Here is a 57,242-nt window from a genome sequence, read left to right on the forward strand (position 1 = left end):
GACACTTCACCTCCCGCCCGCCCAGCGCGCGCCGCCCGCCCCGCCAAGACCCGTGCCGAGGGCCAGTGGGCCCTCGGCTACCGCGAGCCCCTGAACGCCAACGAGCAGGCCAAGAAGGACGACAACCCGCTCAACGTCCGCGCCCGCATCGAGAACATCTACTCGAAGCAGGGCTTCGACAGCATCGACAAGTCCGACCTGCGCGGCCGGATGCGCTGGTGGGGCCTCTACACCCAGCGCGAGCAGGGCTACGACGGCACCTTCACCGGCGACGAGAACATCGACCTGCTCGAGGCCCGGTACTTCATGATGCGGGTGCGCTGCGACGCCGGCGCCCTGAACGTCGAGCAGCTGCGCACCCTCGGCGGCATCTCCACCGAGTTCGGTCGCGACACCGCCGACCTCTCCGACCGCGAGAACGTCCAGTACCACTGGATCGAGATCGAGAACGTCCCGGAGATCTGGAAGCGCCTCGAGTCCGTCGGCCTGCACACCACCGAGGCCTGCGGCGACTGCCCGCGCGTGGTGCTCGGCTCCCCGCTGGCCGGCGAGTCCCTCGACGAGGTCCTCGACGCGACCCCGGCGATCGACGAGATCGTGCGCCGCTACATCGGCAAGCCCGAGTACTCGAACCTGCCGCGCAAGTTCAAGACCGCCATCTCCGGCCAGCAGGACGTGGTGCACGAGATCAACGACGTCGCCTTCGTCGGCGTCAACCACCCCGAGCACGGCCCCGGCCTGGACCTGTGGGTCGGCGGCGGGCTGTCCACCAACCCGATGCTCGCGCAGCGCGTCGGCGCCTGGGTGCCACTCGACGAGGTGCCGGACGTGTGGGAGGCCGTGGTCTCGATCTTCCGCGACTACGGCTACCGCCGGCTGCGTTCCAAGGCGCGGCTGAAGTTCCTGATCAAGGACTGGGGCATCGAGAAGTTCCGCGAGGTGCTCGAGACCGAGTACCTGAAGCGGAAGCTGATCGACGGTCCGGCACCGGCGAAGCCGGAGCGGCCGATCGACCACATCGGCGTGCAGAAGCTGCGCAACGGGCTCAACGCGATCGGCTTCTCCCCGATCGCGGGCCGGGTGTCGGGCACCGTCCTGACCAAGGTGGCCGAGGCCGTGGCCGCCGTCGGTTCCGACCGCGTCCGCTTCACCCCGTACCAGAAGCTGATCGTGCTCGACGTGCCGGACGACAAGGTCGAATGGCTGATCGAGGAGCTCAAGCCCCTCGGCCTGCACGGGCGTCCGTCGCACTGGCGTCGAAACCTGTTGGCGTGCAGCGGCATCGAGTTCTGCAAGCTGTCGTTCACCGAGACCCGCAAGCGCTCCCAGGTGCTCGCACCGGAACTCGAGGAGCGCCTGGCGGACGTCAACGCCAACCTGGACGTGCCGATCACGGTGAACATCAACGGCTGCCCCAACTCCTGCGGCCGGTCCCAGATCGCCGACATCGGCTTCAAGGGCATGCTCGTCGACGACGGCGCGGGCAACCAGATCGAGGGCTTCCAGGTGCACCTGGGCGGCAGCCTCGGCCTCGACGCCGGCTTCGGCCGCAAGCTGCGCCAGCACAAGGTGACCAGCGAGGAGCTGGGCGACTACATCGAGCGCGTGGTGCGTCAGTTCGTCAAGCACCGCAACGAGGGCGAGCGCTTCGCCGAGTGGACCGTCCGAGCAGACGAGGAGGACCTGCGATGAGCATCGACCTTTCCAGCGCAACCGAGGACGACCTGAGGGAGCTCGCCTCGCAGGGGGCGGCGAGCCTCGACGGGGCGTCCGCGCTCGAGCTGCTGCAGTGGACCGAGGACACCTTCGGCAACGACTTCATCGTCGCGTCGAACATGCAGGACGGCGTGCTGGTGCACCTGGCGACCCAGGTGCACCCCGGCGTGGACGTGCTCTTCCTCGACACCGGCTACCACTTCGCGGAGACCATCGGCACCCGGGACGCCGTCGAGGCGGTGTACGGACCGCGGATCGTCAACGCCGCGGCCGAGGCCAGCGTCGCCGAGCAGGACGCGGCCGAGGGCAAGGACCTCTTCGCCCGGGACGCCGGCCGCTGTTGCGCGCTGCGCAAGGTGGCGCCGCTCAAGGCCACCCTGCAGAACTACCGCGCCTGGGTCACCGGGATCCGGCGGGTGGAGGCCCCGACACGGGCCAACGCGCCGCTGATCTCGTTCGACGACGCCTTCGGCCTGGTGAAGATCAACCCGATCGCCGCCTGGTCCGACGACGACATGCAGGCCTACATCGACAAGCACTCGATTCTGGTGAATCCGCTTGTCGACGAGGGCTATCCGTCCATCGGGTGCGCACCCTGCACCGCCAAGCCAGCACCCGGCTCCGATCCGCGCAGCGGACGGTGGGCCGGCCAGTCCAAGACAGAATGCGGGTTGCACGCCTCATGACTGCTGAATTGACCGACATCCGACCGCTTCTCGACGGCGCCTCCTTCGACACACTGGACGCGCTCGAGTCCGAGGCCATCCACATCTTCCGGGAGGTGGCCGGCGAGTTCGAACGCCCGGTGATCCTCTTCTCCGGCGGCAAGGACTCCACGGTGCTGCTGCACCTGGCGATCAAGGCCTTCTGGCCCGCGCCGGTGCCGTTCGCGCTGCTGCACGTCGACACCGGGCACAACCTGCAGGAGGTGCTGGACTTCCGCGACCACGTCGTCGCCAAGTACAACCTGCGCCTGCACGTGGCCAAGGTGGAGGACTACCTCGCCGACGGCCGGCTCACCGAGCGGCCGGACGGCATCCGGAACCCGCTGCAGACCGTGCCGCTGCTCGACGCGATCGCCGAGAACCGCTTCGACGCGGTCTTCGGCGGTGCCCGACGCGACGAGGAGCGGGCCCGCGCGAAGGAGCGGATCTTCTCGCTGCGCAACTCCTTCGGGCAGTGGGACCCGAAGAAGCAGCGTCCGGAGCTGTGGAACCTGTACAACGGGCGGCACTCCCCCGGCGAGCAGGTCCGGGTGTTCCCGCTGAGCAACTTCACCGAGCTCGACATCTGGCGGTACATCGCCCGCGACAACGTCGAGCTCGCCAGCATCTACTACGCCCACCAGCGCCCGGTCTACCAGCGCGACGGCATGTGGATGACCCCCGGCGTGTGGGGCGGACCCGCCGAAAACGAAGAGCTGCAGACGCTCTCGGTGCGCTACCGCACCGTCGGCGACGGCTCGACCACCGGCGCGGTGCTGTCCGAGGCAGCCGACAACGAGGCGATCCTCGCCGAGGTCGCCGCGTCCCGACTGACCGAACGCGGCGCCACCCGAGGCGACGACCGAGTTTCCGAGGCGGCCATGGAAGACCGCAAGCGAGAGGGCTACTTCTGATGAGCGACCTGTTGAGGCTCGCTACCGCGGGCAGCGTCGACGACGGCAAGTCCACCCTGGTGGGCCGGCTGTTGTACGACACCAAATCCGTGCTCGCCGACCAGATCGACGCCGTCACCCGGGCCTCGGTGGACCGCGGCCTGGACACCCCGGACCTGTCGCTGCTGGTCGACGGCCTGCGTGCCGAGCGTGAGCAGGGCATCACCATCGACGTGGCGTACCGCTACTTCGCGACGCCCAACCGCACGTTCGTCCTCGCCGACACCCCGGGCCACGTGCAGTACACCCGCAACACGGTCTCCGGCGCGTCCACCGCGCAGCTGGTGATCCTGCTGGTGGACGCGCGCAAGGGCGTCATCTCGCAGACCCGCAAGCACGCGGCGGTGCTCGCCCTGCTGGGCGTGCCGCGACTGGTGCTGGCGGTCAACAAGATCGACCTCGTCGAGGATCCGGCCCAGGTGTTCGCGGACATCTGCGCCGAGTTCACGTCGCTGACCTCGTCGCTGGGCTGGGCGGCCGAGGACGTCGTGGAGATCCCGGTCTCGGCGCTGCACGGCGACAACGTCGCGGTGCGCTCGGAGAACACCCCGTACTACGACGGCCCCACCCTGATCGAGCACCTCGAGTCGATCCCGGTGGACGCCGAACCGCACCGGGTGGGCCTGCGCTTCCCCGTGCAGTACGTGATCCGGCCGCGCACCGCCGAGTTCCCCGACTACCGCGGCTACGCCGGTCAGGTCGCCGCCGGGTCGGTCACACCGGGCGACGACGTCGTGGTGCTGCCCTCGGGCATCCGCACCACGGTGACCCGCATCGACACCGCCGACGGCGAGCTCGACTCCGCGCACGCGGGCCGCAGCGTCACGCTGATCCTCGCCGACGACGTCGACATCTCGCGCGGCGACACCATCGCCTCCCCGCAGGACGCGCCGGAGCCGATCGGCGAGTTCGACGCCACCGTGTGCTGGCTCGCGGAGAAGCCGCTGCGCCCCGGTGCCCGGCTGCTGCTCAAGCACGGCACCCGCACCACGCAGGCGATCGTGGGCTCCATCGTGGAGCGGTTCGACGAGCAGGACCTCACCACCGAGGCGAACCCGGACACGCTCGCGCTCAACGAGATCGGCAAGATCTCGGTGCGCGTCGCGGAGCCGATCGTGGCGGACGACTACCGCCTCAACCGGCACACCGGCAGCTTCCTGCTGATCGACCCCGCGGGCGGCAACACGCTGGCCGCGGGCCTGGTCGGCGACGCCATCGCGGCCATCGAGCTCGGCGAGCGCGTCTAGCGATGTCCTCGACGCCGGCCGTCCCGCTGATCGCTGTCGCCCACGGCAGCCGCGACCCCCGCTCCGCGCGGGCGGTCGCGGCCGCCGTGGCGGCGATCCGCGCCCGGCGACCGGACCTGGACGTGCGGCTGTGTTTCCTGGACCTGTCCGCGCCGTCGGTGGACCAGACGATCGACACGGTGGCGGTGCAGGGGCACTCGGCCGCCGTGGTGGTTCCCCTGCTGCTCGGCCGGGCGTTCCACGCCCGGGTGGACCTGCCGGGCCTGCTCGCCGCCGCCGCGTTGCGGCACCCGGGCCTGGACCTGGTGCAGGCCGAGGTGCTCGGCGACGACGACCGCCTGGTCGAGGCGGTCCGCGACCGGGCGGTGGCCGCGGGGGCCACGCTCGGTGACCCCGAGGTCGGCGTGGTCCTGGCGGCGGTCGGCTCGTCGTCCGAGACGGCCAACGCGCGGACCGCGGCGATCGGCCCCCGGCTGCTGGCCGGCACCGGGTGGTCCGGCGTGGCGACCTGCTTCGCCACCGCCGGACCCGCACTGCCGGAGGCGGTCTCGCGCCTGCGGTCACGGGGCGCCGGCAAGATCGTGATCGCGCCCTGGTTCCTGGCGCCCGGCCTGCTCACCGACCGCATCGACGCGACCGCCGACGTGCACGCCCCGGATGCGTTGCGCGCCGACGTGATCGGTGCGCATCCGCTGCTGGCCGAGGTGGCCCTGGACCGTTACCGCGCCGGCGCCGCGGACCTGTTCACCGCGGTCCGCACCGAACTCTCCGCCTGACCCGCCAGGGGCTCAGAGCAGTTCGGCCCGCAACTGCGCCGCCGACTTCGGCGAGAGCAGCCCGGGCGCCACGTCGTAGACGGTCTGCGCACCGATCTGCCCGGCGGCGTTCATCCGGTGCACCGCGCGCGCGTAGGCGGTGAGGACGCTGGCCGTGAACTCGGGGTTGCTGCCCAGGTTGAGGCTGTACTCGACGACCTGCCGGTTGCCCGCGCCGGTGTCGCCGCTGCGGATCACGAATCCGCCGTGCGGCATCCCCGCATGGTCGCGTGCCAGGACGTCGGCGTCGACGAAGTGCACGGCGGTGTCGTACTCGTCGAAGTAGTCGGGCATCGTCACGATCGACTTGCGCACCACGTCGGCGTCGGCGCCCTCCGCGAGCACCACGAAGCACTCGCGGACGTGCTTCTGCCGGGTGGTCAACGTCGGCCGGGTGCCGCTGCGCACCTCGGCGATGGCGTCCGCGGACGGCAGCGTGTACTGCACGGCGGCCGCGACGCCCGGCACCCGGCGTACCGCGTCGGAATGCCCCTGGCTGACTCCGCGGCCCCAGAACGTGTAGGTCTCGCCCACCGGCAGGATGGCCTCACCGTAGACCCGGTTGATCGAGAACAGGCCCGGGTCCCAGCCGGTGGAGATCAGCGCCGTCCGGCCGGCGGCGCGGGCGGGGGCGTCCACCGCGGCGTGGTACTCGGGAATGCGGGCATGGGTGTCGAAGCTGTCGACCGTGTTGAACCGGGCGGCCAGTTCCGGGCCCTGCTCCGGCAGGTCGGACTTCGAGCCGCCGCACAGGATCAGCACGTCGACCTCGTCCTCGTGCCCGGCCAGCGCGTCCCAGCCGAACACCCGGGTGCCCGGCAGCTGCGGCGTCACCGTCGCCGGGTCACGCCGGGTGAACACCCCCACGAGGGTCATGTCCGGGTTGGCCGCGACCGCGGACTCGACTCCTCGACCGAGATTTCCGTAACCCGCGATGCCGATCCGGATCTGTGCGCTCACTGCTCGTGCCTCCTGACGGCAGACGGCCGTCGTCTGTCCGCCGACCCACGCTACCGAGCGGGTCGACGACCACCCCGCCCACCTCACAGCACCGAGCGGGACCCTGTGAGGTATGGCCGTCGCGGTGAGCACCCGCCCCGCCCGAGCCCCGATTGCCTCTGGCGTACGCCGTCGAACTGGCAGAGACTGGAGTCGAGGCAAAAGGAGACTCCACGATGACCACAGCACCGATCCGACACGGAATCGTGGCAGGCATCGACGGATCGGACAGCGCAATGGACGCCGCACGATGGGCCGCGGGAGCCGCCCAACGGTTCGACGAGCCGCTCCACCTGGCCCATCTGCTGCCCAAGACGCCGAAATCTGCCGACGGCACGTCCACCGAACCCGAGGAGAAGCTGGACGACCAGCTGCTGGCCGAGGGCGACGAACTGCTCGACGCGGCCGAGAAGGCGGTCCGCGAGGCCAACCCCGACGTCGTCGTCGAGCGTAGCGTCAAGCACGGACCACCGGCCCGCGGGCTGGTGGACCTGTCCCGGACCGCGCGGATGCTGGTGCTCGGCCGGGCCGGGACCACCGAGATGCAGTCGGTCTTCCTCGGCTCGGACGTCATCCGCGTGGCGAACAACGCCAAGTGCCCCGTGGCCGTCTGGCGCGGGACCCATGCCCCCGACGACACCGCCTCGCGTCCCGTCGTGGTGGGGGTGGACGGCAGCAAGCTCAGCGACCTGGCGGTGGCCCACGCCTTCGAATTCGCGGCCTTCTTCGAGGTCCCGCTGATCGCCGTGCACTGCTGGCGGGAGGTCGCCGGCTTCGGCGGCTACTCCGAGGCCAGGCGGTTCTCCGATCTCGAGGTCCACGAGCAGCGCAGCGACGCCCGCCTGGCCGAGCGCCTGGCGGGGTGGGGCGAGCGGTACCCCGACGTGAAGGTCACCCGCAGCGTGGAGCGGGTCGGCCCGAACGTCGCGCTGCTCGAGCACACGGAGGAGGCCCAGCTGGTGGTCGTGGGCAGTCACGGACGCAACCCGTTCGTCGCCTCGCTGATCGGCTCGACCAGCCAGAGCCTGATCCACCACGCGTTGTGCCCGGTGCTGGTCTGCCGCGAGGGGTGAGGGCGCCGGTGTGACGTCCGACATGCTTCCTTTACCTCAACCCGAGTTGAGGTCCTAGCGTTGGTGGCGCGAGATCGACACGACAACGGACGCCTCGTCCGCACCGTCTGATCACCCCTCGCCGGCCCCCTCGAAAGGATCCCCATGTCGAACTACGTGCTGCCCGAACTCGACTACGACTACTCGGCGCTCGAGCCCCACATCTCCGGCGAGATCATGGAGTTGCACCACGGCAAGCACCACGCCGCCTACGTCGCCGGCGCCAACACCGCACTCGAGCAGCTCGCCGAGGCCCGCGAGGACGGCACCATCGCCACGAAGGCGCCGCTGCTGAGCAAGAACCTCGCCTTCCACCTCGGGGGCCACACCAACCACTCGATCTTCTGGAAGAACCTCTCGCCGAACGGCGGTGACCGGCCGACCGGCGAACTGGCCGCCGCGATCGACTCCGACTTCGGTTCGTTCGACAAGTTCGTCGCCCACTTCACCGCGGTCGCCAACACCCTGCAGGGCTCCGGCTGGGCGGTGCTGGCGTGGGACGCGATCGGCCGGCGACTGGTCGTCGAGCAGCTCACCGACCAGCAGGGCAACATCAGCATCGGGATCACCCCCGTGCTCATGCTCGACATGTGGGAGCACGCCTTCTACCTGCAGTACCGCAACGTCAAGGCCGACTACGTCAAGGCCTACTGGAACGTCGTGAACTGGGCCGACGTGGCCGAGCGCTTCGCGGCCGCCACCGCCTAGGCACTGCGTGCCTGTGCGCCTTTCCGGTGGCTGGCGCGACCAGAAAGGCGCACGGGCCGCGTAGCCGCCTCAGGACGGGATGTCGGGGATCAACGTGGCGCGGGCGTAGACGGTCTCGCCCTCCTGCAGCTGCAGCGCCTCGCTGTCGCCGCGGGTCACCTGCGCGGCGAACAGGTCGCCGGTGGCCGCGTTGCGCAGCTCCACCCGCACCTCGAACCCGAGGTGCACCACCCGCTCGACCGTGGCGCGGGTGACGCCCGCGGACTCCGCCGTGCCGGCCTTCTGCGCGACCGCCATGCTCGGGTCGCGCCCGACGCGGATGTCGTGCGGCCGGACCAGCTGGCCGTTGAGCTTGGCCACCGGCCCGAGGAACGACATCACGAAGTGGTTCGCCGGCCGGTCGTAGAGGTCCCGCGGGGTCCCGACCTGCTCGATCCGCCCCTTGTTGAGCACCGCGATCCGGTCGGCGACGTCGAGCGCCTCCTCCTGGTCGTGGGTGACCAGCACGGTGGTCACGTGCACCTCGTCGTGCAGGCGCCGCAACCAGGTCCGCAGGTCCTCGCGCACCTTGGCGTCGAGCGCGCCGAACGGCTCGTCGAGCAGCAGCACCTGCGGGTCCACCGCCAGCGCACGGGCCAGCGCCATCCGCTGACGCTGACCACCCGACAGCTGCGCCGGGTAGCGGTGCTGGAACCCGTCGAGACCGACGATCTCGAGCAGGTCGTTGACCTTCTTGGTGATCTCGTTCTTCGGCCGCTTGCGGATCTTCAGGCCGAACGCGACGTTGTCCCGCACCGTCATGTGCTTGAACGCCGCGTAGTGCTGGAAGACGAACCCGATGTCCCGCTTCTGCGGCGGCACCCCGGTCACGTCCTTGCCGGCGATGGTGATGGTGCCGCCGTCCGGGTTCTCCAGGCCGGCGATCGACCGCAGCAGCGTCGACTTCCCCGAGCCCGACGGCCCCAGCAGCGCGGTCAGCGACCCGGCCGGGATCTCCWGGGTCAGGTCGTCCAGCGCGGCGAAGTCGCCGTAGTTCTTTCGCGCCCCGATCACGGAGATCATGCGTTGCTCCTCTTGCGGTCCAGCAGCGTCATCAGCAGCAGCGTCACCAGGGCGATGCCCATCAGCAGTGTCGCCGCGCAGTACGCGCCGTAGGTGTTGTGGTCGTCGATGTAGCGCGAGTGCACCAGCAGCGTCAGGGTCTGGGAGACGCCCGGGAACCCGGACGAGACCATGATCACCGCGCCGAACTCGCCGAGCGCGCGGGCCACGGTGAGCACCACGCCGTAGGTCAGTCCCCACCGGATCGCCGGCAGCGTGATCCGCCAGAACGTCTGCCACTTGGACGCCCCGAGGGTGGCCGCGGCCTGTTCCTGCTCGTCGCCGATCTCGTGCAGCACCGGTTCGACCTCACGCACCACGAACGGCAGCGTGACGAAGATGGTCGCCAGGACCATGCCGGGCAGGCCGAAGATGACCTGGAACCCCCACGAGTCGAGCGCACCGAACCAGCCGTTGACGCCCCACAGCAGGATCAGCGAGACGCCGACCACGATCGGGGACACCGCGAACGGCAGGTCCACCAGCGCCTGCATCAGTCCGCGGCCGGGGAACCGGCCCCGGACCAGCGCCAGCGCCGTGACCACGCCGAACGCCACGTTGATCGGCACCACGATGGCCACGATCAGCAGCGACAGGTTCAGCGCCGAGATGGCCGCCGGGGTGGAGATCGCCTCGATGAACGAGGCGATGCCGCGCTCGAAGGTGCGCCACAGGATCACCATGATCGGCACCAGCAGCAGCATGAACAGGTAGCCGAGCGCGACCACCCGCATGCTCAGCCGGGCCGGGGTCGAGACGTTCACTGGGAATGCTCCTGACGTCGCTGGTTACGGCCGGCCACCACACGCAGCACGAGCAGCGTCAGGAACGAGATCGCCAGCAACGCCACCGAGATCGCGGCGGCGTCGACCGGCCGRTCGATCTCGATKCGCTGCTGGATCAGCTGCGAGGCCATCTGCGTCTCGTGCGGGATGTTGCCGCCGATCAGGACCACCGAGCCGTACTCGCCGATGGCCCGGGCGAACGCCAGCCCCGCGCCGCCGATCATCGCCGGGGCGAGCGTCGGCAGCACCACCTTCCGGAAGATCGTCAGGTTGCTCGCGCCGAGCGACGCCGCGGCCTGCTCGACGTCCCGGTCGAGTTCGATCAGCACCGGCTGCACCGACCGGACGACGAACGGCAGCGTCACGAACGCCAGCGCCACCACCAGGCCGGGCTGGGTCGCGTTGAGCTCGATGTGCACCGGGCTGTTCGGGCCGTACAGCGAGAGCAGCACGATGCTCGCCACGATCGTCGGCAGCGCGAACGGCAGGTCGATCAGCGCGTTGACAATGCGCTTGCCGGGGAACTCGTCGCGCACCAGCACCCACGCGATCAGGGTGCCCATCACCACGTTGATCAGGGCCACCACCACGGACACGCCGATGGTGATCCGCAGCGACGACAGCGCCGCCGGGCTGGTGACCGCCTCCCAGAAGCCGGCCAGTCCGTCCTCGAGCGAGGTCACCGTCAGCGCCGCGAGCGGCAGCAGCACGATGACGCTGAGCCAGAGCATCGCCACGCCGATGCCGAGCGGGCCGACGGTGCCGGTGACCGAGGACCAGCCGCGGCGCCGCCGGGCCTTCGGCGCGGGCGCCGGGCCGGACGCGACGTCGGCGGCCGACGGGGAGCCGATCTGGGACACCGCTCCCCCCGTCGCCGTGTCGGTCGCACTCGTCACGGTCAGGCTACTTGCTGACGCCGTCATAGATCCTCGCGATCGTTCCGGAATCCTTCTTGAACAGGGATTCGTCGATGGTCTTCCAGCCGCCCAGGTCCGCGACCGTCCACAGCTTCGCCGGGGCCGGGAAGTCCGCGGCGAACTCGGCCGCGACCGCGGGGTCGACCGGGCGGAAGCCGGACTCGGCCCAGAGCTTCTGCGCCTCGGGGGTGAACAGGAAGTCCTTGAACGCGGTCGCCTGCTCGGGGTTCTTGCTGTTCTCCAGCACCGCAACCGGGTTCTCGATCTTGAAGGTCGTCGGCGGGGTGACGTGCTCGACGGGGTCGCCGTTGCGCTCGGCGAAGAGTGCCTCGTTCTCGTAGCTCAGCAGCACGTCGCCGCGGCCCTGCAGGAACGTCTCCGTCGCCTCGCGGCCGGACTTCGGCTGCACCTTCACGTGGTCGGTGACCAGTGCGTTGACGTAGTCGAGTCCGGCCTGCGGGTTCGCGCCGCCGTCGCTCTTGGCCGCGTAGGGGGCCAGCAGGTTCCACTTCGCCGACCCGGAGCTGAACGGGTTCGGGGTGATCACCTCGAGGCCCGGCGCCAGCAGGTCGTCCCAGTCCTTGATGCCCTTGGGGTTGCCCTCGCGCACCACGATGGTGACCACCGAGCCGAACGGAATGCCGTGGTATGCATCGGCATTCCAGTCCTCGCTCACCAGGCCGGCATCGACGAGCCGGGTGATGTCCGGCTCGACGGAGAAGTTGACGACGTCGGCCGGCGCCCCGTCCTTGACCTTGCGGGACTGGTCGCCCGACGCCCCGTAGGACGGCTGGACCCGCACGTCCTTGCCCGCCTCCGTCTGCTGGAAGGCGGGGACCACCGCGTCGAAACCGACCTTGGGCACCGCGTACGCGAACAGGTTGATGGTGGTCGCGTCGCCGTCGGCGCCGGACTCACCGCCGATCACGTCGGAGGAACCGCCGCTGCATGCGGTCAGGGCCACCGTCGCGGCGGTGAGGACCGCGGTGAGGAGGAGTCCGGGACGGGTGACACGTGAGCGAATGCTCATGAGGGTTGTGCCTTTCACGACTGCGCCACGAGGGCGAGAGGATTCGTCGATCACAGACCACACGAACGCCACGCCCGGGCGGGCGTGGTGTCGGGGTGACCGAGGAGAAAGAGAGAAAGGTGCCCACTGACGTGGGGCGAACCGGCCGCGGCGTCAGCCGCAGGGCAGGGACGTCAACAACAGTCGATGTCGGCGACCGCAAGCATGCCGACAGCGATCAACGCCAACTCATGGCGGACCTGGTGCACGACAGTTGCAGACACGCGGGTGAATCTATCAGAGCCCGCGGCCCGGCTCGAACCGAGCCGCGGACACGGGGGCTAGCGGGTCAGCAGCCAGCCGACCAGGACCAAGAGGATCAGCGCGATCAGCGCGAGGGTCACTCGTGAACGGGGCATCAGTGCTCACCTCCGACCACGGTCGGGGCCGGCACCGGCGCACGGTCACGACCGAGCAGCGCGAATACCCGGGCGAGCACCAGATCGAATCCGCGGGCGATGCCGAAGGCCGCCGGCAGCACCACGCCCATCACCAGCAACAGCTGCGGGACGTACGGCAGGCCGATGAGCCACAGCTCGGCTCCGTCCCACCAACTGGCGATCTGATTCACGGACCCACCCTATCGTCCGGCTCCCGGGTGGACGCCCGCGCCCGGCGGGCAGATGATGAGCTGATGGGAACCTCCGAGGACGCCGAGCTCCCCGCCAACCTGCCCGCCGTCGTCGACTCGACGCACCGCAGCACCTTCCCGCCGATCGACGACTACGCGTTCCTCTCCGACTGCGAGAGCACCTGCCTGATCTCCCGCAGCGGCGCCGTCGAGTGGATGTGCCTGCCGCGCCCGGACTCCCCCAGCGTGTTCGGGGCCGTCCTGGACCGCAGCGCCGGGCACTTCCGGATCGGGCCCTACGGGCAGAACGTGCCGGCCGCGCGGCGGTACCTGCCGGGCGGCCTGATCGTCGAGACCACCTGGCAGACCGAGACCGGCTGGCTGGTGGTCCGCGACGCCCTGGTGATGGGTCCGTGGCACAACAACACCCACCGCTCCCGCACCCACAAGCGCACCCCGACCGACTGGGACGCCGAACACATACTGCTGCGCACCGTCAAGTGCGTGAGCGGGACGGTCGAGCTGGAGATGAGCTGCGAGCCCGCCTTCGACTACCACCGGTCCACCGCACGCTGGGAGTACACCGGCAAGGTGTACGAGGAGGCCACCGCGACCTGCGAGGCCAGCGCGCTCGGCGAGCAGCCGACGCTGCGGGTGACGACCAACCTCAAGCTCGGGCTCGAGGGCCGCGAGGCCCGGGCCCGCACCCGGATGTTCGAGGGCGACAACGTCTTCGTCGCCCTGACCTGGGCCGACCAGCCGATGCCGACGACCTTCGAGGAGGCCGCGGACAAGATGTGGAAGACCGCCGAGTGCTGGCGGCAGTGGATCAACATCGGCCGCTTCCCCGACCACCCGTGGCGGGGCTACCTGCAGCGCAGCGCCCTGACCCTCAAGGGGCTCACCTACGCGCCCACCGGTGCCCTGCTCGCCGCGTCGACCACGTCCCTGCCGGAAACCCCCGGGGGCGAACGGAACTGGGACTACCGCTACGCGTGGGTCCGGGACTCCACCTTCGCCCTGTGGGGCCTGTACACCCTGGGCCTGGACCGGGAGGCCAACGACTTCTTCGCGTTCATCTCCGACGTCTCGCAGTCCGACGACGGGCATCCGAACCCGTTGCAGGTGATGTACGGCATCGGCGGCGAGCACTCCCTCGAGGAGCAGGAGCTCAGCCACCTGTCCGGCTACGACGGCGCCCGTCCGGTGCGGATCGGCAACGGCGCGTACACCCAGGACCAGCACGACATCTGGGGCACCATGCTGGACTCGGTGTACCTGCACGTCCGCTCCCGCGACCAGGTGCCGGACGCGCTGTGGCCGCTGCTCAAACGCCAGGTCGAGGAGGCGATCAAGCACTGGCGCAAGCCCGACCGCGGCATCTGGGAGGTGCGCGGCGAACCGCAGCACTTCACCACCTCCAAGCTGATGTGCTGGGTGGCCCTCGACCGCGGTGTCAAGCTCGCCACCCTGCACGGGGAGAAGTCGTACGCCCGGCAGTGGTCCGAGATCGCCGAAGAGATCCGGGCCGACATCCTCGAGCACGGCGTGGACGAACGCGGCGTGTTCACCCAGCGATACGGGCACCCGTCGCTGGACGCGTCGCTGCTGCTGGTCCCGCTGCTGCGGTTCCTGCCGGCCGACGACCACCGGGTCCGCGCGACCGTGCTGTCCATCGCCGACGAGCTGACGGAGGGTGGGCTGGTGCTGCGGTACCGGGTCGACACCACCGACGACGGGCTCTCCGGCGACGAGGGCACGTTCACCATCTGCTCGTTCTGGCTGGTGTCCGCGCTGGTCGAGATCGGCGAGCTGCCCCGCGCCAAGCGGCTGTGCGAGCGTCTGCTCGGCTACGCCAGCCCGCTGAAGCTGTACGCGGAGGAGATCGACGCCCGCACCGGCCGGCATCTCGGCAACTTCCCGCAGGCGTTCACGCACCTGGCGCTGATCAACGCCGTCGTGCACGTGATCCGAGCCGAGGAGTCCGCCGCCTCCGGCACCTTCCAGCCCGCGCACTCCCCCACGTAGGCCTCCGCCCTCCCTCCGCCGTTCCCCAATGTCACATTGGGTGCCCCGGGGTCACCCGATGTGACATTGGGGACCGGCATCCGGGGACTAACCGGGCCGACGGCCGCCCGCGCTCAGGCGAACCGGCGCAGCAACCGTTCCGCGTCTGCCGCGATCGCCCGCACCACGTCGCCCGCCGGACGTTCCGACGTCACCAGTCCCGCGACCTCGCCCGCGTACACGACGCCCTGCCGGGGGTCGGCCGGATCGTATGCGGCCGAAAGGGTTTCGTTGTCGGCGCCGCGGCCGTCCCACTTGTCGGTGTAGTCGTTGGTCAGCGCCCGGCCGCCCCAGCGGGCCGGCCACGGCTGATCGCGCGCCTGGTCGAAGACGGACGTGTACACCGTGTCGGCGCTGCCGGCCTCGATCAGCCTCCGCCGCGCGTAGTCCGGGCCGATGGTCTCGGGGCTCGCGAGCATCGCGGTGCCGATCAGCGCACCCTCCGCGCCCGCCGCGACGACGGCGGCCAGGCCGCGTCCGGTGCCGATGCCGCCGGCCGCGAGGACCGGCAGGCGGGTCGCGTCGAGCACCTCCTGCAGCAGCGGCAGCGTCCCGATCCGGCCGGTGTGGCCGCCGGCCTCACCGCCCTGCGCGATCACGAAGTCGACCCCCGCGCGTTCGACGACGCGCAGGTCCTCGACGGTGTTCACCTGCGACACCGCCAGCGCGCCCGCCGCGTGCACCCGCTCGACATAGGGCGCCGGGTCGCCGAACGACAGCGAGACCACCCGGGGCTTCTCCGCGAGCGCCGCCCCGAGCAGCGTGTCGTCGTCGTCGAGCGCCCACGTCATCAGCCCGATACCCAGTGCGCCGCCGCCGATCTCGCGCGCGACCGCGGACTCGGCGGCGATCCACTCCGGCGTCGCGTACCGCGCGGCGCCGAGCAGCCCGAGCCCACCGGCCCGGGTCACCTCGCCGGCGAGCTTGCCGCCGGCCCGGCCGCCCATCGGCGCACCGAGGATCGGCACCCCCAGGCCCAGTTCACGGGTCAGCCAGGTGTCGATCACGGCACGCTCCTCCGGTTCCGGACGGCCGGCGTCGGTCCGCCGGACTACTTCTTGGGCTTCTCGCCGACCGACTCGGACGTCAGCGCCGCCACGAAGGCTTCCTGCGGGACCTCGACGCGGCCGATGGTCTTCATCCGCTTCTTGCCCTCCTTCTGCTTCTCGAGCAGCTTGCGCTTACGGCTGATGTCGCCGCCGTAGCACTTGGCGAGCACGTCCTTGCGGATCGCGCGGATGTTCTCGCGGGAGATGATCTTCGAGCCGATCGCCGCCTGGATCGGGACCTCGAACTGCTGACGCGGGATGAGCTCGCGCAGCTTCGAGGTCATCCGGCCGCCGTACGCGCCCGCGTTGGTGCGGTGCACGATCGAGGAGAACGCGTCGACCGCCTCGCCCTGCAGCAGGATGTCGACCTTGACCAGGTCCGACTGCTGCTCGCCGGACTCCTCGTAGTCGAGGCTGGCGTAGCCCTTGGTCCGCGACTTGAGGGCGTCGAAGAAGTCGAACATGATCTCGCCCATCGGCAGCGTGTAGCGCAGTTCGACGCGCGTCTCCGACAGGTAGTCCATGCCGCCGAGCTCGCCGCGGCGGCTCTGGCACAGCTCCATGATCGCGCCGGTGTACTCGCTCGGCGCGATGACGGTGCACTTGGCCATCGGCTCGTACACCTCGCGCACCTTGCCCTCGGGCCAGTACGACGGGTTGGTCACCTCGTGCTCGGCGCCGTCCTCCATCACCACGCGGTAGACCACGTTGGGTGCGGTGGAGATGAGCTCGAGGCCGAACTCGCGCTCGAGGCGGTCGCGGGTGATCTCCATGTGCAGCAGGCCGAGGAAGCCGCAGCGGAAGCCGAAGCCCAGCGCCACGGACGTTTCCGGCTCGTAGGCCAGCGCGGCGTCGTTGAGGCGCAGCTTGTCCAGGGCGTCGCGCAGCACCGGGTAGTCGGAGCCGTCCATCGGGTACAGGCCGGAGTAGACCATCGGCTTGGGGTCGCGGTAGCCGACCAGCGGCTCGGTCGCGCCGTTGCGGAAGGTGGTGACGGTGTCGCCGACCCGCGACTGGCGGACGTCCTTCACACCGGTGATCAGGTAGCCGACCTCGCCGACGCCCAGGCCGGCGGTGGCCTTGGGTTCGGGCGAGATGATGCCCACCTCGAGCAGCTCGTGGGTGGTGCCGGTCGACATCATCGTGACCTTCTCGCGCGGACGGATCTTGCCGTCCACCACGCGCACGTAGGTGACGACGCCGCGGTACGCGTCGTACACCGAGTCGAAGATCATCGCGCGGGCCGGGCCGTCGGCGTCGCCCACCGGGGCGGGCACCTGACGGATCACCTCGTCGAGCAGTTCCTTGACGCCGACGCCCGTCTTGCCGGACACGCGCAGCACGTCGCCGGGCTCGCAGCCGGTGATGTGCGCGATCTCCTCCGCGTAGCGCTCGGGGTCGGCGGCGGGCAGGTCGATCTTGTTCAGGACCGGGATGATCTTGAGGTCCTTCTCCATCGCGAGATAGAGGTTGGCCAGCGTCTGCGCCTCGATGCCCTGGGCGGCGTCGACCAGCAGCACCGCGCCCTCACAGGCCTCGAGCGCGCGCGAGACCTCGTAGGTGAAGTCGACGTGGCCGGGGGTGTCGATCAGGTGGATGACGTATTCCTCGTCGTCCATCGTCCACGGCAGCCGCACGTTCTGGGCCTTGATGGTGATGCCGCGCTCGCGCTCGATGTCCATCCGGTCCAGGTACTGGGCACGCATCGCCCGCTCCTCGACCACACCGGTGAGCTGTAGCATCCGGTCCGCCAGCGTCGACTTGCCGTGGTCGATGTGCGCGATGATGCAGAAGTTCCGGATCCGGGCGGGATCCGTGAACGTCGTGTCGGCGAAGCTGCTGATGGCGAACCCCTTAACTGGACGGCACCGACCCGCTTTCGGGCCACTGTCTCCCTAGCAGGATATCCGTATCGCGTGGCCGTGAATGCCGCGGTGTGCGTCGGCCGCGCAGGTCCGCCCCGATCGCGCCGGCGCGCGGTCGGGAAGATCGGCATCAGGACTCCCGTTGTGCGGTGATCCTGCCGTCGTTGATCGCCTCGAGCAGCGCGGCGTGGTCGCGGGCGTTCTGGTCGGCGTAGGTCTCGGCGAACTCGGTCAGCGCTCTGTCGAAGTCGTCGTCCGAGCCGAGATACCCGGCGATGGCGAACCGGTCACCGGCGCGTGCATGCGCGAACGCGAGCACGCGGGCGCACAGCCGGCCGTAGAGGGCCATCAGGTCGGCGGACATGGTCTCGATGACCGCCGAGCCCTTGCCGTCGCGCAGTTGACGGACGTAGTAGTCCCGGACCGTCCCGTTTACGTCGGGCCCCTGCTGCCAACCGAGGAGGATGTCGCTGGCGGCCTGTGTCACCCGTTGCCCGGCCACGACGCGTTCGCCCTGGTTCGAATAGGACGGACCCTCCAGGTATCCGGCGAGGACCGACGGCCCCGCCTCCTTGGCCTGCAGGAACAGCGGGTCGCCGCCGGGGCCGACGAGGAGGATGATCCAGGCGCGGGTGCCGACACTGCCCACGCCGACGACCTTCCGTGCGGTCTGGACGTATTCGAAGCGATCGAACAGGACACGTCGCGCGGGTTCGAGGGTGTCGCGATACTCACGTAGTCGCTGGACCAGCTCACGGTTGATCTCCGCGGCTTCGGTGTCGCCGAGGATCTCCTCGAGGGGGGCGATCAGCGGCGGCGCGCTCACGATCCGCGGTTGCCCGTCTTGCATCGTGGTCAGTTTGGACAGCGCCTGCATGCTGTCGCGGCCCCAGGATTTACGGATCGTCTTCTGGACACGCTTGCGCGTCGAGGAGTCCAGGACATCGCGAAGCTCGTCCAGTTGCGCGGTCGCGTCGATGTGGGAGTAGCAGACCGCGAGCTCGCCGCGGGCGGCCTGGTACGTCATCGTCTCGCGGTACTCGGCCGCGCAGGCGCGGGCGATCCGTTTGCGCTGTTTGCCACTGAACCCGTTCTGGCGGCCGGCCACGGCCAGGCTCGCGATGAGTCGTTTGACGTCCCATTCGAACGGTCCGGGATAGGTCTCGTCGAAGTCGTTCACGTCGAAGGCCAGTTCGCGTTCGGGCGTCGCGAAGAGTCCGAAGTTGCTCAGGTGGGCGTCCCCGCAGAGCTGGGTGTACAGACCCGTGGTCGGGGCCTGCGCGAGGTCGTCGGCCATCACCAGCGCAGCGCCTCGGTAGAACGCGAACGGCGAGTCGGCCATCCGCCCGTACCGGATGGGGACGAGGTCCGGGACCCGGCTGGCCGCCTGGGACTCGAGCAGTCCGACCGGGTCACGGTCACTGGTCGGAGCGTGTTCGGCGATGGCGCCGAACGGAATCCGGCGCCGGACCTTTTCGCCGTGTTCGATGCGGGCCGCCCGGGTGGGGTGGCCGACCCCGCCTGCGGGTCGCAGATCGGGGAAGGTGTCCAGTTCTGTCATGGCGTGATCCCTTGAATGGCTGTCGTCAGCGATCGGGGTGGTCGGACGCGGTCGGGTTCCGAGTCCCGATCGCCCAGATGCCCACAGCGTCGAGGGCATTGCGAGGAATCCGCACATGTGGCCTGGTTACAGCCTGCGCGGCCGCGGCGGCGGGCGCCTCCCCCGATGAGGGTGATCCGCCCGACCGCCTGACCGTGCAGTTCTCAGCTCTTGGACACCTCGTCGATCTCCTTGCTGACCTGTTCGGGGTCCGCCTCGAGCTGCTTCTTGGTCACCTTGGCTGCGCGTTCGAGCGCCTGCTCGACGCGCGCTTCGAGATCCGTCGCCGCGATGACGATCAGCCCGCTGTTGCCCTCGTCCAGGAGCTCGCCCACCTCCTTGAGGTCGGAGCGGCTCATCCCGGCCGCGACATGGCCGCCGAGAGCCCCGAGGCCGGCGCCACCCGCACCGCCCAGCAACAGCCCGGCCCCGAGACCGACGGCCGGGAACAGGGCCACCAGCGCGCCCCCGACCAGGCCGATGCCGAGTCCACCCCACGCGCCCTGCCGGGTCGGCTGCTCGTGCTTCTTGACGATCTTGACCTTGCCCTTGTCCGTCCTGGTGATCACGGCCGCGTCGTAGGTGTCGACCAGGCCCGCCTCGACGTAGAAATCGTGCACGGCGTCGTAGTCGGCAAGCGCGGCGTCCTGCGAGTCGTAGACCGCCGCCAGCAGAGCGAATGTATCGAGGGCCATGATTTCCTCCGAATGAATTGGTCGAGGGTGGGCCAGGTGGACGCCGTCGGTGAGTCGCTACCCGGTTGACGGGACGGCGATACCCAGGACACGAACCGCCTGGCCGTCGCACAGGGGCGGCGGCCGGGGACGGATCGGACGTGGCAGTACCTACCGGCAGTCCGGATGCCGAAGCCCAGAGGTCGAGCGCGACGCATTTGACGTCCGGCTTCCAGCCTCGGCAGCCGCGGCGCCGGGCGCATCCCCCAAAACGGGTGAACGCCCGCCAACCACCGGTACGGCGCACCGAGTTGCAGGTTCCGGCTCGACGCACTCGACCTCGTGCAGTGGGAACTGCAGATCCTCGGAACCGAACAGCCTCCGCCCCCGCCTCGTCGAGGCGGGGGCGGAGGCTGTGTCGGGACCCTCAGGAAGAGGTCGTGGCGTACGTGACGAGCGCAATGCCGACGCCGGGGCCGCCGTCGGGCAGCTTCACCAGCGGGCTCCTGGTGAACTTCAGTTCGGTGGGGTCCGACACCCAGATCGGGCTTCCGACGTTCGCATGCCAAGACTCACGCATGTTGACCCGGATCCAACTGGTCAGGACGCCGGGCTCCACCCAGAAGGTGTCCGGTGCGACCGGCCCCGCACCCACGAACTTCGTCGTAGGTGAGCCGAGCGCGTTGATGTCGCCCACCCGCCGATACTCGGTCCTGGGGTTGCTCGACTTCGTACCGGGGTAATCCTTGGTTCCGACCTCCTCGTAGATCGGAACCCCCGCGTTCCAAGCCGCGATCAGTGCCTGGCTCGTCATGCCCTGGGGCGCGGCAATGTCGCCGACACCTGCGCCCGCCGCGAAAGTGGTGACGGGCGCCAGCGGATCCGTCGTTGCGCCCGCCGGTGCCGCCACTCCAATACCGATCGCGACTGCGACCACGCCCCCAGCTATTGCGCGTTTGGCTGAAATGCCCATGTCGATACTCCCCTCCTGGTTGGTGCCCTGTGGTGGGCCAAGGGGGTGCCGAACAATCCGCCCCCGACTGCTTCCCATCCCCAATGTCGGTGATGGATGCGTGGCCGTTACAAGAGGATTGGGAACTTTCGAGGCCCCGAGTCCTGGCGCGCGCCGGCACTCCCTCCCACATCAGTTACCGGACCGGACCGAGTCGCTCCATGCCGGCATTCGAATCTCTGAAGCATTGGCAGAAGCACTGGACGTCTCCAGGACAATCGGATCGGTCCTGCGCTACTCGCCCCGCTTCCTCCACCGCCGCATTCGACATCACCATCAGTCGCAGATCGAACGGCCGATCCTCCACCAGCCAACGGATGGCAATTCGCCCACCCTCAGACAGGGAGAATTACCGCATCCAGCGGCCGACAGAACCGGATCGACGCCCGACGCCCTCGGCCTATCGCAGAACTGGCCACCGATACCACTTGGCGCCGGTCACGAGAATCCCTGCCGTCAAGACGGCGACAACTGCGACGCGTGACGTCTTGAACTTGCCGGCGGCTGTTGTACGTGAAGACATGGCGACCACCCCTCCGATTCGCCCCAGCGTCCGGAACTGCCCCCGGACGGGGCTGGGCGACCAACGATAATTCGAAACGTAGCAATTTTCCAGCAAATAGAACTTCAGTGCTGCGCCGGCGATGGCCGTACGATCGCTTGGACCGCCCACGACGACAAGCTTTCGCCTCACGACCGGTCGCCGGCTATGGCAGAGCAGCCTGCAGAAGGACGGAGAGCCGATGTCACGCCCATTGGTGAACTTCATCGCAATCATCGCCCGCCGCTCCGGTGCGACGAGCTCGAAGCCATGCTGATCTACTCGATGAGCGTCTCGGTGGACGGCTTCATCGCCGAGCGCGAGGGCGCGTTCGGGTGGACGGTCCCCGACGAGGCACAGTTTCGCTTCCGCACCACGCAGACGCGCGAGCTCGGCGGTTGTCTTTGCGGCCGTAGGCTTTACGAGACGATGCTGCCCTGGGAGACGGATCCGTCGCTGCGCGACAACGAGCTCAGGTCGGCGTTCGCCGACTTCTGGTGCTCGATCCCGAAGGTCGTCTTCAGCCGCACGCTCGACAGCGTCCAGGGCAACGCCCGGCTCGCCGGGGCGTCACTGGCCGAGGAGACCGCTGCGGCGCTCGATGCGACCGACAAGGACGTCTCGATCGGCGGCGCCGGCCTGGCCGCGGAGGCTGTCGAGCTCGGCCTCGTCGACGAGCTGCGCATGTTCCGCAATCCGGTCGTCGTCGGTGGCGGGACGCCGTTCCTGCCGCCGGTCACCGAAGAAGTCCCGCTGGATCTGGTCGAGACCCGAACGTTCGGCTCGGGTGTGGTCTACGAGTGCTACCGGGACCGGTGCGGGCCGCCAGGCCGGGAGGTCCGTCGATGAGACAACGTCACTGTCTACGCCGGGTATCGATCGTCGCCGGGGCCGGCATCGCACTGCTCATCGCCGCACAGCCGGCCGCCGCCGCCCCGACCGACACCGTCTTCCCCATTCCCGTCGTAGGAGTCGGGTGGATGAATCCGCCCGGACTCCCCACCGGGGGCAGCATGTACCTGACCGCCAGCACCGACCCGGCGACGCCGGGCGTCACGCGATTCTCCAACGACCGCTACTGCTGCGTCTTCATTCATTGGCGAAACATCTCGACCGGCGCGGCCGGGATCGCGTACCTCGGGTATCCGAGCGTCGAGGCCCCGACCGGGTCCGGAACCGTCTTCGCCGCCGTCACGGTGCCGACCGGCCCGCCCGGGTACCCGGCACTCATGCTTCTGCCCGGCGCCGGCGCCTGGACGGTCCCCTGACCGACGGAGCGTGTTCTCCGCGACGCTTCGTCTGTCGTGGACACCCCAGAGAACCGCGATCATCCGGAAGATAACCCAGCACAACCGATTACGTCGACGTCGAGGACACCAGCATCAATACCCGGGGGAACGTCGGCACGAATCCCCCAGGCTTGACGGTGCGCCCACGTACAACCGAGCCGGCGCCGGACAGCTACCCGAAACGGACTCTCACTCGGCCCGAACCGCTGCCCCCTCTGACGTAAGGATCGAGCTCGTGAGGACGACGAGTCGCTGGGTCGCCCGGGTCATCGCGACGTAGCGGTCGACCGCTCCCTCGATGCCGTCACCGAACTGCTCGGGGTCGACCAGCACGACCAGGTCGAACTCGAGGCCCTTCGCCAGCTCCGGGGTCAGCGACCGGACGCGGGTCGTCGCCGGGAACGTCCTGCTGCCGACCTCACCGGCGCCGATGACGCAGGCGACCCCGTCGGCATTCTCCGCGAGCCAGGTGTCGAGGACCGCGTCCAGGTCCGAGACGGACCCGCGGGCGACGGGGATGCCGCTGCTGCGGATCGAGGTCGGCACGTTGGCGTCCGGGAGGACGCCCCGGATGACCGGCTCGGCCTCGGCCATCACCTCGGCCGGCGTCCGGTAGTTGACGCTGAGGGAGGCCAGGTCCATCCGGTCGAGCCCGATCCGCGCGAGCCGGTCCTGCCACGACTCCGTGAACCCGTGCCGGGCCTGGGCGCGGTCACCGACGATGGTGAAGCTCCGAGAAGGGCAGCGCAGCAGCAGCATCCGCCACTGCGCGTCGGTCAGTTCCTGCGCCTCGTCCACCACGATGTGCGCGAACGGACCGGCGAGCGCATCTTGATTGACGCGAGTCGGGTCGACGGCAGGCAGTGCCGCCTCGTCGACCAGCATCTCCTGCAGGTCCTGCTGCCGCAGCTGCGTCATCAGGCCCTCGCCGTCGGCATAGGTGTCGGACGCGATCAGGTCGTCGATGACCCTGGACCGCTGCTCGCGCTCGGCCGCGACGGCGGCGTTGTACCGACGCTGACGTCGTGACGCCTCGGGATCTCCGAGCCGCTGCCGTGCGGCGTCGAGCAGCGGCAGGTCGGAGACAGTCCACGCCTTCGCATCCGCGCGCTGCAGCTTCCGAACCTCGTCGGGGCTGAGCCAGGGCGCGCACTTGCGCAGGTAGGCGGGCACCGACCACAGGTCGGCGACGAGGTCGGCCGCCTCGATCAGCGTCCATGCGTTGTCGAGGGTGGTGCGCAGTTCGTCGTTGCGCTGCAGCGACTTCCGGAGCTGGGCAACCGGGACGTCACCGTCGTACTTGTCCACCAGGATCGTCAGCAGCAGCTCCCAGATCTGCTCGCGGGCTTCGTTGTGCGGGGTCCCCGGCTCCGGTGCCCCGAACGCCTCGGCCCAGTCGTCGGCGCTGAGCCATATGTCGGACCACTCGGACGCGACCGTCATCCCCTTGGTCGGCGGCTGCTCGTAGAACCTGACGGCCTCCTCGATCGCCTTCACCAGATCCGCCGACGACTTCAGGCGGGCCACCTCCGGGTCGGTCTCGTCCCGGGCTGCGGCACCCTCGGCGACCAGGTCGCGCAGGGTGCACAGCTGCACGCTGTCCTCGCCGAGGCTGGGCAGCACGTCGGCTACGTAGGCGAGGTAGGGCTCGTGCGGACCGACGAACAGCACGCCGTGCCGGAGCCGGGGGTCGGAGTAGAGCAGGTACGCCGCTCGGTGCAGCGCGACGACGGTCTTGCCGGTGCCGGGACCGCCGTCGACGACGAGCGCGCCGCGAGATCCCGCGCGCACGATGGCGTCCTGGTCGGCCGCGATGGTGCCGAGCACGTCCCGCATCCGGGGCGACCGGTTGCTGCCCAGGCTGGCGATGAAGGCGGACTGGTCGTCGAGCGCGGCGTTGCCCTCCAACCCGTCGGGTGTGAACACCTCGTCCCAGTAGTCGCTGACCCGGCCACGGGCCCAGCGATACCTGCGGCGGCTGGCCAGGCCCATCGGGTTGGCGTGGGTCGCCCCGAAGAACGGCTCGGCCGCGGGCGAGCGCCAGTCGACCAGCAGCTGGTTGCCCGCGCTGTCCATGAGGCCGAGTCGTCCGACGTACACGGGCTCGCTGTCCGCGCCGACCATGCGTCCGAGGCACAGGTCCAGGCCGTAGCGACGCAGGGCGCGCAGCTCGGCGCCCAGCCGGTGGACCATCATGTCCCGCTCCATCGCCTCCTGGCCCATTCGGCGGGGCGCCTTTCGCTCCGCGTCGATGCGGTTGGACAGGTCCGCGATGGACCTCTCGAGACTTTCCGCGAGGGCCGCGAAGTGCCGCTCGTCGTCGGCGATCAGAGTCGGGTCGGCCTTGGGGGCGAGGCGGTCGGAAAGGTCGAACGCACTGGTGGTCAGAGGGCTCACAGCATCAGCTCCGAAGTCCGTAGGTTTTGGCCTGGCCAGCGATTCTGCGGCACCACCCGGGCCTTGCCGCAAGCCCCGGGGTCGGCTATAAATTGAAAATGGAAGGGAGTCGGTACCCCTTCATTCGCGTCGGCGACCGACACTCGACGAACTCGCCACGATCACGGATCCGGAACACCTGGCCCACTGCCGGCGGCTACGCGCCCACCACGCCGAGCACCAGGGCATCGTCCACGCCCGACACCTCCGCGCACACCCACCGTTCCGAGCGCATCAGCCCCCGCCGAAACACGCTCCGTACCCGCCTGTTTCGAATGCCGCGGTCGAACAGTACGTCGCCTCCGGGTAGTACGCACCCATGCTCGCCGCCGGGTCGGTGTGCTGGTCCTGCGAGGCCTGCACCGACTGCGGGTAGAACTGCTGGCTCGGCAGCATGTGCCGCATGAACAGCACCTTCCGCGGCACCGCCGTCGAACCCCAGGGCAGGACCGTCACGGTCGGATCCGCCTGGGCTCGCGCCGGGACGTCGGCCGGCGCGGCCACCACGTAGGTGTAGTTCCCCGCATCGTCGACCCGGGTCTGGAAGTCCGCCGCGCAACCAACCACCGGGTACGGCGAGACCTGGTCGTTCTGGCACATCGACCAGTAGCGGACCTGGGTGCCCGGCTCGGCCGGCAGCGCGCCGGCGCGGGTGTCCGGGAAGGTCGGGGCCCGGCCGCGGACCACCACGATCCGGCCGGGCCGATAGGTCAGGCCGGCGCCGAGATACTTGTTGTCGCCGTTGGGGAAGAGCCCGGACGTGCTGGCCGGGTTGACGAAGGTGGCCTCGGGCACGCCGCCCGGGAAGGCGCCGGACGCCGCGCCGGCGATGACGTTGTCGAACGCCGCCGTCAGCGCCTGACCGACCGGACCGTTCTGCACGGTCGCGGGGTCGAACGCCGCCGCGCAGGTGGGCACCGGTGTCCGGACCGCGCCGTTGCCACGGACCAGCGTCACGTCCGGTAGCGGCACGCCCCCGGGCGCCGAGTTCGGGTCGTCGGGGACGTACACCCGGATGATCAGGAACCCGAGCGGCGCGGACTGGCCGTCGGCTGGCAGGCCCCGGATCTGGTTGACCGAGTGGTCGGCGGCGCCGGGCACCACCGTCGCACGCCAACGCCGTGCGGACTCGGGCGCGGCCGCCGCGGCGGGATCGGCAAACGGGTTGCCGCTGCCGGGGTCCGGGGCGATCTGGTTGTCCCGCAGCGTGTCGACGGTCCCGAAGTCGGTGCCGTAGGTGTTCAGGGACATGTACCGCGCGTAGGGGAAGGTGCCACTCAGCTCGATGCGCTCATCGGGGGTCAGTGCGTACGGCAGCACCCAGTACGTCGCGTTGACGTCCGGGAACGCCACGTTGAGCACCTGACTGTCCGACATGAACTGCCAGGCGCAACCGGGCTGGGACGCCGGCTGGGCCCGTTGCGCCGCACCGGCCGGAGCCGCCGAGAGCGACGCGCACAGCACGGCGGCGGCCGCGAACGCGACAAACCTCGAGCGTGGCAACGAGTCTGCTCTGCCCATGGTCCACCGGTCCCGTCTCGTCGGGTGTGGAGCGCAACGCGGTCGTCGAAGATCAGTAAACACCCCGGGCCACGGCCATGTCGGCGCTCTCGTGGCAATACTGTGTCGTCATGAACTCTGCACGGGACTTCGTCGAGCTGCTGACCCTGGAACCTCTCGGTGCGGACGTCTACCGCGGCACCTGCCATTCCGGGTCCCCGATGCGCGCGTTCGGCGGACAGGTGGCCGCGCAGTCGCTGATCGCCGCCGGTCACACGGTCGGCGAGGAACGGGTGGCGCACTCCCTGCACGGCTACTTCATCCGCGGCGGGCGCACGGACCAGCCGATCGACTACCACGTCGACCGCACCCGGGACGGCGGCTCGTTCACCACGCGACGGGTGACCGCCGAACAGGACGGCAAGGCGATCTTCAGCCTCTCCGCGTCCTTCCAGGTCCCCGAGGTCGGCACCGACCACCAGCCGACGATGCCGCAGGTGCCCAGGCCGGAGGAGCTCACCGCCGACAAGCACAAGTGGACGGCCTGGTTCGACGACGAACCCCCGGTGCCGGCGCTGGTGCTCGACATTCGGTTCGTCGGCGACAGCACCCTCGGCCTGCCCGACGTCGGGAACGGCCCGCGGCAACGGTTCTGGGTCCGGGTGCGCGACGACCTGCCCGACGGGAGCCTGCTGCACACGTGCGCACTGACCTACATCTCCGACGTCAACCTGCTGCGCACCGCGAACCTGACCCGGGGCACCAGTTCCACCCCGCGCCAGGTGGCCTCGCTCGACCACGCGGTGTGGCTGCACCGCCCGTTCCGTGCCGACGAGTGGCTGCTGTTCACCCAGGAGAGCCCCAACGCGTCGGGCGGACGCGGCCTGGCCCGGGGCGAGATCTACTCCGAGGACGGACTACTCGTCGCCTCGGTGATGCAGGAGGCCCTCCTGCGAGACACCCCGCCCAGCGCCTAGGACTTCTCCAGGAATTCGATCTTGTCGGTCGCCAGCGCGGCGGTGACCATCGAGGCCAGGCCGGGGTGCGCGGTCAGCTCGGGGTCCGCGGTCACCACCTTCTGCGCGAACTCCCGGGCCGCCTCGATGACGTCCTCGTGGTCGAGCAGCGAGAGCAGCCGCAGCGTCGACAGGGTGCCGGACTGGGCCGCGCCGAGCACATCACCCTCCCGCCGCTGTGCCAGGTCCAGCTGCGCGAGTTCGAAGCCGTCGTTGGTGCCGGCGACCGCGGTGAGCCGCTGGTACGCGGGCGACTGGGGGCTCATCTCCGTGATCAGGATGCACAGGCCCTGGTGCCCGCCGCGGCCGACCCGGCCACGCAACTGGTGCAGCTGACTGACGCCGAACCGGTCCGCGTCCTGGAGCACCATCACCGTCGCGTTCGGCACGTCCACGCCGACCTCCACCACCGTGGTGCACACCAGCACGTCGATCCGGCCGGCCGTGAAGTCCTTCATCACGGCGTCCTTCTCGTCGGACGGCAGCCGGCCGTGCAGCAGCCCCACCTCCAGCGACGAGAGCGCGCCGAAGCGGAGCTCGTCGAACAGCGCGAGCGCCGCGACGGTGTTCTGTTCCTTCGCGTCGGGCCCCTCGTCGTCACCCTCCCCGATCCGCGAGCACACCACGTACGCCTGCCGGCCCTGCGCGACCTCCTCGCGGATCCGTTCCCAGGCCCGGTCCACCCATGCCGGCTTCTCGCTGGCGGAGACCACCCGGCTGACGATCGGCGACCGGCCCCGCGGCAGCTCCCGCAGCGTGGAGGTCTCGAGGTCGCCGAGCACGGTCATCGCGATGGTCCGGGGAATCGGCGTCGCGGTCATCACCAGCAGGTGCGGGCTCAGTCCCTCGCGGGCGCGGCCGCGCAGGGCGTCGCGCTGCTCGACGCCGAAGCGGTGCTGCTCGTCGACCACCACCATGCCGAGGTTGAAGAACTCCACGCCGTCCTGGATGAGGGCGTGCGTCCCGATCACGATGCCGGCGTCACCGGTGACCGCCTCGAGCAAGGCCGTCCGGCGCGCCGCGACGGGCATCGACCCGGTCAGCAGGGTGACCCGGGTGGCATTCCCGGCGGCGTCGAGTTCCCCTGCGGTGCCGAGGTTTCCGAGCATCTGACGAATCGACCGCGCGTGCTGGGCGGCGAGCACCTCGGTGGGTGCAAGCAGCGCGCACTGGTGTCCGCTGTCCACCACCTGCAGCATCGCCCGCAGCGCGACGATGGTCTTGCCCGAGCCCACCTCGCCCTGCAACAGGCGGTTCATCGGGTGTGGACGGGTCAGGTCCGCCGAAATCTCCTCCGCCACGGCCTGCTGGCCGTCGGTGAGGGTGAACGGCAGCATCGCGTCGAACGCCGCGGCGATGCCGTCCGGCTTCGGCGGGCAGGCCGGGGCGACGCGGCCCTCGGCGGTGTGCCGACGTTGCGCCAGCACCAGCTGCAGCGCCGCGGCCTCGTCGAACCGGAGCCGCTCACGGGCCCGGGCCACCTCCTCCTGCGTCTCCGGCAGGTGCACCAGGCGCAGGGCCTCGTCCAGCCCGATCAGGCCGTGCTCGCGCCGGACCGAATCGGGCAGCGGGTCCTCCACGTCGTCGAGTTGGTCCAGCACCTGACGCATGCACCGCATCAGGGTCCAGCTCTCCACGTCACGGGTCGCCGGGTACAGCGGGATGAGGCTGCGTTCGAAGACCGACATGTCCACGCCGGAGCCGTCCTGCGCGCTGCGCGCCATCCCCGCCAGCTCACCCGCCCCGCGGATGCTGCCCGAGACGATGTCCTCCTCGCCCGGCTCCGGCAGGAGCAGGTAGCTCGGGTGGGTCAGCTCGGGCTTGTTGTTGAAGTACTTCACCTTGCCCGAGAACATCGCCCGGGTGCCGGTGCGGACCAGGTGCTTGACCTTCTGCCCGTTGAAGAAGGTGGCGTCGATGCTCTGCTGGTCCGCGGCGTCCTTCTGGTCGGGGACCAGGGTCGCCTTGAGCAGGAAGCCGCGCCCGGACCGCATTGCCCGCAGGTCCGTCTTGCTCACCCGCGCGACGACGGTGAGGTGCGCGCCCTCTTCCGGGCGCTGGTCCACCAGCCCCGTGCCCCGGGTCGCGTAGCGGTGCGGGTAGTGCCGCAGCAGGTCCTGCACGGTGCTGATGTCGAAGACCTCGGCGAGTGCGTCCGCCGTCTTCTGTCCGAGCAGGTGGTCGAGTCGATCCGTCAGTGTTGCCAATGTTCCTTCTCGTCCCTACTCGACGCCGAGTTGCAGCAGGTCGCCGTCCTGGCCACCGGGGTAGACCAAGACCTCCACCCCCGGATGGTGCCGGTCGACGTGGTCGATGAGCATGTCCGCGAGTCCGTCCGGCGCGGCGGCGCCGAGCAACAAGGTGAGCATCTCGCCGCCCACCCCGAGCACCTGGTCCAGCAGTCGCCGGCCGGCCTCCGACGCATCGGGCGCGATCACCACCACCTCGTGACCGATCAGGCCCAGACCGTCGCCGGGTTCACAGGTGCCGACCAGGGTCAGGGCCCGTTCCGGGGCAATCCGCAGCGACCCCCACCGGGTGCTGGCCGCGGCCTCCGACATGGTGAACGCGTCGTCCGCCGCGACCCGCGACGGGTCGTGCACGGCCAGCGCCGCCAGCCCCTGCACCGTCGACGAACTCGGCAGCATCAGTACCGAATGGTTCTCGTTGCGAGCCGCCACGCTGACGGCCACCAGTTCCTGTGCGGACATGGCACCGTTCGGCAGCACCAGGACCTCGCCGTGCCCGACGTCGCGGATTGCCGCGAGCAACTGCCCGGGGGTCACCGACTGCTCGTACCGCAGCACCTCGGCGCCCTCCTCCTCGAACAGGTCCGCCGCACCCGCACCCGCGACCACCGCCAGGATGCCGCGAGTGGTGGCCGGCGCCGGGCCGTGGCGGCGACGCTGGTCGAGGACGAAGCACGAGATCCGGACCTGATGGGGGCGGCCGGCGGCGAGACCCGCCTCCACGGCCGCACCGGGGTCTGCGCAGTGCACGTGCACGGAGTACGCACCGGCCCCGTCACCGACGATGATCACCGAGTCGCCGAGCGCGTCGAGGTCGGACCGCAACGCGCCGACCCGCACGTCGTCGCTGTCGGCGAGCAGATACATCACCTCGTAGTCCTGGTCGTCCGCCTGATCCACGCACTCCGGCGTCGGGACCTCGACCTCGACGACCGGCGCCCGGGGCACCGCCACGCCGAGGTCGGCCCGTTCCGGGGTCTCGCCCGTCACCACGCCGACCAGCGCGTCGAGGATCACCACCAGGCCCAGGCCGCCCGCGTCGACGACGCCGGCCAGTCCGAGGGCGGCGAGCTGGGACGGGGTTCGGGCGAGCGCGTCGGCGGCTGCGTCCGCCGCGGCGCGGACCACGTCGGACAGCGGGGTGTCGTGCGGGCAGGCGCTGGCGGCGGCGGCCCCGTGCCGCAGCACCGTCACGATGGTGCCCTCGACGGGCACGCTGATCGCCTCGGCGGYGAGAACCGAGGCCTCGTTCAGTGCGGACCGGGCGGTGGCGGCGTCGAGGCGCCCGCAGTCGGCGGCCTCCGCGATGCCACGCAGGACCTGGGAGAGGATCACGCCGGAGTTGCCGCGGGCTCCCGCCACTGCCCCGCGGGCCAGGGCGGCCGCGACCTCGCTCACCGACGCGTCCGCCGCCGTCAACGCCTCGGCGGCCGCCGCGCGCATCGTGACGAGGAGGTTGGTGCCGGTGTCGGAGTCCGGGACCGGGAAGACGTTGAGCCGGTTGATCTCGTCGCAACGGCTCTCGAGGCCGTCCACACAGGCCCGCGCCCAGCGCCCCAGGGCCGTACCGTCCACGCTGTCCAGGGCCTTGAACACGTCGCTTCGTTTCCTCCGCCCGAGTGGGTATTGTCGACCTCGCAAGACTAGCGGTCGGGTCGGACAGTGCGCCCCGAGCGATGCGCAGGCGAGGCCGGTTTGGTCAATCGAGGCAAATACGGCTAGTCTTTCGGGGTTGCCTCGCAAGGGTCGCTTCAGTGTCTCCTGTTCGTAGGCAGGCTCAATCGCTCCACCTGCAAGACAATTTCAGTTTCCATTCACTTAAATCAAGGAGTTCGCGACTATGGCTGCCGTCTGCGACGTATGCGCCAAGGGGCCCGGCTTCGGTAAGTCGGTCTCGCACTCGCACCGGCGTACCAACCGTCGCTGGAACCCGAACATTCAGACTGTCCGGGCCCAGGTTGGAACCGGTAACCGTCAGAGGCTCAACGTGTGCACCTCTTGCCTCAAGGCAGGCAAGGTTGTCCGCGGCTGATACCTCTCAGCGCATCGACTGTGCCCCGGCACCCTTTGGGTGTCGGGGCACAGTCATGTCCGGGGCACGCACATCGGGAGCACGGTAGTCCTACCAGTCGGTCCGCGGTGCAGGATGCGCTCCGGACGACAGATATGGTCGTCGAGTGACTTTCTTCGATGACCTCAGCCAGGTGCGCCTCGAAGGCGACGTTCTCCGCATTGCCATCGCCACCGACGCCAACGGCACCTCTCTCGACTTCGACGGCGTCGCCCAGGGCACCCACGCGCTCCGCGCACTGAGCGCCGGCACCATCGCCGCCCGCAGCGTGTTGCTGGTCGGCGAGGGCGCCAACTTCTGCGCCGGCGGCAACGTCCGCGCATTCGCGAACGCCGAGGACCGCGGCGCATTCGTCGGCGGCCTCGCCAGGACGCTGCACGACTTCGTCCGAGAGCTCGACGCCACCGAGGTCCCCGTGGTTGCCGCCGTGCACGGCTGGGCAACCGGCGCCGGGATGAGCCTGGTGTGCGCCGCGGACATCGCCATCGGCGGTCCCGCCACCAAGCTGCGCCCCGCCTACCCCTCGATCGGCTACACGCCGGACGGCGGCATGTCCTGGTCGCTGCCGCGGATCGTCGGCATCGCCAAGGCCCGTGAGCTGCTGCTGACCGACGCCGTGATCAGCGGCGAGGAGGCCGCCCGGCTCGGCATGCTCAGCCGCCTGGTCGGCGACGACGAGGTCAAGGACGAGGCGCTGCGGGTGGCGCGCACCCTGGCCGCGGGGCCGACGAGTTCCTACGTCGGCATCAAGAAGCTCCTCGCCCGGTCCGGGCAGGCCACCCTCTCCGAGCAGCTCGACGCGGAGACGGCATCGATCGCGGTGGCCGCGGAGTCCCCCGCGGGCCGCGAGGGTGTCAACGCGTTCGTGGAGAAGCGCCGCGCGGACTTCGCGGGCCTCTAGGGCAGCCGCCAGTCGACCGGCTTCTCCCCGAGTCCGTCGAGAAGCTGGTTGACCCGGCTGAACGGGCGCGACCCGAAGAACCCGCGGCGGGCGGAGAGCGGCGACGGGTGGGCGGACTCGATCACCGGGGCACCGCCGAGCATCGGCTTGAGCGTTCCCGCGTCGCGGCCCCAGAGGATCGCCACCACCGGGCGCGGCGTCCCGTCCGGGCCGCGGCGCTCGACGAGCGCCCGGATCGCCTGTTCGGTGACCTGCTCCCAGCCCTTGCGCCGGTGCGAGGCGGCCTCCCCCGGCTGCACGGTGAGCACCCGGTTCAGCAGCAGCACGCCGCGGGCGGCCCACGGGGTGAGGTCACCCGACGTGGGCGTCGGAAAGCCCAGGTCCTCGGTGTACTCGGTGAAGATGTTGACGAGGCTGCGCGGCACCGGCCGCACATCCGGCGCCACCGAGAAGCTCAGTCCCACTGCATGTCCCGGGGTCGGATACGGATCCTGCCCGACGATCAGGACGCGCACGTCGTCGAAGGGCTGCGCGAACGCGCGGAGCACCAGCTCGTCCGCGGGCAGGTAGCCGCGGCCCTGCTCGGTCTCCTCGCGGAGGAACTCCCGCATCGCGGCAACCCGGTCCGCCACCGGGTCCAGCGCCCGCGCCCAACCCGGTTCCACGAGTTCGTCCAGGCACGCCCCGGCCATCAGTCAAGCCTGCGCAGCGACTCGCGGTAGTACGCGGAGTTCGCCGCGTACATCTTCACGTTCAGCTCCACGTGCCCGAGCGGCACCTCGTAGCCCTCGCGGATCTTCGCGGGCACGCCCAGCGCCATCCGCCGTGCCGGCACCTCGAAATTGAACGGCACCACCGCGCCCGCGCCGACGATCGCCCCGTCCCCGATCCGCGAACCGTTGAGCACCACCGAGCCCGACGCGATCAGGCAGTCGTCTCCGATCACCGCCCCCTCGATGTGCGCGTTGTGGCCGACCACGCAGCCCGCACCGATCACGGTCGCGTCCACCATGGTGCAGTGGATGACGGTGCCGTCCTGGATGTTGGTGTTCGCGCCGATGCTGATCGTCCCGTAGTCCCCGCGCAGGACCGCCTGGGGCCAGACCGAGGCCCCGGCCGCGAGGGTCACCGCGCCGATGACGACGGCGTCGGGATGGACGTAGGCGTCGGGATGGATGTCGGGCACGCGGTCGCCGAGGGCGTAGACGGTCATGGGTGCATGTTAGCCACGTGCGGTGGCGGCCAGGTCCCGGCGTCGGCGGCGTCCGATATTCTGCGCCGGGTTGCCGTACGGATCACAAAGGGGATTGAACGTGAAAATTGTCTTCCTGCACGGCATCGGCGACGGGGACCCGGCCGCCGGGTGGCTCGAGGGGCTCAACCGGGGCCTCGTCCGTGATCGGTTCGAGCCGATCGATCAGGCGGACACCTGCGCGCCCCGCTACGCATCCTTCCTCTCTACCGACGGGATCTCGGCGAAGCTCCCGGCCACCACCTACAAGGCGGGCGACGAAACAACCGGCCGGCGCGAGTTCGAGCGTCGACAGGCCCGAGTCCGCCGGGTACTCGGACTCGATCCGGTGTCCTCGACAGTCGGCTTCCACCGCGTGCCCGAGCAGGTCCTCGACCCCACCCGAGAGGCCGCTCTCCGGTTCGTCAACCGCTTCGACCTGCCTCAGGTCAGGCGTTACGTCGGCAGCGAGGCGGTGCGAGGCGCCGTGCTACGACGAATCCTCGACCAGATCCCGGCCACCGGCGAGATCATGCTGATCGGCCACAGTCTCGGCAGTGTCATCGCCATCGACCTCCTCGATCACCTCCCGGCGGAAGTGCACGTCCGTCGATTCATCACCATCGGCAGCCCTGCGAATGCGAAGGTCTTGCACGAGGGCAGCGAACGCCTGCTCAAGAAGTTCCCGTACCGGCGTGTCGACGACTGGACGAACTTCCTCAACATCGGCGACCACGTCACCGGCGGACGCGGCCTCGGTGCCACCTTCACTGCCGCGCAGGATTTCAGGATCGACGTCGGCCTCCTGGAACACTCTGCGGCCGCCTACCTCCAGCACGAGTCCGCCACCCGACTGATCGCCGATCTGCTGTATCCGACAAAGGTTGTCGCACTGCGTAGTTCCGAGGTGACGGTCCGGCTCACCGACTCCGAGGCGTCCGCACTTCTGGTCCTGCACTACGCCCAGTTGGTGGCCCGGTGCATCAAGGACAAGGACCGCGCGACCCGTTACCGATCCGCGCTCGACATGACCCGCGACAATGTTGCGGCCCGACTCGCCGAGCAGGCCGCGGCAGAAGGCCGTCCCCCGGCACCCGAGCTCACGGCGCTTCAGGGCGGCGAGATGCCCGCCCTGCCGCAACGCTGGGAACTCCCCCGAGCGGTCAACGCCCTCGTCGCGCTCGCCGTCACCAATGTCGTCGAACCGTTCGAGATCGACGTGGCCAGGGCGCCGCTCGACGCGCTGCCCGAGATCGCCGAGGCTCTCGGGTTTCGGCGGGATGCCGGGGAGAAGATCGGCCGGGCCATCACCGAGGTACAGCAGTCGGTCGACCGCCGAGGCGGAGTTCCGTGGGGGCGCGTCCTCACTGTGGCGGCGGGTGTGGCGCTCGTCGCGGCGGGTCCGGTCGGCCTTGCCGTCGCCGCACCCGCCTCGGTGTTCGGGGCAGCGGCGATCACGGGCGGCCTGGCAGCCTTCGGACCCGGCGGAATGGTCGGCGGACTCGCACTGCTCGGCGGTCTCGCCTCGACCGGAGCCGCCGTCGCCGCCACCGGGGTGGCCGGCGGCTCGGATGCCGACCACGTCATTCCGGACGCGGTCACCCTCGTCCTGCGGGTCGCGACCGAGTATGCACGCAAGCTGCTCGACCTCGAGTACGACGAACAACTCTGGTACCTGCTCGCGAATGCAGAGATCCAGCTGTCCGGGCAGATCAATCACCTCTCGGCATTCAGCGATCCCAAGTCGGCCAAGATCACCCAGCTCACCGCGGCCCGCACCACAGTCACGCGACTGATGGCATTCCTGATCGAGAAGGGTCTCGCACCACGGGCACTCGACTGTGCCGAATCGACGGCTCCCGATGACAGCGAGCGGCTGCCGGCCGGGGTCTAGGAGAAGCTCTGCCACCCGCCGGCGCCGGCCCAGGTGCGGCCGTCCACGTGAACCCCGTCACCCGCGCGCACCACGCCGATCCGTCGCCAGCCTTCCGGCAGCGCGGCACCGGCGGGGAAGGTCGCGGCCAGCGCGTGATCCTCGCCACCGGTGAACACCCACTCCCGCGCGTCGGCGCCGAGTGCCGTGGCGGCGGCCCGCAGCTGCGCATCCGGCTCGAGCAGGGTCGCGTCGAGGTCGACGCCGACACCCGAGGCCACACTCAGGTGCCCGAGGTCCGCCACCAACCCGTCGGAGATGTCCGTCATCGCGGTCGCGCCGGCCCGCGCGGCCGCCGGCCCACATCGGTAGGGTGGCGTCGGGACCTGATGCGCACCAACGAGTTCCGGAAAGCCTGCCGAGCCGGCGAGTAGCGCGGCCAGCCCTGCGGCGGACCAGCCGAGCCGGCCCGCGACCGCCACCTGGTCACCGGCCCGCGCGCCCGACCGCAGCACCGGGTCGTGGCCGCCGAGGTCACCGAGCACGGTGATCGAGATCACCACCTGTTCCGACTGCACCATGTCGCCGCCGATCACGCCTGCCCCGAATTCGGCCACCTCGGACCAGATCCCGTCGGTCAGCGCGTCCGTCACCGACACCGGGGTGTCGGCGGGACAGCCGAGCGCCACCAGGAACGAGGTGGGCCAGGCACCCATCGAGACGATGTCGGCACCGTTCTGCGCCACCGCCTTGCGCCCGACCTGCTCCGGGCTCGACCAGTCCAGCCGAAAGTGTCTGCCCTGCACCAACATGTCGGTCGACGCCACCACCCGGCCGTCCGCGGCGCGGACCACCGCGGCGTCGTCTCCCGGCCCCAGCAACGTGGACGCGGGCTGCACGCGACCGGCCACCGCACGGTCGATCACCGCGAACTCACCGACGTCGGCGACCGTACGACCGGCGTCCGGATCCGTCGAGTTGATGGCGCACCTCCGAGAAATCACACTGCGGTACCTTGGGAAGGCAGCCGGGACTGCCCCGGCCACGCACGACGCGAACCAGAGCCAAGGCGACTCTACCGAGGTCACCGCGGCACTGCGCCGGGAAGGGCTCCATCACCGAGGTGGACGCACCCGCGCGTCGACCAGCCGGATGACTGAGAGCACAGGACGATGACCGAACCCACCCAGCCCCCAGACTCCACCGACACTGCCGCCGACACCGAGGACTCGCCCACCCGCCGCAACCCGGCACTGATCGCCGCCGCGGTGGCCCTGCCGGTGGCGCTGGTCGTGGGCATCGTGGTCGCCGCGGTGATGGCCGGCAAGAACCCGGTCCTCGAACCCGTCGCGCTGGGCACCGTCCCGGCCGCGGCCGCCGGTTCCCCCGAGTGCGCGAGCCTGATCGGCTCACTGCCCGAGCAGCTCGGCGACTTCGACCGCGCAGAACTCGTCGACCCGGCGCCCGAGGGCGCCGCGGCCTGGCAGAACGTCGACGCCCAGGAGATCGTGCTGCGCTGCGGTGTCGACCGGCCGGGCGAGTTCAACGCGGCGAGCGCGCTGCAGGTGATCGACGGGGTGCAGTGGTTCGAGATCCCCGGCGGCGAGGGTCTCGACGCCAGTACCTGGTTCGCCRTCGACCGCGGCGTCTACGTGGCGCTGACCGTCCCGTACGGCCTGGGGCCGAGCCCCCTGCAGGACGCGTCCGGCGCCGTGGCGGCCGCACTCGAGGCCAAGCCGATCGACCCGGCGGCCGTGCCGGTGCCCGTCCCCAACCCCTAGCCCTCCCCGACCGAAGTCCCTCACCAACCGACTCCGCCCGAGCGAACGAGACGTTCGACTCGGGCGGAGTGCTGTGGCCGGGACTCAGCGCAGGCCGGTCCCCCGAGCCAACGCGGTCTCGACCAGGGTGCTCACCAGCGTCGCGTTGTCGATGCCGGCGRCCTCCCACATCCGCGGGTACATCGAGATCGAGGTGAAGCCGGGCATCGTGTTGATCTCGTTGATCACCGGACCGTTCTCGGTGACGAAGAAGTCGACCCGGGACAGGCCCTGGCAGTCCAGCGCGGCGAACGCGCGGACCGCGAGCGCCCGGATCTCCTCGCTGACGTCATCGTCCAGCTTGGCGGGCACGTCGAACTCACAGATGTCGTCGAGGTACTTGGTGTCGAAGTCGTAGAAGGAATCCTCATCGGCGCTCACCTCCGGCATCCGGATCTCCGCGACGACGCTGGAACGCACTGTGCCGTCAGGGAACTCGAGCACTCCGCACTCCACCTCCCGGCCCACGATCGCGGCCTCGACGATGACCTTCGGGTCGTGGCTGCGGGCCTCTGCGATCGCCTCGTCCAGCTTGTCCCAGCTCGACACCCGAGAGATGCCGATCGACGATCCACCGCGTGCGGGCTTGACGAACACCGGCAGGCCGAGGTCCGCGCGGTCCGCCGCGGAGAGGGTGGCGGTGCCCGGGCGCAGCACCACCTGGCGGCCGACGGGCAGACCCTCGGCGGCGAGCAGCTTCTTGGTGAACTCCTTGTCCATGCCGGCCGCGCTGGCCAGCACCCCGGGTCCGACGTACGGCACCCCGGCAAGCTCGAGCAGGCCCTGGACGGTGCCGTCCTCGCCGTACGCACCGTGCAGTACCGGGAACACCACGTCCACCGAGGTGAGAACCTTGCCTGCCTCCGTCGCCGCGAGGGAGACCACCGCGCCCGCCCGGGTCGGGTCCGCGGTCAGCGCGAGCGCGGTGCCCCCGGCGTCGACGGTCGGCATCGTGCGCCCGTCGATCGACAGCGCGGAGGCGTCGGCCGGGCCGAGCACCCAGGCGCCCTCCCCGGTGATGCCGATCGGGATCGCCTCGTAACGCTCGGGATCGAGGTTGCGCAGCACACTACCAGCGGATACACAGGAAACAGAGTGCTCACTGCTGCGACCACCGAAGACCACAGCCACCCTCGTACGCGGATTACTCACCCACAAACAGTACCGGCTCACCCGCCCACGAGCCCGCTCGGCACCGGGGTCGACCGGCGCTCATTCCGGCTTGACGCGCCTGCCCAACAGCAGGCCGACGGCCTCCCGCACCGACATGCCCTCGTGGCACACCCGGTGCACGGCGTCGGTCAGCGGCATCTCCACCCCGTGGCGCAGGGCCAGCGCCCGGACCGACGTGCAGGACTTCACGCCCTCGGCGACCTGCCCGTTCGTGGCGGCCTGCGCACTCGCCATGTCGCCGCCCGCACCGAGGTGCGCGCCGAAGGTGCGGTTCCGCGAGAGCGGCGACGAGCAGGTCGCGACCAGGTCACCGACGCCGGCGAGTCCGGCGAGCGTCGCCGGGTTGGCGCCGAGCGCGACGCCCAGCCTGATCATCTCCGCCAGACCCCGGGTGATGATCGAGGCGCTGGTGTTCTCCCCCAGCCCGATGCCCGACGCCATGCCGCAGGCCAGTGCGATGACGTTCTTGCACGCCCCGCCGATCTCGCAACCGACCACGTCGGAGTTGGTGTAAGGGCGGAAATAACCTGTTGCACAAGCCTTCTGAAGCTCCAATGCCCGATCCGAGTCGGTGCACGCAATGACCGTGGCGGCCGGCTGGCCGACGGCGATCTCCTTCGCCAGGTTCGGCCCGGAGAGCACCGCCACCCGAGACGGGTCCGCGCCGGTCACCTCGACGATCACCTCGCTCATCCGCATCAGGGTGCCACTCTCGATGCCCTTGGCCAGCGAGAGCATCGTCGCGTCCGCCCCGATCGAGGGTGCCCACATCGCGAGGTTCTCACGCAGCGACTGCGACGGCACCGCCAACACCACCACGGAGGCCCCGTCCAGTGCCTCGCGATAGTCGCTCGTCGCCTTCAACGTCGACGGGAGGTCCACCCCGTCGAGGTAGAAGCGATTGACGTGGTCGGTCGAGATCGCCTCGGCCACTTCCGTTCTGCGCGCCCAGAGCGTCACATCGGTGCCGGCATCGGCCAGCACCTTCGCAAATGCCGTGCCCCACGAACCCGCACCCAGTACTGCCGCCCTGCCCATGGAAGTCCCTCCGCCGATGCTGCACCTGAAACGCATTCTGACAGTAATCGGCCCGTCAGGTGCCGCGGTCCCTCTCACCGGTACCCGTGCTGGCAGGATCGACACCATGGACACCGCACTCCACATGCCGCCGCACCGCGCGCACGTGCTGATCGCGGTCAAGGACCTGGGTCGGGCCAAGACCCGGCTGGCCACTCGTCTGCTGCCCACCGAACGGACCGACCTCGTGTTGGCGATGCTGCGCGACACCGTCGCCGCCGCCCGCACGGCGTCCGCGGTCGGTGAGATCACGGTGATCACGCCGGACCCGACGGTGGTCGCCGTCGCCGAGGAGTGCGGGGTCGGATGGCTGCCGGACCCGCAGTCGCCGGGCGACGATCCCCTCAACGCCGTGCTGCGCGCCGCGGCCGCGCACCCCGGCGCCCGCCCCGGCCGCACCGCGGTGGTGGCCCTGCAGGGCGATCTCCCGTGCCTGCTCGGCAGCGAACTGGACGCGGCACTGGCCGCCGCCCGGAATCACCCCCGGGCGATCGTCGTCGACCACCACGGCACCGGCACCGCGGCGCTGATTGTCGGCGAACCGGCCGCAGGGCTGGACCCCCGCTTCGGCCCCGATTCCGCGGCACGTCACCTCGGTTCCGGCGCAACGGCTTTGACCGGCGACTGGCCGGGCCTGCGGCTCGACGTGGACACGGCCGCCGACCTCGACGCGGCCGCCGCGCTCGGCCCCGGGCCGGCGACCGCGGAGCAACTGCGCCGGATCGGCTGGCACAGCGGCGCCGCACCCACCCGAAAATTCACCTGACATCTCCGCCATCGATTGTCGCGCACTCGCGATCTGAGGGATGATCGAGCTGTGACCAATGCCGAGAACGTCCGACACGAGCCCGGATCCAAGCCCGCCTCCGTGGTGAGCGAACGCGAGCGGTTCGCCGCGGTCACGAACCACCTGCCGGTAATTCCCACCGCGCCGCCCGCGGCCACCCCGCTGCCCGTCGACGGCTCCCTTGCCCCGCTGCCGGAGGACCGCTACCTCAACCGGGAGCTGAGCTGGCTCGACTTCAACACCCGGGTGCTCACCCTCGCCCAGGACCCGTCGCTGCCGCTGCTCGAGCGCGCCAAGTTCCTCGCGATCTTCGCCTCGAACCTCGACGAGTTCTACATGGTCCGGGTCGCCGGGCTCAAGCGACGGGACGAGACCGGGCTGTCGGTTCGCTCGGCGGACGGGCTGAGCCCGCGTGAGCAGCTTGCGCTGATCAACCGCCGATCCCAGCAGATCGCCGAGAAGCACGCGCGGACGTTTCTCGACATGGTGCTCCCCGCCCTGGCCGAGAAGGGCATCTCCATCATCGGCTGGTCGGACCTGACGACCGACGAGGAGCGCAGGCTCTCGGAGTACTTCCAGGAGCAGGTGTTCCCGGTGCTGACCCCGCTGGCGGTGGACCCGGCCCACCCCTTCCCCTACATCAGCGGCCTGAGCCTGAACCTCGCCGTGACGGTCAAGGACCGCACCACCGGCGGCGAGCACTTCGCCCGGGTCAAGGTGCCCGACAACGTCGACCGCTTCGTCCGCGTCAACCGCCCGGACTCGCCGTCGTCCATCCCGGCCTTCCTGCCGACCGAGGCGCTGATCGCGGCGCACCTGGACACCCTGTTCCCCGGCATGGAGATCGTCGAACACCACGCGTTCCGGGTCACCCGCAACGCCGACTTCGAGGTCGAGGAGGACCGGGACGAGGACCTGCTGCAGGCCCTCGAACGCGAACTCGCCCGCCGCCGGTTCGGTTCTCCGGTTCGGCTCGAGGTGGCCGACGACATGACCGAGCACATGCTCGAACTTCTGTTGCGCGAGCTCGACGTGGACCCCGGCGACGTGATCCAGCTACCCGGACTGCTCGACCTGTCCTGCATGTGGCAGGTCTACGGGGTCGAACGCGCCGACCTCAAGGACGCGCCGTACGTGCCGGCCACCCATCCGGCGTTCGGTGAGCGGGAGACCCCGAAGAGCGTGTTCTCCACGCTGCGGGACGGCGACGTGCTGGTGCACCACCCGTACGACTCCTTCTCGACCAGCGTGCAGCGCTTCATCGAACAGGCGGCGGCGGACCCGCACGTGCTGGCAATCAAGCAGACCCTCTACCGCACCTCCGGCGACTCCCCGATCGTCAACGCCCTCATCGACGCCGCCGAGGCGGGCAAGCAGGTGGTCGCGCTGGTGGAGATCAAGGCGCGCTTCGACGAGCAGGCGAACATCAAGTGGGCGCGCAAGCTGGAGCAGGCCGGCGTGCACGTGGTGTACGGACTGGTCGGTCTCAAGACCCACTGCAAGACTTGCCTTGTGGTCCGGCGCGAGGGCTCCACGATCCGCCGGTACTGCCACATCGGTACCGGCAACTACAACCCGAAGACCGCCCGGATGTACGAGGACGTAGGCCTGTTCAGCGCCGCACCGGAGATCGGGGCCGACCTGACCGACCTGTTCAACTCGCTGACCGGCTACTCGCGAAAGGCGAAGTACCGCAACCTCCTCGTCGCCCCCTACAGTGTCCGGTCCGGCATCGTGGAGCGGATCGCGGCGGAGGTGGCGCACCAGCAGGCGGGCCGCCCGGCCGGGGTGCGCCTCAAGGCGAATGCCCTGGTGGACGAGCAGGTCATCGACGCCCTCTACCGCGCCTCGCAGGCCGGAGTGCCCGTCCAGGTGGTGGTACGCGGGATCTGCGCCCTCAAGCCGGGAGTGCCGGGCCTGAGCGAGAACATCGAGGTGCGTTCGATTCTCGGCCGCTTCCTCGAGCACTCCCGCATCCTGCACTTCGTCGGGGGGAACGAGTTCTGGATCGGCAGCGCGGACATGATGCACCGCAACCTGGACCGCCGGGTCGAGGTCATGGCGCAGGTCAAGGACCCGCGACTGGCCGATCAGCTCAGCGGCATCTTCGACTCGGCGCTCGAACCGACCACTCGCTGCTGGGTGCTCGAGCCGGACGGACGCTGGGTGGCCTCGCCGGCCCGCGGCGAGAAGGTGCGCGAGCACCAGCAGGAACTGATGCGCAGCCGACGCGGAGGCGGGGCCTGATCCGGCACACCGCCGGTACCCGGTTCCGCCCACAGAGAGGAAGTTCGTGAGCTCGAAGTCGGACCGACCGATCAAGGCAAACATCTTCGCCGCCGGCGCGGTGCTCTGGCGCAAGTCGCCCACGAACCCGTACGAGATCGAGATCGGGCTGATCCACCGTCCTCGCTACGACGACTGGTCCTTCCCCAAGGGCAAGCTCGACCCGGGCGAGACGCCTGTCGTCGCGGCCCTGCGTGAGGTGGAGGAGGAGACCGGGCACCGGGTCCAACTCGGCCGCCACGTCACCCGTGTCGCCTACGAGATCCCGGGCCACCGCAAGCGCAAGCGGGTCGACTACTGGGCGGCCGAGGCACGCGGCGGCGAGTTCGTGCCCAACAACGAGGTCGACGAACTCCGGTGGCTCGCCCCCGACGACGTGCCGGGCGCGCTGTCCTACTCGGTGGACCTGAAAGTGATGCGACGGTTCATCTCGGTGCCTGCCGACACCACCACCGTGCTCGTGGTCCGGCACGCCAAGGCTGGCAGCCGCGCCCGGTACACGGGTCCGGACCCCGAACGTCCGCTGGACAAGCACGGACGCGCCCAGGCGCTCGCGCTGTCCCCTGTGTTGCAGGCGTTCGGCGCCACGGAGATTCACGCGGCCGACCGGGTCCGCTGCGTCCAGACGGTGGAACCGCTGGCCGGCGCGCTCGGCGTCGACATCGGCCTCGAGCCGGCTCTGACCGAGGAGGCCTACACCGAGGATCCCGCACGGGCCCGCGCGCTCGTCCGCAAGATCGCCGCGCGCGGCGGCGTCCAGGTGATCTGCACCCAGGGCCTCGTGATCCCCGACCTGCTCCAGTGGTGGGCGCAGCGCGACGGCATCGCCCTCCCCCCGGCCCGCAACCGGAAGGGCAGCATCTGGGTCCTGTCGCTGTCCGGCGGCAAGCTCGTGGACGCCAACCACATCGACAGCGCGCTTCCCGACCTCTGAGAGCGCCGCTGAGACAGCCGCAGACATGAATCAGGGGCGGCCCCGGGAATTCCCGTGGCCGCCCCTGATCAGCACGCCTGCGCGTGCACAGTCGGTCTACTTGCGCGCAGCCTTCTTGGCGGGCGCCTTCTTCGCGGGCGCCTTCTTGGCCGGTGCGGCCTTCTTGGCGACGGTCTTCTTGGCCGGTGCCGCCTTCTTGGCCGGCGTCACCTTCTTCGCGACCGTCTTCTTGGCCGGTGCCGCTGCCTTCTTCACAACGGCCTTCTTCGCGGGTGCTGCCTTCTTGGCCGGCGTCACCTTCTTCGCGACCGTCTTCTTCGCGGGTGCTGCCTTCTTGGCCGGTGTCACCTTGGCGGGCGTCACCTTCTTCGCGACCGTCTTCTTCGCGGGCGCCGCCTTCTTGGCCGGCGTCACCTTCTTCGCGGGCGCCGCCTTCTTGGCCGCGGTCTTCTTCGCCGCTGCCTTCTTGGCCGGAGCCGCTGCCGCGGAACCACGCTTGACGGCCGGGCCGCTGGCGGGAAGCTTCTGCTTGCCCGCGATGACGGCCTTGAACTGAGCGCCGGGGCGGAAGGCGGGCACCGAGGTCGGCTTGACCTTGACGGTCTCGCCGGTGCGCGGGTTGCGGGCCACTCGGGCCGCGCGCCGACGCTGCTCGAAGACACCGAAGCCGGTGATCGTCACGTTCTCACCGGAGTGCACCGCGCGGACGATGATGTCGACGATGTGCTCGACGGCCTCCGTCGCGCCGCGCCTGTCCGAGTTCAGGCGCTCGGTGAGCTGATCAATGAGCTCTGCCTTGTTCATGGATATTCCTCCGCAAACCAAATGGCCCATTGTCGGACCGACTATGAATCACGGTAAACCTGAAAAGAGCAGGAGTCTATGTGCCACGCCAATTCTCATGCCGCTCTCAGTGGCGTGGCACACCGGACGGTACCCGTTTTTGGTTAGCCCGTCACATCAGTTCGCGTCGTCCACCCGGGCCGGAAGGGTGACCGGTTTCCATGAAGGCCTTGACTTTTCGAAGCTGGAAATGGCGTCTACCTGGCGCAACGTCAATCCGATGTCGTCGAGACCCTCGAGCAGGCGCCACCGCGTGTAGTCGTCAATCGTGAAGGGCACCACCAACGTTCCGGCTGTGACAGTGCGCTCTGTGAGATCCACGACAACTTCGAGACCGGGCTGCTCTTCGAGTGCCTTCCAGAGCAACTCGACGTCGGACTGCTCCACCTGAGCCGCCAGCAGACCCGCCTTGCCGGCGTTGCCGCGGAAGATGTCTGCGAACCGAGATGCGATCACAACCCGAAATCCGAAGTCCGAGAGTGCCCACACCGCGTGCTCGCGGGAGGAGCCTGTGCCGAAGTCCGGGCCGGCCACCAGAACCGAACCCCTGTCGTAGGGCGGGATGTTGAGGATGAACCCGGGGTCGTTACGCCAGGCGGCGAACAACCCGTCCTCGAAACCGGTACGCGTGACGCGCTTTAGGAAGACCGCCGGAATGATCTGGTCGGTGTCGACATTGGACCGCCGCAGGGGGACGCCGATGCCCGTGTGAGTCGTAAAGGCTTCCATCGAGATATCTCCTGTCGTTCGAAGTGGTCTTCAGTCCAGGTCGGCCGGTGCGGACAGCGTGCCGCGCACCGCCGTCGCCGCCGCCACCAGCGGGGAGACCAGGTGAGTGCGCCCGCCCTTGCCCTGCCGACCCTCGAAGTTGCGGTTGGAGGTCGACGCCGATCGCTCCCCCGGCGCCAACTGGTCCGGGTTCATGCCGAGGCACATCGAGCAGCCGGCCTGCCGCCACTCCGCTCCCGCCGCGGTGAAAATCTCGCCCAGGCCCTCCTTCTCGGCCTCGACTCGCACCCGCATCGAGCCCGGGACGATGAGCATCCGCACGCCGTCGGCCACCTTGCGGCCCTCCAGCACGCTCGCCACCTCACGAAGATCCTCGATGCGCCCGTTGGTGCAGGATCCGACGAACACGGTGTCCACGGCGACCTCACGCAGCGGTGTGCCCGCCTCCAGGCCCATGTAGGCCAACGCCTTCTCGGCCGAGGCCCGCTCGCCCTCGTCGACGATGTCCGCCGGGTTCGGCACCGACTCACCGAGGGGGGCGCCCTGCCCCGGGTTGGTGCCCCAGGTGACGAACGGGGTCAACGTGTTCGCGTCGATGCGCACCTCGTTGTCGAACACCGCGTCGTCGTCGGTCTTCAGCTGTGACCAGGCCGCCACGGCCGCATCCCAGTCCGCACCCTGCGGGGCGTGCGGGCGACCCTTGATGAACTCGTAGGTCGTCTCGTCGGGCGCGATCATGCCGGCCCGTGCGCCCGCCTCGATGGACATGTTGCAGATGGTCATTCGCGCTTCCATCGACAGCTTCCTGATGGCCTCGCCGCGGTACTCGAGCACGTAGCCCTGACCGCCGCCGGTGCCGATCTTCGCGATCACGGCGAGGATCAGGTCCTTGCTCGTCACCCCGGGCTGCAGCTCGCCGTCGACGGTGACGGCCATCGTCTTGAAGGGGCGCAGCGACAGCGTCTGCGTCGCCATCACGTGCTCCACCTCGCTGGTGCCGATTCCCATTGCGAGGGCACCGAAGGCGCCGTGCGTCGAGGTGTGGCTGTCGCCGCACACGACGGTCATGCCGGGCTGGGTCAGACCCAGCTGGGGGCCGACCACGTGCACGATGCCCTGGTCCAGGTCGCCCATCGGGTGCAGGCGCACGCCGAACTCCTCGCAGTTGCGGCGGAGGGTCTCGACCTGGGTGCGCGAGACCGGGTCGGCGATCGGCTTGTCGATGTCCACGGTGGGCACGTTGTGGTCCTCGGTGGCGATCGTGAGATCCGGGCGCCGCAACGGGCGGCCCGCGAGCCGGAGCCCGTCGAAGGCCTGCGGGCTGGTCACCTCGTGCACCAGATGCAGGTCGATGTAGATGAGGTCGGGATTGCGCCCGGACCCCTCGCCCTCACCCTTGACGACGACGTGGTCGTCCCACACCTTCTCCGCCAGGGTGCGTCCTGTGCTCGCCATGCTCTCCACCTCTTCGTGATTCGTCCGGGCCGAAGGTCCTGCCGGGCCTCGGCAACCTCCGACACCCATCATCTCTCGGTTCGCGGGCGAACCGTCCCGAGCTTCCATCTCAGCATTCGAGAAGATAGTATCGACCTATGAGACAGCATAGCGGCCCGCCCGCTGCCAGTGGGATCGGGGTGCTCGACAAGGCAATGGCGGTCCTGTACGCAGTGGCCGAGCAGCCGTGCAATCTGGGCGAGCTGTGTGCCCGCACCGGACTGCCCCGAGCGACGGCCCACCGCCTCGCAGTCGGCCTGGAGGTCCACCGACTCCTGGCCCGCGACGGCGACGGGTTGTGGCGCCCCGGCCCCGGACTCGCGGAGCTTGCCCCCACCGCCCACGACAGCCTGCTCGAGGCGGCGTCACTCATCCTGCCCCGCCTTCGCGAGATCACCGGCGAGAGCGTCCAGCTGTACCGCCGCGAGGGCCTGCAGCGCGTCTGCATCGCGGCCATGGAACCGCCGACCGGCCTGCGCGACACCGTGCTCGTCGGCGCCCGGCTGCCGATGACGGCAGGCTCCGGCGCCAAGGTGCTGCTCGCGTGGGCGGATCCCCAGGTGCAGCGGACCGTCCTCGCCGACGCACTGTTCAGCGAGCGGGTGCTCGTCGAGGTACGCAAGCGCGGATGGGCACAGAGCGCGGCCGAGCGCGAGGCAGGCGTCGCGAGCGTGGCCGCACCCGTGCGCGACCGCGCCGGCGTCGTGATCGCCGCGATCTCCGTCTCCGGCCCCATCGACCGGATGGGCCGTCGGCCGGGTGCCCGCTGGGCGGCCGACCTGCTCGCGGCGGCCGAGGCGCTGCACAAGCGGCTCTGACTCCCCGGAGGCGCCCCCTCACCCGGGGACGCCTCCGGGGCGCCCACCGAGAACCACTGTGCCGTGGCCCATGCCGTGGCACAGTGCATGCGAGAAACAGATTCCGATCCCCATGGAGGACCTCGCAGTGGGCACCAACCAACGATCTCAGATCACGATGGCTGATACCGAGATCACGCAATTCGTCGAGCGCAGCCGGGTCGCCACCATGGCCACTGTCGGCCCGAACGGCGCCCCGCACCTGATCGCCATGTGGTACGCGCTGATCGACGGCGAACTGTGGTTCGAGACTAAGTCCAAGTCCCAGAAGGCCGTGAACCTCCGACGCGACAACCGGATCACCGTGATGATCGAGGACGGCCAGACCTACGACACCCTGCGTGGCGTGTCCTTCGAGGGCACCGCCGAGATCGTCGACGACGCCGACGCGCTGTGGCAGGTCGGAGTGAGCATCTGGGAGCGCTACACCGGCCCGTACACCACTGACGTCGACCCGGCCATCGAGATGATGCTGCACAAGCGCGTGGCGGTGCGGGTCAGGCCGGAGCGGGTGCGGTCCTGGGACCACCGCAAGCTCGGCCTGCCCGAGCTGCCGATCGGCGGCACCACCGCGCAGTACCTGTGACCACGGGTAATTGACGGGCCCCGAGGCCCTTACCGCGGTACGGTCACGATGCGACCGACAAACAGGAGGAACGCATCGTGACCGAGTCCGAGAACGAACAGATCAAGCAGCAGTTCCGCGAGGCGCTCGACCGCAAGAACGAGAAGAGCGCGGGTCCGGGAGCCGCCACCGCCGGCGACTCGAAGATCCACCACACGCACGGACCGGCGGACCACAAGCGAGAATTCCGCCGCAAGAGCGGATAGGCCGTATCACCGCGTGACACAACGAGAGAGACCCCCCGGCGTGAGCCGGAGGGTCTCTCTCGATTTGTAGCCCCGACGGGATTCGAACCCGCGCTACCGCCTTGAGAGGGCGGCGTCCTAGGCCGCTAGACGACGGGGCCAGGAACTTGATGGTGCGTGATCTCGGTGATGCGTGGAACTTGGGGTGGTACCTGCGTCAGGGATGAAACCCTGCGCCAAAAGAAAACCCCCCGATCGCTGATCGGAGGGCAATTCCCTGGTAGCCCCGACGGGATTCGAACCCGCGCTACCGCCTTGAGAGGGCGGCGTCCTAGGCCGCTAGACGACGGGGCCAGAACATTTTCAAGGTGCGCCGCCACATGCTCGCGACACGGTGGAACTCTTCCGATTTCGAAACGATCCTGTCGGATCAGATCAACGGTGGAAGCTCGGCTAGCTTAGCTGGCCGGAGTTCAGAGTCAAAATCGGCTTCAAACCAAATTTGGCTGAACTCTCCGCTGGGGTACCAGGACTCGAACCTAGAATGGCGGTACCAGAAACCGCTGTGTTGCCAATTACACCATACCCCAATGCTGTTCCGGGCTCGTCCCTGCCTTTCGGCCTGGCCGCTCCCTTCCAACGAGGAGAACACTATCAAAGCCCCCCACCGTTTCTCCAAATCGGCTGGTCAGAGGGCTAAATTTGCCCTCTGACCGCCGTTCGGAAGCTATTTACCCGAGCTGCGCGCGGGCGGAACGCAGCCGGCCGAGCGTCTTCTCGCGACCGAGCAGTTCCATCGACTCGTACAGCGGCGGGCTGATGTGGGACCCGCTCACCGCGACGCGCACCGGGGCGAACGCCTTGCGCGGCTTGAGTTCCAGACCGTCGATCAGGGCGCCCTTGAGCGACTCCTCCAGGTCCGCGGTCGCCCACGTCTCCAACGCGTCCAGCGCGGCGATCGTGGCGTCCAGCACGGGCGCGGAATCGGCGCCGAGGTTCTTGGCGGCGGCCGCGGGGTCGATCGCGAACTCGGACTCGTCGACGAAGAGAAACTTCAACAGGTCCCACGCGTCGGACAGCACCACGATGCGGGTCTGCACGAGGTCCGCCGCGACGTCGAAGGCCTGGGCGTCCACGGAGTCCACCGGGTGACCGTGCATCGTCAGGAACTCGCGCAGACGGCCGGAGAAGTCCTCGGGGGCCAGCAACCGGATCTGCTCCGCGTTGATGGCGTCGGCCTTCTTCTGGTCGAAGCGGGCCGGATTGGAGTTCACCTTCGAGATGTCGAAGGCCTCGACCATCTCGGCGAGGCTGAACACGTCGTGGTCGTCCGCGATGCTCCAGCCCAGCAGCGCCAGGTAGTTGAGCAGGCCCTCGGGGATGAACCCGCGGTCGCGGTGGATGAACAGGTTCGACTCGGGGTCGCGCTTGGAGAGCTTCTTGTTGCCCTGTCCCATCACGAACGGCAGGTGCCCGAACTCGGGGGTGGACTCGGCCACCCCGATGCGCTGCATCGCCTCGTAGAGGGCCAGCTGACGCGGCGTGGAGGACAACAGGTCCTCGCCACGCAGCACGTGGGTGATGTTCATCAACGCGTCGTCGACGGGGTTCACCAGGGTGTACAGCGGGACGCCGTTGCCACGGGTGAGGGCGAAGTCCGGCACCGTGCCGGCCTTGAAGGTGGTCTCGCCGCGGACCAGGTCGTGCCACGTCAGGTCGTGGTCGGGCATCCGCAGGCGCACCACGGGCTTGCGGCCCTCGTCGAGGTACGCCTGTCGCTGCTCGGCCGTCAGGTCACGGTCGAAGTTGTCGTAGCCGAGCTTCGGGTCGCGGCCGGCGGCCTTGTGCCGGGCCTCCACCTCCTCGGGCGTCGAGAAGGACTCGTAGGCCTCACCCGCGGCGAGCAGCTTGGCCACCACCTCGAGGTGGAGGTCGCGGCGCTGCGACTGCCGGTACGGCTCGTGCGGCCCGCCGACCTCCGGACCCTCGTCCCAGGTCAGGCCGAGCCAGCGCAGCGCGTCGAGGATCGCCTGGTACGACTCTTCCGAGTCGCGGGCGGCGTCGGTGTCCTCGATCCGGAACACGAACTTGCCACCGTGATGCCGCGCGTAGGCCCAGTTGAACAGGGCCGTGCGGATCAACCCGACATGCGGGGTTCCGGTGGGAGACGGACAGAATCGGACGCGCACTTCGCTGGTGGTCATGGCTCACTAGGGTCTGCGAGGGTGGATTGGTCCCTTACAGGCTAGTCGCCGCCACCAGCGCAGTGACATCCGATGCGTGGGCTCAGCCCTTGGCCGCCACCGGGTTGGTGAGCGTGCCGATTCCCTCGATGGTCACGCTGACGGTGTCGCCCGCCACGATCGGTCCCACACCCTCGGGCGTGCCGGTGAGGATGACGTCGCCGGGCAGCAGGGTCATCACCGCCGAGACCCACTCGATGATCTTCGGAATGTCGTGCAGGAGCAGCGAAGTGCGGCTGCGCTGCTTGACCTCGCCGCCCACCTCGGTCTTGATCTCCAGGTCGGACGCGTCGAGCGTGGTCTCGATCCAGGGGCCGAGCGGGCAGAAGGTGTCGTACCCCTTCGCGCGCGTCCACTGGCCGTCGTGCCGCTGGTGGTCACGGGCCGAGACGTCGTTGGCGACGGTGTAGCCGAGCACCACGTCCAGCGCCTTGGCGGCCGGCACGTCCTTGCAGGGGCGGCCGATCACGATCGCCAGCTCACCCTCGTAGTGAACCTCGTTCGAACTGGGCGGCAACAGGATCGGCGCGCCGGGGCCGACGATCGAGGTGTTCGGCTTGAGGAAGATCACCGGGTCCTCGGGCGCCTCGCCGCCCATCTCGGCCGCGTGCGCCGCGTAGTTCTTGCCGATGCACACGACCTTGCTCGCAAGGATCGGGGCGAGCAGTCGGACGTCCGCGACGGGCCAGCTGCGGCCGGTGAAGGTGGGTGTCCCGAAGGGATGCTCGGCGATCTCCTTCGCCGTCTGCGCATCGCCCTCCCCCTCAATGGAAACAAAGGCGACCCCGTCCGGGCTGGCAATTCGACCTAGGCGCATGAGCGAAGTCTATCGACCGTGCCGCGGCCCACCCGCCTGCCCCGGCGCGGGGCGACCCCGGGCGGGTATAGACTCGCGGCCTAATCCACTTTGTAAGATCTGCATTTCATATGTTGGGACGTGCCGATGAACGACGTCACCCCGGACCGCCAGCTGTCCGCCGCCCGCAGATGGTCGATGCTCGGCCTCGGCGTCCTCGCCCAGGCCGCGGGCGCGGTGTTCTCCAACGCCCCCGCGTTCCTCATCCCCACCCTGACCACGCAGACGGGGATGTCGCTGCCCCAGGCCGGGCTCATCGCGGCCGCGCCCACCGTCGGCTTCCTGTTCACGCTCTTCGCGTGGGGCATCGTCGTCGACCGGATCGGCGAACGGCGGGTGCTGGCGATCGGGCTCACCGCGACCGCGCTGGCCGCGGCGGCCGCCGCGACGAGCTCGTCCTACGTCGCGCTCGGCATCTTCCTGCTGCTCGGCGGCATGGCGGCGTCCAGCGCCAACGCCGCCAGCGGCCGGGTGGTGGTGGGCTGGTTCCCGGCCCACCGCCGCGGCTTCGCCATGGGCGTGCGTCAGATGGCCCTGCCGCTCGGCGTCGCGGTGGCCGCGCTGACCGTTCCCGGCCTGGCCGCGGCGCACGGCATCGGCTGGGCGCTGGCGGTGCCCGCCGCGATCTGCGCGGTCGCGGCGCTGGCCTGCCTGCTGTTCGTGATCGACCCGCCGCGACCGAGCAGGGCCGCGGCGGCAGAGCAGGGCCTGCTCGACAACCCGTACCGCGACCAGGCCGTGCTCTGGCGCATTCACGGCGTCTCCATGCTGCTGGTGGTGCCGCAGTACCTGGTGTGGACGTTCGCGCTGGTCTGGCTGATGACCGACCGGCACTGGTCCGCGGCGTCCGCCGGCATCCTCATCACCCTCACCCAGCTGCTGGGCGCGGCCGGACGCATCGCCGCGGGCTTCTGGTCCGACCGCGTCGGCAGCCGGATGGGTCCGCTGCGTCAGGTCGCCGCCGCCGCCGCCGTCGCCATGTTCGCGCTGGCGGTCACCGACTGGCTCGACTCCCCCGTCTCGGTGGCGCTGCTGGTGGTCGCGTCGGTGATCACCGTCGCCGACAACGGACTCGCGTTCACGGCCGTCGCGGAGATCTCCGGGCCGTACTGGAGCGGTCGCGCGCTGGGCGCGCAGAACACCAGCCAGTACCTCGCGGCATCGCTGGTGCCGCCGGTGTTCGGGGCGCTGATCGCCGCGCTCGGCTTCCCCGCCGCCTTCGCACTGGCGGCGTTGTGCCCGGCGGTCGCCGTCCCCCTCGTGCCCGCCGACCATCCGCCACAGGCCTGACCGGCCCGGTGAACGCACTCCGCCCGCGAACCTCGTCGGTTCGCGGGCGGAGTTGTCGATACGGCGTGAGGCCGGACTAGACGGCGGCGGCGATCCGGTCGCCCACCTCGGTGGTGACGATCGGGGCGTCACCGCGCGAGGCCAGGTCGGCCTCGACGGCACGCTCGATGCGCGCGGCGTCGTCCTCGCGGCCCAGGTGACGCAGCAGCATCGCGGCCGACAGGATCGCCGCGGTGGGATCGGCGATCCCCTGGCCGGCGATGTCGGGCGCGGAGCCGTGGACGGGCTCGAACATCGACGGGCTGGTGCCCGACGCGTCGATGTTGCCGCTCGCGGCCAGGCCGATGCCACCGGTGACGGCGCCCGCGAGGTCGGTGATGATGTCGCCGAACAGGTTGTCGGTGACGATCACGTCGAAGCGCGTCGGGTCGGTGACCATGTAGATGGTCGCGGCGTCGATGTGGCAGTACGCCGTCTCGATGTCGGGGTACTCGGCGCCCACGGTCTCCATCGCACGGGTCCAGATGCGGCCGGCGTTGGAGAGCACGTTGGTCTTGTGGATCAGCGTCAGGTGCTTGCGTCGGGTCCGTGCCAGCTCGTACGCGGCGCGGACGACGCGCTCGGCACCGAACCAGGTGTTGACCGAGACCTCGGTGGCAACCTCGTGCGGGGTGCCGACGCGGATCGAGCCGCCGTTGCCGGTGTACGGCCCCTCCGTGCCCTCACGGACCACGACGAAGTCGATGTCCGGGTTGGCCGCCAGCGGCGACTTCGACCCCGGGTACGTGCGGGCCGGACGCAGGTTCACGTGGTGGTCGAGCAGGAAGCGCATGTTCAGCAGCAGTCCGCGCTCGAGGACGCCCGGGGCGACGATCCGCGGATCGCCGATGGCGCCGAGCAGGATCGCGTCGTGGGTGCGGATCTCCGCGAGCTCCGCCTCGGGCAGCAGGTCGCCGGTGGCGTTGTAGCGCTTCGCACCGAGGTCGTACTCGGTGGTCTCCAGGTCCGGGACCAGCTTCCGCAGCACCTTCAGTGCCTCGGCCGTGACCTCGACACCGATGCCGTCACCGGGAATGACTGCAAGCTTCATGAACTACTCACTTCCTTCGCGGCGACGCCGCAACCAAGACTGGGCTGTGCGACGACGGCCGCGACCGTACAAGACGATCGCGGCCATCGCGGTTGGTGCTGAGGTCCGATCAGGACAGGTCGACCTGCGCAACGCGGGCATCGAGCTTCTCGACGATCTGCGCGACCTCGGCGTCGCCGACCACGCGGTCGACGCGCAGGATGACGGTGGCGCCCTCGCCCTCGACGTCCTGGCTCAGGGCCGCGGCCTGGATGTCGATGCCGGCGGTGCCGAGCACGGTGCCGAGCACGCCGAGCACGCCCGGGCGGTCCGCGTAGTGCACGACGATGTTGTGGCCCTCGGCGCGCAGGTCGAAGCTGCGGCCGTTGACGTTGACGATCTTCTCGACCTGCTGCAGGCCGGTCAGCGCGCCCGCGACGGCGGTGACGGTGCCGTCGGCCGCGACCGCGCGCACCTCGACGGCGCTGCGGTGGCTCTGTGCCTCGCTGTGCTTCTCCACCTCGACGCTCACGCCGCGCTGCTCGGCGAGCTGCGGGGCGTTGACGAACGTGACGGCCTCGTCGCTGCTGGCCGAGAACAGGCCGCGCAGGGCCGCGAGGCCGAGGATCTCGACGTTCTCGGCGGACAGCTCACCGGTGACGACGACCTGCACGTTCTGCACGGCCTCCGGCGAGAGGGTGCCGGCGAGCAGACCCAGCTTGCGGACCAGCTCGAGCCACGGCGCGACCTCTTCGCCGACCGGGCCACCGGAGACGTTGACGGCGTCCGGCACGAACTCGCCGGCCAGGGCCAGCAGGACGCTCTTGGCGACGTCCGTGCCCGCGCGGTCCTGGGCCTCCGAGGTGGAGGCACCGAGGTGCGGGGTGACGACGACGTTGTCGAGGTCGAACAGCTTGGAGTCGGTGCACGGCTCGGTGTTGAACACGTCGAGGCCGGCGGCGCGGACCTTGCCGCCCACGAGCGCGTCGTACAGCGCGTCCTCGTCGATCAGGCCGCCGCGGGCGGCGTTGACGATGATGACGCCGTCCTTGGCCTTGGCCAGACGCTCGGCGTTGAGGAGGCCGGCGGTCTCCTTGGTCTTGGGCAGGTGCACCGAGATGAAGTCGGCGCGCTCGACCAGCTGGTCGATGTCGACGAGCTCGATGCCCAGCTGCGCGGCGCGAGCGGCCGGCAGGTAGGGGTCGTACGCGATGATCTCGGTCTCGAACGCGGCGAGGCGCTGCGCGAACAGCTGGCCGATGCGGCCCAGGCCGACGACGCCGACGGTCTTGCCGAGGATCTCGGTGCCGTTGAAGCTCGAACGCTTCCAGGTCTTCTCACGCAGCGTGCGGTCGGCGGCCGGGATCTGGCGCGCGGTCGAGAGCAGCAGCGAGACGGCATGCTCGGCGGCGGAGTGGATGTTGGAGGTCGGCGCGTTGACGACCATCACACCGCGCTCGGTCGCGGCCGGGATGTCGACATTGTCGAGTCCGACGCCGGCGCGGCCGACGATCTTGAGCTTCGGCGCCACGGCGAGGACCTCGGCGTCGACGGTGGTCGCGGAGCGGACCAGCAGGGCGTCGGCCTCCGGGACTGCGGCGAGGAGCGCCGGGCGGTCCGGGCCGTCGACCCAGCGAACCTCGACACCGTCTCCGAGCGCATCGACGGTCGATTGTGCAAGCTTGTCGGCGATGAGGACTACGGGCCGGCCATTCTGGCTCACGAGTGAACTCCCTGCGGTAGATGTCGGGCGGATCGACCACGGCCAGCCGCCGCACCGGGCGCCCACGTCAGCCGTGACCCGGACAGCTTAGTCTCCGGCCCGGGCCAATCCACCTCGTGGGGGCCGGATACCACATAGTGGGCACCCGGAACGCCAAAAACCCGGTGCCGCTTCGTCGACAGTCGAGACTGTCCGGAAGCGGCACCGGGTTCAGGTGCGTGCTGCGGCGCGACGGCCGGAGCGCAGGTCCTGCCTACTGACTAGGCAGTTTCGGTGATCGGGCGATCGACCCAGCTCATCAGGTCGCGCAGCTTCTTGCCCGTGACCTCGATGGGGTGCTCGGCGTTGGCCTTGCGCAGGCCCTCGAGCTCGGTGTTGCCGTTCTCGACGTTGGCGACCAGGCGACGGGTGAACTCGCCGGACTGGATGTCCGCCAGGATCGCCTTCATGCGCTCCTTGGTGCCGGCGTCGATGACGCGCGGGCCGGAGAGGTAGCCGCCGAACTCCGCGGTGTCGGACACCGAGTAGTTCATGCGGGCGATGCCGCCCTCGTACATGAGGTCGACGATGAGCTTGAGCTCGTGCAGCACCTCGAAGTACGCCATCTCGGGCGCGTAGCCGGCCTCGACCATGACCTCGAAGCCCGTCTTGACGAGCTCCTCGGTGCCGCCGCAGAGCACGGCCTGCTCGCCGAAGAGGTCCGTCTCGGTCTCTTCCTTGAAGGTGGTCTTGATGACGCCCGCGCGGGTGCCACCGATCGCCTTGGCGTAGGACAGCGCGAGGGCCTGGCCCTCACCCTTCGGGTCCTGGTCGACGGCGATGAGCGCCGGGACGCCCTTGCCGTCGACGAACTGACGACGCACCAGGTGGCCGGGGCCCTTGGGGGCGACCATGCCGACCGTGACGAACTCCGGAGCCTTGATCAGGTCGAAGTGGATGTTGAGGCCGTGGCCGAAGAACAGCGCGTCGCCGTCCTTCAGGTTCGGCTCGATGTCGTTGGTGAAGATCGACGCCTGGGCGGTGTCGGGCGCGAGCACCATGATCACGTCGGCCCACTCGGACACCTCCGCCGGCGTGCCGACGGTCAGGCCCTGCTCCTCGGCCTTGGCGCGAGACTTCGAGCCCTCCTTGAGGCCGATGCGCACATCGACACCCGAGTCGCGCAGGCTCAGCGAGTGCG

51 protein-coding genes and 3 tRNA genes (1 of these 54 running past the window's edge) are annotated in these 57,242 nt (G+C 69.8%); 22 read left to right on the forward strand and 32 right to left on the reverse strand.

Going from position 1 to position 57,242, the window contains the following annotated elements:
* The 5 genes from AC1DU4_RS10715 to AC1DU4_RS10735 form a co-directional block, all read left to right on the forward strand.
* The coding region (locus AC1DU4_RS10715; RefSeq protein ID WP_477839647.1) for a nitrite/sulfite reductase at nt 1-1,692 on the forward strand (1,692 nt) is incomplete at its 5' end.
* On the forward strand, nt 1,689-2,402 hold the full coding sequence (locus AC1DU4_RS10720) for a phosphoadenylyl-sulfate reductase (protein WP_477839649.1): 714 nt from the start codon (nt 1,689-1,691) through the stop codon (nt 2,400-2,402). The genes AC1DU4_RS10715 and AC1DU4_RS10720, both read left to right, overlap by 4 nt.
* On the forward strand, nt 2,399-3,334 hold the full coding sequence (gene cysD, locus AC1DU4_RS10725; RefSeq protein WP_072845879.1) for a sulfate adenylyltransferase subunit CysD: 936 nt from the start codon (nt 2,399-2,401) through the stop codon (nt 3,332-3,334). The genes AC1DU4_RS10720 and cysD overlap by 4 nt, the downstream gene beginning before the upstream one ends.
* A complete protein-coding gene (locus AC1DU4_RS10730; protein WP_477839652.1) occupies nt 3,334-4,620 on the forward strand; it encodes a sulfate adenylyltransferase subunit 1 in 1,287 nt (428 codons plus the stop codon). The genes cysD and AC1DU4_RS10730 overlap by 1 nt, the downstream gene beginning before the upstream one ends.
* 2 nt (nt 4,621-4,622) lie before the next feature.
* Nucleotides 4,623-5,396 carry a sirohydrochlorin chelatase gene (locus AC1DU4_RS10735; protein WP_477839654.1) on the forward strand — a complete coding sequence of 258 codons (774 nt, stop codon included), beginning with the start codon at nt 4,623-4,625 and terminating at the stop codon, nt 5,394-5,396.
* A gap of 12 nt (nt 5,397-5,408) precedes the next feature.
* Here AC1DU4_RS10735 and AC1DU4_RS10740 read toward each other — a convergent pair whose 3' ends face one another.
* Nucleotides 5,409-6,395 (reverse strand): diaminopimelate dehydrogenase, encoded by a 987-nt coding sequence (locus AC1DU4_RS10740; protein ID WP_477839656.1) that lies wholly within the window; start codon nt 6,393-6,395, stop codon nt 5,409-5,411.
* A gap of 215 nt (nt 6,396-6,610) precedes the next feature.
* Here AC1DU4_RS10740 and AC1DU4_RS10745 point away from each other — a divergent pair, with 215 nt between their 5' ends.
* Nucleotides 6,611-7,507 carry a universal stress protein gene (locus AC1DU4_RS10745; protein WP_477839657.1) on the forward strand — a complete coding sequence of 299 codons (897 nt, stop codon included), beginning with the start codon at nt 6,611-6,613 and terminating at the stop codon, nt 7,505-7,507.
* A gap of 144 nt (nt 7,508-7,651) precedes the next feature.
* Nucleotides 7,652-8,254, forward strand: coding sequence for a superoxide dismutase (locus AC1DU4_RS10750; RefSeq protein ID WP_477839659.1), 603 nt, complete (start codon nt 7,652-7,654; stop codon nt 8,252-8,254).
* 69 nt (nt 8,255-8,323) lie between these two features.
* On the opposite strand, the gene AC1DU4_RS10755 is transcribed toward AC1DU4_RS10750, so the two are convergent.
* The 6 genes from AC1DU4_RS10755 to AC1DU4_RS10780 all read right to left on the reverse strand — a co-directional run bounded on the left by AC1DU4_RS10755 (nt 8,324) and on the right by AC1DU4_RS10780 (nt 12,697).
* Nucleotides 8,324-9,316: a sulfate/molybdate ABC transporter ATP-binding protein gene (locus AC1DU4_RS10755; protein WP_477839661.1), complete on the reverse strand. Its 993-nt coding sequence runs from the start codon at nt 9,314-9,316 to the stop codon at nt 8,324-8,326.
* Nucleotides 9,313-10,089: a sulfate ABC transporter permease subunit CysW gene (gene cysW, locus AC1DU4_RS10760; protein WP_092776183.1), complete on the reverse strand. Its 777-nt coding sequence runs from the start codon at nt 10,087-10,089 to the stop codon at nt 9,313-9,315. The genes AC1DU4_RS10755 and cysW overlap by 4 nt, the downstream gene beginning before the upstream one ends.
* A 26-nt stretch (nt 10,090-10,115) precedes the next feature.
* Nucleotides 10,116-10,991: a sulfate ABC transporter permease subunit CysT gene (cysT, locus tag AC1DU4_RS10765; protein ID WP_245709384.1), complete on the reverse strand. Its 876-nt coding sequence runs from the start codon at nt 10,989-10,991 to the stop codon at nt 10,116-10,118.
* 52 nt (nt 10,992-11,043) lie between these two features.
* The gene (locus AC1DU4_RS10770) at nt 11,044-12,087 is read right to left on the reverse strand and encodes a sulfate ABC transporter substrate-binding protein (RefSeq protein ID WP_477839663.1); all 1,044 of its coding nucleotides are present in this window, start codon (nt 12,085-12,087) and stop codon (nt 11,044-11,046) included.
* A gap of 173 nt (nt 12,088-12,260) precedes the next feature.
* Complete coding sequence (locus AC1DU4_RS10775; RefSeq protein ID WP_425439070.1) at nt 12,261-12,350, reverse strand: Ms4533A family Cys-rich leader peptide; 90 nt, start codon at nt 12,348-12,350, stop codon at nt 12,261-12,263.
* Nucleotides 12,351-12,484: 134 nt separating this feature from the next.
* Nucleotides 12,485-12,697 (reverse strand): hypothetical protein, encoded by a 213-nt coding sequence (locus AC1DU4_RS10780; protein WP_477839665.1) that lies wholly within the window; start codon nt 12,695-12,697, stop codon nt 12,485-12,487.
* Nucleotides 12,698-12,760: 63 nt separating this feature from the next.
* Between AC1DU4_RS10780 and AC1DU4_RS10785 the strand changes: the two genes are divergently transcribed.
* A complete protein-coding gene (locus AC1DU4_RS10785; protein WP_477839667.1) occupies nt 12,761-14,725 on the forward strand; it encodes a glycoside hydrolase family 15 protein in 1,965 nt (654 codons plus the stop codon).
* Nucleotides 14,726-14,838: 113 nt separating this feature from the next.
* Here AC1DU4_RS10785 and AC1DU4_RS10790 read toward each other — a convergent pair whose 3' ends face one another.
* From AC1DU4_RS10790 to AC1DU4_RS10810, 5 genes are all read right to left on the reverse strand, one after another.
* On the reverse strand, nt 14,839-15,771 hold the full coding sequence (locus AC1DU4_RS10790; protein ID WP_477839669.1) for an NAD(P)H-dependent flavin oxidoreductase: 933 nt from the start codon (nt 15,769-15,771) through the stop codon (nt 14,839-14,841).
* Between the two features lie 44 nt (nt 15,772-15,815).
* Nucleotides 15,816-17,657, reverse strand: coding sequence for a translation elongation factor 4 (gene lepA / locus AC1DU4_RS10795; RefSeq protein ID WP_477839742.1), 1,842 nt, complete (start codon nt 17,655-17,657; stop codon nt 15,816-15,818).
* A gap of 151 nt (nt 17,658-17,808) precedes the next feature.
* Entirely contained in the window at nt 17,809-19,239 is a 1,431-nt protein-coding gene (locus tag AC1DU4_RS10800) for a DUF2252 domain-containing protein (protein ID WP_477839671.1), read from the reverse strand.
* A 203-nt stretch (nt 19,240-19,442) separates the two neighbouring features.
* A complete protein-coding gene (locus AC1DU4_RS10805; protein WP_477839673.1) occupies nt 19,443-19,973 on the reverse strand; it encodes a DUF1269 domain-containing protein in 531 nt (176 codons plus the stop codon).
* Nucleotides 19,974-20,379: 406 nt separating this feature from the next.
* Nucleotides 20,380-20,925 carry a hypothetical protein gene (locus AC1DU4_RS10810; protein ID WP_477839675.1) on the reverse strand — a complete coding sequence of 182 codons (546 nt, stop codon included), beginning with the start codon at nt 20,923-20,925 and terminating at the stop codon, nt 20,380-20,382.
* A gap of 850 nt (nt 20,926-21,775) precedes the next feature.
* Between AC1DU4_RS10810 and AC1DU4_RS10815 the strand changes: the two genes are divergently transcribed.
* Together AC1DU4_RS10815 and AC1DU4_RS10820 are read left to right on the forward strand one after the other, a co-directional pair.
* Nucleotides 21,776-22,354 (forward strand): dihydrofolate reductase family protein, encoded by a 579-nt coding sequence (locus tag AC1DU4_RS10815; RefSeq protein WP_477839677.1) that lies wholly within the window; start codon nt 21,776-21,778, stop codon nt 22,352-22,354.
* Nucleotides 22,351-22,773: a hypothetical protein gene (locus AC1DU4_RS10820; RefSeq protein WP_477839679.1), complete on the forward strand. Its 423-nt coding sequence runs from the start codon at nt 22,351-22,353 to the stop codon at nt 22,771-22,773. The genes AC1DU4_RS10815 and AC1DU4_RS10820 overlap by 4 nt, the downstream gene beginning before the upstream one ends.
* Nucleotides 22,774-22,983: 210 nt before the next feature.
* Here AC1DU4_RS10820 and helR read toward each other — a convergent pair whose 3' ends face one another.
* Nucleotides 22,984-25,191 carry an RNA polymerase recycling motor ATPase HelR gene (gene helR, locus AC1DU4_RS10825; RefSeq protein ID WP_477839681.1) on the reverse strand — a complete coding sequence of 736 codons (2,208 nt, stop codon included), beginning with the start codon at nt 25,189-25,191 and terminating at the stop codon, nt 22,984-22,986.
* 273 nt (nt 25,192-25,464) lie between these two features.
* Nucleotides 25,465-26,751 (reverse strand): hypothetical protein, encoded by a 1,287-nt coding sequence (locus AC1DU4_RS10830; protein WP_477839682.1) that lies wholly within the window; start codon nt 26,749-26,751, stop codon nt 25,465-25,467.
* Between the two features lie 110 nt (nt 26,752-26,861).
* Here AC1DU4_RS10830 and AC1DU4_RS10835 point away from each other — a divergent pair, with 110 nt between their 5' ends.
* Nucleotides 26,862-27,707 (forward strand): acyl-CoA thioesterase, encoded by an 846-nt coding sequence (locus tag AC1DU4_RS10835; RefSeq protein ID WP_477839684.1) that lies wholly within the window; start codon nt 26,862-26,864, stop codon nt 27,705-27,707.
* Here AC1DU4_RS10835 and recG read toward each other — a convergent pair.
* Both recG and AC1DU4_RS10845 read right to left on the reverse strand, forming a co-directional pair.
* Nucleotides 27,704-29,953 carry an ATP-dependent DNA helicase RecG gene (recG, locus tag AC1DU4_RS10840; protein WP_477839686.1) on the reverse strand — a complete coding sequence of 750 codons (2,250 nt, stop codon included), beginning with the start codon at nt 29,951-29,953 and terminating at the stop codon, nt 27,704-27,706. The genes AC1DU4_RS10835 and recG overlap by 4 nt on opposite strands.
* Nucleotides 29,954-29,968: 15 nt before the next feature.
* Nucleotides 29,969-31,591 carry a DAK2 domain-containing protein gene (locus AC1DU4_RS10845; RefSeq protein ID WP_477839688.1) on the reverse strand — a complete coding sequence of 541 codons (1,623 nt, stop codon included), beginning with the start codon at nt 31,589-31,591 and terminating at the stop codon, nt 29,969-29,971.
* A 244-nt stretch (nt 31,592-31,835) separates the two neighbouring features.
* Here AC1DU4_RS10845 and rpmB point away from each other — a divergent pair, with 244 nt between their 5' ends.
* Nucleotides 31,836-32,027 carry a 50S ribosomal protein L28 gene (gene rpmB, locus AC1DU4_RS10850; RefSeq protein WP_072845156.1) on the forward strand — a complete coding sequence of 64 codons (192 nt, stop codon included), beginning with the start codon at nt 31,836-31,838 and terminating at the stop codon, nt 32,025-32,027.
* A 145-nt stretch (nt 32,028-32,172) separates the two neighbouring features.
* Complete coding sequence (locus AC1DU4_RS10855; protein WP_477839690.1) at nt 32,173-32,967, forward strand: enoyl-CoA hydratase/isomerase family protein; 795 nt, start codon at nt 32,173-32,175, stop codon at nt 32,965-32,967.
* Here AC1DU4_RS10855 and AC1DU4_RS10860 read toward each other — a convergent pair.
* Both AC1DU4_RS10860 and AC1DU4_RS10865 read right to left on the reverse strand, forming a co-directional pair.
* Nucleotides 32,964-33,659 carry a uracil-DNA glycosylase gene (locus AC1DU4_RS10860; RefSeq protein ID WP_477839692.1) on the reverse strand — a complete coding sequence of 232 codons (696 nt, stop codon included), beginning with the start codon at nt 33,657-33,659 and terminating at the stop codon, nt 32,964-32,966. The genes AC1DU4_RS10855 and AC1DU4_RS10860 overlap by 4 nt on opposite strands.
* The gene (locus tag AC1DU4_RS10865) at nt 33,659-34,180 is read right to left on the reverse strand and encodes a gamma carbonic anhydrase family protein (protein ID WP_072845153.1); all 522 of its coding nucleotides are present in this window, start codon (nt 34,178-34,180) and stop codon (nt 33,659-33,661) included. Before AC1DU4_RS10865 ends, AC1DU4_RS10860 begins: the two co-directional genes overlap by 1 nt.
* A gap of 100 nt (nt 34,181-34,280) precedes the next feature.
* On the opposite strand from AC1DU4_RS10865, the gene AC1DU4_RS10870 reads away from it, so the two are divergent.
* On the forward strand, nt 34,281-36,092 hold the full coding sequence (locus tag AC1DU4_RS10870) for a hypothetical protein (protein WP_477839694.1): 1,812 nt from the start codon (nt 34,281-34,283) through the stop codon (nt 36,090-36,092).
* Here the strand turns inward: AC1DU4_RS10870 and AC1DU4_RS10875 are convergent.
* On the reverse strand, nt 36,089-36,997 hold the full coding sequence (locus tag AC1DU4_RS10875) for a thiamine-phosphate kinase (RefSeq protein ID WP_477839744.1): 909 nt from the start codon (nt 36,995-36,997) through the stop codon (nt 36,089-36,091). The two genes, AC1DU4_RS10870 and AC1DU4_RS10875, sit on opposite strands and share 4 nt — an antisense overlap.
* Before the next feature lie 246 nt (nt 36,998-37,243).
* Here AC1DU4_RS10875 and AC1DU4_RS10880 point away from each other — a divergent pair, with 246 nt between their 5' ends.
* A complete protein-coding gene (locus AC1DU4_RS10880; RefSeq protein ID WP_477839695.1) occupies nt 37,244-37,852 on the forward strand; it encodes a DUF3515 domain-containing protein in 609 nt (202 codons plus the stop codon).
* Nucleotides 37,853-37,936: 84 nt separating this feature from the next.
* Here the strand turns inward: AC1DU4_RS10880 and AC1DU4_RS10885 are convergent, their stop codons facing one another.
* Nucleotides 37,937-39,043, reverse strand: coding sequence for a D-alanine--D-alanine ligase family protein (locus AC1DU4_RS10885; RefSeq protein WP_477839697.1), 1,107 nt, complete (start codon nt 39,041-39,043; stop codon nt 37,937-37,939).
* Between the two features lie 60 nt (nt 39,044-39,103).
* Entirely contained in the window at nt 39,104-40,102 is a 999-nt protein-coding gene (locus tag AC1DU4_RS10890; RefSeq protein ID WP_477839699.1) for an NAD(P)H-dependent glycerol-3-phosphate dehydrogenase, read from the reverse strand.
* Between the two features lie 106 nt (nt 40,103-40,208).
* On the opposite strand from AC1DU4_RS10890, the gene cofC reads away from it, so the two are divergent.
* The 3 genes from cofC to AC1DU4_RS10905 all read left to right on the forward strand — a co-directional run bounded on the left by cofC (nt 40,209) and on the right by AC1DU4_RS10905 (nt 44,148).
* Nucleotides 40,209-40,907, forward strand: coding sequence for a 2-phospho-L-lactate guanylyltransferase (gene cofC, locus AC1DU4_RS10895; RefSeq protein ID WP_477839701.1), 699 nt, complete (start codon nt 40,209-40,211; stop codon nt 40,905-40,907).
* A gap of 102 nt (nt 40,908-41,009) precedes the next feature.
* Nucleotides 41,010-43,175, forward strand: a complete 2,166-nt coding sequence (locus tag AC1DU4_RS10900; protein ID WP_477839746.1) for an RNA degradosome polyphosphate kinase — start codon at nt 41,010-41,012, stop codon at nt 43,173-43,175.
* Nucleotides 43,176-43,221: 46 nt separating this feature from the next.
* Complete coding sequence (locus AC1DU4_RS10905) at nt 43,222-44,148, forward strand: NUDIX hydrolase (protein ID WP_477839703.1); 927 nt, start codon at nt 43,222-43,224, stop codon at nt 44,146-44,148.
* A gap of 96 nt (nt 44,149-44,244) precedes the next feature.
* Here AC1DU4_RS10905 and AC1DU4_RS10910 read toward each other — a convergent pair whose 3' ends face one another.
* From AC1DU4_RS10910 to leuC, 3 genes are all read right to left on the reverse strand, one after another.
* Nucleotides 44,245-44,952: an HU family DNA-binding protein gene (locus AC1DU4_RS10910; protein ID WP_477839705.1), complete on the reverse strand. Its 708-nt coding sequence runs from the start codon at nt 44,950-44,952 to the stop codon at nt 44,245-44,247.
* A gap of 156 nt (nt 44,953-45,108) precedes the next feature.
* Nucleotides 45,109-45,720 (reverse strand): 3-isopropylmalate dehydratase small subunit, encoded by a 612-nt coding sequence (leuD, locus tag AC1DU4_RS10915; protein ID WP_477839707.1) that lies wholly within the window; start codon nt 45,718-45,720, stop codon nt 45,109-45,111.
* A 30-nt stretch (nt 45,721-45,750) separates the two neighbouring features.
* Nucleotides 45,751-47,175 (reverse strand): 3-isopropylmalate dehydratase large subunit, encoded by a 1,425-nt coding sequence (gene leuC, locus AC1DU4_RS10920; protein ID WP_072845185.1) that lies wholly within the window; start codon nt 47,173-47,175, stop codon nt 45,751-45,753.
* A gap of 137 nt (nt 47,176-47,312) precedes the next feature.
* On the opposite strand from leuC, the gene AC1DU4_RS10925 reads away from it, so the two are divergent.
* The 3 genes from AC1DU4_RS10925 to AC1DU4_RS10935 all read left to right on the forward strand — a co-directional run bounded on the left by AC1DU4_RS10925 (nt 47,313) and on the right by AC1DU4_RS10935 (nt 48,902).
* Complete coding sequence (locus AC1DU4_RS10925) at nt 47,313-48,032, forward strand: IclR family transcriptional regulator (protein ID WP_477839709.1); 720 nt, start codon at nt 47,313-47,315, stop codon at nt 48,030-48,032.
* Nucleotides 48,033-48,159: 127 nt separating this feature from the next.
* Nucleotides 48,160-48,657 carry a pyridoxamine 5'-phosphate oxidase family protein gene (locus AC1DU4_RS10930; protein ID WP_072845184.1) on the forward strand — a complete coding sequence of 166 codons (498 nt, stop codon included), beginning with the start codon at nt 48,160-48,162 and terminating at the stop codon, nt 48,655-48,657.
* 77 nt (nt 48,658-48,734) lie between these two features.
* Nucleotides 48,735-48,902, forward strand: coding sequence for a DUF5302 domain-containing protein (locus AC1DU4_RS10935; RefSeq protein ID WP_169888322.1), 168 nt, complete (start codon nt 48,735-48,737; stop codon nt 48,900-48,902).
* Between the two features lie 67 nt (nt 48,903-48,969).
* Here the strand turns inward: AC1DU4_RS10935 and AC1DU4_RS10940 are convergent.
* The 5 genes from AC1DU4_RS10940 to AC1DU4_RS10960 form a co-directional block, all read right to left on the reverse strand.
* Nucleotides 48,970-49,042, reverse strand: a tRNA-Glu gene (locus tag AC1DU4_RS10940).
* A gap of 117 nt (nt 49,043-49,159) precedes the next feature.
* Nucleotides 49,160-49,235 (reverse strand) — tRNA-Glu (locus tag AC1DU4_RS10945).
* 164 nt (nt 49,236-49,399) lie between these two features.
* Nucleotides 49,400-49,471: transfer RNA gene (locus AC1DU4_RS10950), tRNA-Gln, on the reverse strand.
* A gap of 141 nt (nt 49,472-49,612) precedes the next feature.
* Nucleotides 49,613-51,085, reverse strand: coding sequence for a glutamate--tRNA ligase (gene gltX / locus AC1DU4_RS10955; protein WP_477839712.1), 1,473 nt, complete (start codon nt 51,083-51,085; stop codon nt 49,613-49,615).
* 82 nt (nt 51,086-51,167) lie between these two features.
* Nucleotides 51,168-51,941 carry a fumarylacetoacetate hydrolase family protein gene (locus AC1DU4_RS10960; RefSeq protein WP_477839714.1) on the reverse strand — a complete coding sequence of 258 codons (774 nt, stop codon included), beginning with the start codon at nt 51,939-51,941 and terminating at the stop codon, nt 51,168-51,170.
* 126 nt (nt 51,942-52,067) lie between these two features.
* Between AC1DU4_RS10960 and AC1DU4_RS10965 the strand changes: the two genes are divergently transcribed.
* Complete coding sequence (locus AC1DU4_RS10965) at nt 52,068-53,270, forward strand: MFS transporter (RefSeq protein WP_477839716.1); 1,203 nt, start codon at nt 52,068-52,070, stop codon at nt 53,268-53,270.
* A 76-nt stretch (nt 53,271-53,346) separates the two neighbouring features.
* On the opposite strand, the gene AC1DU4_RS10970 is transcribed toward AC1DU4_RS10965, so the two are convergent.
* The 3 genes from AC1DU4_RS10970 to ilvC all read right to left on the reverse strand — a co-directional run.
* Nucleotides 53,347-54,360, reverse strand: a complete 1,014-nt coding sequence (locus AC1DU4_RS10970) for a 3-isopropylmalate dehydrogenase (protein WP_477839718.1) — start codon at nt 54,358-54,360, stop codon at nt 53,347-53,349.
* Nucleotides 54,361-54,469: 109 nt separating this feature from the next.
* On the reverse strand, nt 54,470-56,062 hold the full coding sequence (serA, locus tag AC1DU4_RS10975) for a phosphoglycerate dehydrogenase (RefSeq protein ID WP_072845142.1): 1,593 nt from the start codon (nt 56,060-56,062) through the stop codon (nt 54,470-54,472).
* A 260-nt stretch (nt 56,063-56,322) separates the two neighbouring features.
* On the reverse strand, nt 56,323-57,242 hold the 3' portion of the coding sequence (ilvC, locus tag AC1DU4_RS10980; protein WP_174556706.1) for a ketol-acid reductoisomerase. 82 nt of this gene lie beyond the right edge of the window; only the last 920 of its 1,002 coding nucleotides appear in the window; its start codon lies beyond the right edge, outside the window; the stop codon is at nt 56,323-56,325.

The organism is Rhodococcus sp. P4_F5 (genome assembly GCF_056401315.1).

Bases quoted from the DNA above. Each gene is read 5' to 3' on its own strand.
- AC1DU4_RS10720 (WP_477839649.1), top strand. From the start codon at position 1,689: ATGAGCATCGACCTTTCCAGCGCAACCGAGGACGACCTGAGGGAGCTC.
- cysD (WP_072845879.1), top strand. From the start codon at position 2,399: ATGACTGCTGAATTGACCGACATCCGACCGCTTCTCGACGGCGCCTCC.
- AC1DU4_RS10730 (WP_477839652.1), top strand. From the start codon at position 3,334: ATGAGCGACCTGTTGAGGCTCGCTACCGCGGGCAGCGTCGACGACGGC.
- AC1DU4_RS10735 (WP_477839654.1), top strand. From the start codon at position 4,623: ATGTCCTCGACGCCGGCCGTCCCGCTGATCGCTGTCGCCCACGGCAGC.
- AC1DU4_RS10745 (WP_477839657.1), top strand. From the start codon at position 6,611: ATGACCACAGCACCGATCCGACACGGAATCGTGGCAGGCATCGACGGA.
- AC1DU4_RS10750 (WP_477839659.1), top strand. From the start codon at position 7,652: ATGTCGAACTACGTGCTGCCCGAACTCGACTACGACTACTCGGCGCTC.
- cysW (WP_092776183.1), bottom strand. From the start codon at position 10,089: ATGCGGGTGGTCGCGCTCGGCTACCTGTTCATGCTGCTGCTGGTGCCG.
- AC1DU4_RS10770 (WP_477839663.1), bottom strand. From the start codon at position 12,087: ATGAGCATTCGCTCACGTGTCACCCGTCCCGGACTCCTCCTCACCGCG.
- AC1DU4_RS10785 (WP_477839667.1), top strand. From the start codon at position 12,761: ATGGGAACCTCCGAGGACGCCGAGCTCCCCGCCAACCTGCCCGCCGTC.
- AC1DU4_RS10800 (WP_477839671.1), bottom strand. From the start codon at position 19,239: ATGACAGAACTGGACACCTTCCCCGATCTGCGACCCGCAGGCGGGGTC.
- AC1DU4_RS10805 (WP_477839673.1), bottom strand. From the start codon at position 19,973: ATGGCCCTCGATACATTCGCTCTGCTGGCGGCGGTCTACGACTCGCAG.
- AC1DU4_RS10810 (WP_477839675.1), bottom strand. From the start codon at position 20,925: ATGGGCATTTCAGCCAAACGCGCAATAGCTGGGGGCGTGGTCGCAGTC.
- AC1DU4_RS10815 (WP_477839677.1), top strand. From the start codon at position 21,776: ATGCTGATCTACTCGATGAGCGTCTCGGTGGACGGCTTCATCGCCGAG.
- AC1DU4_RS10820 (WP_477839679.1), top strand. From the start codon at position 22,351: ATGAGACAACGTCACTGTCTACGCCGGGTATCGATCGTCGCCGGGGCC.
- AC1DU4_RS10830 (WP_477839682.1), bottom strand. From the start codon at position 26,751: ATGGGCAGAGCAGACTCGTTGCCACGCTCGAGGTTTGTCGCGTTCGCG.
- AC1DU4_RS10835 (WP_477839684.1), top strand. From the start codon at position 26,862: ATGAACTCTGCACGGGACTTCGTCGAGCTGCTGACCCTGGAACCTCTC.
- rpmB (WP_072845156.1), top strand. From the start codon at position 31,836: ATGGCTGCCGTCTGCGACGTATGCGCCAAGGGGCCCGGCTTCGGTAAG.
- AC1DU4_RS10860 (WP_477839692.1), bottom strand. From the start codon at position 33,659: ATGGCCGGGGCGTGCCTGGACGAACTCGTGGAACCGGGTTGGGCGCGG.
- AC1DU4_RS10865 (WP_072845153.1), bottom strand. From the start codon at position 34,180: ATGACCGTCTACGCCCTCGGCGACCGCGTGCCCGACATCCATCCCGAC.
- AC1DU4_RS10890 (WP_477839699.1), bottom strand. From the start codon at position 40,102: ATGGGCAGGGCGGCAGTACTGGGTGCGGGTTCGTGGGGCACGGCATTT.
- cofC (WP_477839701.1), top strand. From the start codon at position 40,209: ATGGACACCGCACTCCACATGCCGCCGCACCGCGCGCACGTGCTGATC.
- AC1DU4_RS10910 (WP_477839705.1), bottom strand. From the start codon at position 44,952: ATGAACAAGGCAGAGCTCATTGATCAGCTCACCGAGCGCCTGAACTCG.
- leuD (WP_477839707.1), bottom strand. From the start codon at position 45,720: ATGGAAGCCTTTACGACTCACACGGGCATCGGCGTCCCCCTGCGGCGG.
- leuC (WP_072845185.1), bottom strand. From the start codon at position 47,175: ATGGCGAGCACAGGACGCACCCTGGCGGAGAAGGTGTGGGACGACCAC.
- AC1DU4_RS10925 (WP_477839709.1), top strand. From the start codon at position 47,313: ATGAGACAGCATAGCGGCCCGCCCGCTGCCAGTGGGATCGGGGTGCTC.
- gltX (WP_477839712.1), bottom strand. From the start codon at position 51,085: ATGACCACCAGCGAAGTGCGCGTCCGATTCTGTCCGTCTCCCACCGGA.
- AC1DU4_RS10960 (WP_477839714.1), bottom strand. From the start codon at position 51,941: ATGCGCCTAGGTCGAATTGCCAGCCCGGACGGGGTCGCCTTTGTTTCC.
- AC1DU4_RS10965 (WP_477839716.1), top strand. From the start codon at position 52,068: ATGAACGACGTCACCCCGGACCGCCAGCTGTCCGCCGCCCGCAGATGG.
- AC1DU4_RS10970 (WP_477839718.1), bottom strand. From the start codon at position 54,360: ATGAAGCTTGCAGTCATTCCCGGTGACGGCATCGGTGTCGAGGTCACG.